Consider the following 57,671-nt stretch of genomic DNA (forward strand, 5'->3'; position numbering starts at 1 on the left):
CATCTGACCGCCGGTGCCCGCAAGGTCATCATCTCGGCCCCGGCCAAGGGCGCCGACGCCACCGTGGTCTACGGGGTCAACCACGACATCCTGCGCCAGTCGCACCAGATCATCTCCAACGCCTCGTGCACCACCAACTGCCTGGCGCCGGTGGCCCAGGTACTGCACCGCGAGCTGGGCATCGACAACGGCCTGATGACCACCATCCACGCCTACACCAACGACCAGAACCTCACCGACGTCTACCACAGCGACCCCTATCGCGCCCGTTCGGCCACCCAGAACATGATCCCGAGCAAGACCGGCGCTGCCGAAGCGGTGGGCCTGGTGCTGCCGGAGCTGGCTGGCAAGCTGACCGGCATGGCCGTGCGAGTACCGGTGATCAACGTGTCCCTGGTGGACCTGACGGTGACCCTCAAGCGCGACACCACCGCCGAAGAGGTCAATGCCTTGCTCAAGAGCGCCAGCCAGCACTCGACGATCCTCGGCTACAACACCCTGCCGCTGGTCTCCAGCGACTTCAACCACAATCCGCTGTCGTCGATCTTCGACGCCAACCACACCAAGGTCAGCGGTGGCCGGTTGCTCAAGGTGCTGGCCTGGTACGACAACGAGTGGGGTTTCTCCAACCGCATGCTGGATAACTGCCTGGCCCTGTGCAACGCGGAATAAAACGGATATTCGTCGATGATCGGTATCAGTTTCACCCACAAGACCATGGCCGCGCGCAAGCGCATCGCCCTGGTCGCCCATGACCACTGCAAGGCGTTCCTGCTGGAGTGGGCCGGGCGGCAAAAGGCGCGCCTGGCCGAGCACGAGCTGGTTGCCACCGGTACCACCGGCCTGTTGCTGAGCAAGCACCTGGGGCTGCCGGTGGAAAGCATGATCAGCGGCCCCCTGGGCGGCGATCAGCAACTGGGGGCGCAGATTGCCGAGCAACGGGTCGACCTGCTGGTGTTCTTCTGGGACCCCTTCGAACCCCAGCCCCATGATCCGGACATCAAGGCCCTGTTGCGGGTAGCGGCGGTATGGAACATTCCGGTGGCCTGCAACGAGTGCAGCGCCGACTACCTGCTCAGCAGCCCGCTGATGAACCAGGCCCATGAGCACCGGATTCCCGACTATCAGGCCTACCTGGCCGGCCGAGGATAATTCACGCAAGGCTTGACCATTGACGTAGATGACAATCATTATCATCTGCTGAAAAAATGGATCAGGCCTTGCTGTGAGTCAATCGCACTTCAACCACGTCTTCCTCACCCAACGCATTTCTCTGCTGCGAACGCTGGAGCGGATGGTCAACAACCACAGCACCGCCGAAGACCTGCTGCAGGAAACCTACCTGCGCGTGACCCGGGCCCTGAGCGAGCGGCCGATCACGCACCTTGAACCCTTTGTCTTCCAGACCGCGCGCAACCTCGCCCTGGATCACCTGCGGGCCCGGCGCATCCAGGGCCGCACCCTGCTCGAAGACGTACCGCCGGAGGTGGTGGAGAATGTCGCCGCGCCCGTCAGCAGTGCCGAAGACGCGGCCCACGCCGAGCAGATGCTGGAACGCCTGAACCTCAGCCTCGGCCAGCTCAGCCCGCGCCAGCAGCAGATCTTCATCCTCAGCCGCCTGCACGGCCACAGTTACCAGGAGATCGCCGACAAGCTCGGGGTTTCACTGAGCACGGTGCAAAAGGAATTGAAACTGATCATGGCCATCTGCATCGGCGTCGCCGAACGTCTCGACGGCCAGTGAGTCTCAACCGCTGAGCAGAATGACTGCGGCAGCCCCGAGCCTTTGTTAACCTTGGCCGGCTTTCGCTCTCTCTTGAAAAAACAGCCGCGCACAGACGCAGCCGAGGAACACCCGTGACGGATTTTCACAGCGCCGAGCCGCCCACCCCTGCCGGCCCGCACTCAAGCACCCTGGCCATGGATCAGGCACTGGATTGGCTGATCGAGCTGGAACATCCGAACGAGGAACAAGTGCGCCAATTTCATCAGTGGCTGGCGGCTTCACCGCTCAACACCCAGGCCTTCGAAAAGGCCCAGGCGATCTGGAATGGCCCGCAAGTGGCGCAATGCGCCCTGACCCTGGCAGCGCCACCGAAAGTCTCGCGCCTGGCGCGCCTGCGCCCCCACTGGAAACCCCTGGCCACCGCCGCGGTGCTGCTGCTCGGATTATTCAGCTTCAGCAACCTGCCGCTGCGCCTGCAGGCCGACCACCTGACCCAGGTCGGCGAGCGCCAGCGCCTGCAGCTCGAAGACGGTTCCAAGGTGCTGCTCAACACCAACTCGGCCTTTTCCAGCGACATCAACGATCACCAGCGCGTGGCCCGGCTGTACCAGGGCGAAGCCTTCTTCGAGATCCCCGGCAATCGCGGCCTGCCCCTGGAACTGGACGCCGGCCCGGTCAAGGCCAGCGTGCGCGACACCACCTTTGCCGTGCGCTACCTGGACGGCGTGGCCCAAGTCCAGGTGCAGCGCGGTGACATCGACCTGCGCGCCACCCACGCCGACCAGCGCCTGCGCCTGCGCGCCGGGGAAAGCGTGCGGGTCGGGCCCCAGGGCTTCGACCAGCCGGCCAGGCTCGACGCCGACAAAGAGCTGGCCTGGGTCCAGGGCCGCCTGGTGTTCGAGAACTGCCCCCTGAGCCAGGTCCTGGCCGAACTGCGGCGCTATTACCCGGGCTGGATCGTCAACAACAACGAACACCTGGCAAAGGTCGCGGTAACCGGCAACTACCGCCTGGATCAGCCTCTGGATGTGGTGCGTTCCCTGGCCCACATCACTTCGGCACGGCTTTCCGAGTTCCCGGCACTAGTGATTCTCAACTGAGAACAATTATTTTTACGCGATCTCTACGGGTCGTACGTCTCGTTATAGCCAATGCAACTGATTCGCATTTTGAATGTGTATCTGCACCTATAAAAGTTTCGTGCGACCCGGAGCGCTCTCGATGTCCCCTCGCCTCAACAGCCGATCCCCTGTTCCCTGTGCCCGCCTGCAAAACTGCACCCTGTCGCTGCTGACCGCAGCCATCCTGCTGGCCGGCGCCCACGCTGCCCCCGTGATGGCCGCCGATGCCCCGGCATCCTCCAGCCAGCGCATGGGCAACTACAACTTCGCTATCGCCCAGCAGCCGCTGGTATCGGCGCTCAACGCCTTTACTGCGGTCACCGGCTGGCAAGTGGGCCTGCCGGCGGAGCTGGGCAGCGGGGTGTCCTCCCCGGGCGTGCGCGGTTCGCTGCCACCGGAAAAGGCCCTGGATCGGCTGCTCAGCGGCACCAACCTGAGCTACCGCAAGCTGGGCAACAACAACATCGTTCTGGAAAAGCGCAGCGCAGCCAATGTGGTGAACCTGCAGCAGGTGACCATCAGCGCCACCCGTCAGGAGCAGGACATCAACTCGGTGCCCAGCACCGTGAGCGTGCACACCCGGGAAGAACTCGACCGCCAGAACGTCAACACGATCAAGGAACTGGTGCGTTATGAGCCTGGTGTTTCAGTCGGCGGTGCAGGCCAGCGTGCCGGTATCAGCGGCTACAACATCCGTGGTATCGACAGCGACCGGATCCTCACCCAGGTGGACGGCGTGGAAGTGCCGGATCACTTCTTCAGCGGCCCTTATGCCAAGACCAACCGGAACTACGTCGACCCGGAAATCGTCAAGCGCGTGGAAATCCTGCGTGGCCCGGCCTCGGTGCTCTACGGCAGCAGCGCCATCGGTGGCGCCGTCAGTTATTACACTCTGGACGCCGACGACATCATCAAGCCCGGCGAGGATTTTGGCGCGCGCCTGAAGACCGGCTACAGCTCGGCGGACGAAAGCTGGCTGAAATCCGGCACCTTCGCCGGGCGGGTCGGCGAATTCGACGGTTTGTTGCACCTGAGCCAGCGTGACGGCCACGAGACCGAGTCCTATGGCAGCAACAACGGCACCGGCCTGAACCGCACTGCCGCCAACCCGGAAGACGCCCGGACCACCAACGTACTGGCCAAGCTCGGCTGGAACTATGCGGACGACGCACGCCTGGGCCTGACCTACGAAAAGTACAAGGACGACCGCGACACCAATCAGAAAAGTGCGGTGGGCGGCCTGTTCCTCAATGGCGTTGGCCAGAACTGGTATCGCTCGCGCGTCGGCAACGACACCATCACCCGCGAACGCTTCGGCCTGGAAAACAGCTTTGCCCTGGAGTCGCCGATCGCCGACCAGATCAAGTGGAGCCTGAACTACCAGATCGCCAAGACCGACCAGACCACCTCCGAGCGCTACAACCCGGTGTCGATCTTCAGCCCGGTGGCGCGTGACGTGCAGCGTGAGCGGAAAACCCTGTACCAGGAAAAACAATGGGTGTTCGACGCTCAGCTGGACAAGGCCTTCGCCCTGGGTGAAACCGATCACCAGTTGACCTACGGCACCACTCTCAAGCAGCAGAAGGTCACGGGCTCGCGCTATGGTACCGCCAGTTGCCTGGCCGTCGGTGCCGGCTGTACCGCGATTGGCGCGCCGAGCCCTTCTGCCGGTGACAGCGTGAAGAAGTCCAGCGACTTCCCGGACCCGACCATCAACACCTACAGCCTGTTCGTCCAGGACCAGATCAGCTGGAACGCCTGGACCTTCACTCCGGGCCTGCGCTATGACTACACCCGGCTCAAGCCCAAGCTGACCCAGGAGTTTCTCAACGTTGCCAACTCAACGGGCGCCTTCCCGGTCAGCGACGATGAAAAGACCTGGCACCGCGTATCGCCCAAGTTCGGCCTGACCTACGCCTTTGACGAGCATTACACCGGTTACGGCCAATACTCCGAAGGCTTCCGTACCCCCTCGGCCAAGGCGCTCTACGGCCGCTTCGAAAACCTCGCGGGCGGCTATGTAGTGGAGCCCAACTCCAACCTCAAGCCGGAAACGAGCAAGAGCTACGAAACCGGCCTGCGTGGCAACTTCGACGCGGGCTCCTTCGACGTCTCGGTGTTCTACAACCAGTACCGCGACTTCATCAACGAAGACGCCATTACTGCCGGGGCACTGTTGTCGGTCATCCAGAGCAACAACATCAAGCACGCCACCATCAAGGGCGCGGAAGCCAAGGGCCGCCTCAACCTCGACGCCTTCGGTGCTCCACAAGGGCTGTACAGCATCGGCTCGGTGGCCTACGCATACGGTCGCAACAACGACAACGGCGAACCGATCAACAGCGTCAACCCGCTCAAAGGCGTGTTCGGCCTGGGCTATGACCAGGACAACTACGGCGCCCTGCTGAGCTGGACCCTGGTCAAGCGCAAGGACCGGGTCGACGACAGTACCTTCAAGGCTCCGGACGGGCGCGTTACCAGCAGCCAGTTCAAATCCCCGGGCTTCGGCATTCTCGACCTCAGCGGTTTCTACAAGGTCACCGATGACCTGACCGTGAACGCCGGCCTGTACAACCTGACCGACAAGAAATACTGGAACTGGGACGACGTGCGCGGCTACGACAGCGTCGGCGAAGCCGGCCAGACCGCACCCGCCAACCTCGACCGCCTGACCCAGCCCGGCCGCAACTTCTCGGTCAACCTGGTGTGGGATATCTGACGCCTGGACACCTCACTGCCCTTTTTCATCCAGGGCAGTGAGGATTTTTTACTGTATCGCGTCTTCTTGTTCGTCTAGTCACTAAGTGCCTCTCATTCTCAAGGACATCTGCATGACCTCCCAGGATTCCTCCCAGCGTCACCACCTGCGCTCCCAACGCCTGAACCAGATCACCCACGAGCCGCATTCCAAGCTCGACGCCCTGGTCAAGGCCCATGCGCCCTTCGAAACCCAAGGTGCATTCGCCCGTTTCGTGGTGGCCCAGTACCTGTTCCAGTCGGAACTGGTGGACCTGTACAACGATGCCGAACTGAACAAGATCGTCCCGGACCTGGCCGAGCGCTGCCGCGCCGAAGCTGCCAAGGCTGACCTAGCCGACCTGGAAACCGAGGTTCCTGCGCCAGTGGCCGGTGCCGTCAGCAACCCGAGCCAGGCCGAAGCCCTGGGCTGGATCTTCGTCTCCGAGGGCTCCAAGCTGGGTGCCGCGTTCCTGATCAAGCGTGCCGTGGGCCTGGGCCTGAGCGAAACCTTCGGTGCCCGTCACCTGGGCGAACCGGCCGGTGGCCGCGCCGAAGGCTGGAAAACCTTCACCCGCATCCTCGACGGCCTGGAGTTCACCGCCGAAGAAGAAGCCGCGGCGGAAAAAGGTGCCCTGGATGCCTTCAACCGCTTCACCGTGCTGCTGGAACAGGCTTACTCCGGCGCCGCACAACCGGCCTGACCCGCGTAGTTGCGGGCAGGTGGCGCGCCAAGGCGTGCCCCTGCCCGCAGCGGTATTTTGTCGGCCGGCGGCATTCCCGGATTGAGCCGTACGACGCGTTACCTCATCATCGAAACCATGACCCCCACTCGCCCCTCCTCGTCGAAGATTTCCCGCCTGCTGTTTGGCGCGCTGGCCTATGTCAGCCTGGCCATCGGCCTGATCGCCATCGTCGTACCCGGCCTGCCGACCACCGAGTTCATCCTGCTCGCTGCCTGGGCCGCCACCAAGAGCTCGCCACGGCTAAGCGCCTGGATGGAGAACCATCGCCTGTTCGGGCCTATCCTCTGCAACTGGCGCAACGGCCGCATCGTCAGCCGCAAGGCCAAGATCAGCGCCACGGTCAGCATGCTGCTGTGCGCCGGGCTGATGCTGACCCTGCTCAACCATCACTGGACGATGTATGCCGCCATTGCCGGCATGACCCTGGGCAACCTGTGGATCTGGTCACGCCCCGAAGCCCTGCCGCAGGCCTCCTGACCTGCGCCCGCTGGCAGCTATGCCCTTGCCCCTGAGGCCATATATGTCAAGGACATGACCGTTCGTCGGCAGCCCCTCACGCAAAGGCCGCCCGAGCCGATGTTCCGGGCATAGCGCTGAATGGACTTGGCGACCGGAGTCATCCGATTCCGTGCTTTCCATCCGTCCTTTCGCGAGATCGCCCCCATGTTCGACTCTCTCTCCATTCGCCTGAAAATAGTGCTGTTGTCCGGACTGTGCCTGTTGGGCGTAGTGGCGCTGATCGTCGGCATGAACCTGTACCAGAGCCAGCAGAACAACCAACTGGTCAACACCTCCAGCACGCGGATGCTCACCGCCGGGGTCGAAGAGTTGCTGCAGGCAAAGGCCGCCGACCAGGCAGTACGGGTGCAGAAGACTTTCGGTGAAAGCAACCTGGTGATCACCGCCCTGGCGGACCAGGTACGCGACCTGCGTGACATGGCGAGCAAGCGCGGCCTGGAAGCTGCGGCACTGCGCGAAGAGCTCAACCACAGCCTGAAGACCGCCTTCGAGCGCAATCCCAAAGTGCTCGGCATCTGGCTGGCCTACGAACCCAACGCCCTGGATGGCAAGGACAGCGAATTTCTCAATGACGCAGCCCGTGCTTCCAACGAACGCGGGCGCTTCGCCACCTACTGGAGCCGATCCGGGGGCCAGCAGTTGAACACCGTGATGGTGGAAGACGACCTGACCAAGACCACCCTCAACCTCAGCGGCACCCCCTATAACGTCTGGTACACCTGCCCCCGCGACAGCCGCCGTACCTGCCTGCTGGACCCCTACGCCGACACCATCGGCGAGGACAAGAAACAGGTGCTGATGACCACCATCTCCCAGCCCTTGCTGGTGGACGGCAAGGTCATCGGGGTGATTGGCGTCGACATCGCCCTGGACTCCCTGCAGGCCGCGGCCGGCGAATCCCAGCGCTTTCTGTTCAACGGTGCCGGGCACATGATGATCGTCGCCGGCAGCGGCTTGCTGGCGGCCGTGGGCGCCGATGCCAGCCAGGTCGGCAAGAACATCAACGAAACCCTCGGCGCCCAGGGCAAGGATATCCTCGCGCTGCTCGCCGGCAACCAGAACAAGGTCCTGCAACAGGGTGAACTGATCCGCGCGGTCTACCCCTTCAGCCCGATTGCCGATGCCAAGCCCTGGGGCGTCACCATCGATCTGCCGCAACAAGTGCTGCTGGCAGACTCGGTAAAACTGCAAGGCCTGCTGGATGAGGCCCAGACCAGCGGTACGGTGAAAACCGTACTGGTGGCCGTCGGCGCCGGCCTGCTGGGCCTGCTGCTGATCTGGCTCAGCGCCTCGGGCGTGACCCGCCCGATCAACAGCGTGGCGCAGATGCTCAAGGCCATCGCCAGCGGCGACGGCGACCTGACCCAGCGCCTGGACTACAGCAAGAAAGACGAACTCGGCGAACTGGTGGGCTGGTTCAACCGCTTCCTCGACAAGCTGCAACCGACCATCGCCCAGATCAAGCAGAGCATCACCGAAGCCCGGGGCACCGCCGACCAGTCTTCGGAGATCGCCCGCCAGACCAGTGAAGGCATGCAAGTGCAGTTCCGCGAAATCGATCAAGTGGCCACCGCCTCCAACGAAATGAGCGCCACTGCCCACGATGTTGCCAACAGTGCCTCCAATGCCGCCCAGGCCGCCCGTGGCGCAGACCAGTCGGCCAAGGAAGGCATGACCATCATCGAGCGCAGCACCCGGGACATCAGCCTGCTGGCCGACGAGGTGAGCAAGGCGGTGGGGGAAGTCGAAGCCCTGGCGGTGAGCAGCGAACAGATAGGGTCGGTGCTGGAAGTGATCCGCAGTATTGCCGAGCAGACCAACCTGCTGGCCCTCAACGCCGCCATCGAAGCGGCTCGCGCCGGGGAAAGCGGCCGCGGTTTCGCCGTGGTGGCCGATGAAGTGCGCAACCTGGCCAAGCGCACCCAGGACTCGGTGGAGGAAATCCGCGTGGTGATCGAACGCATCCAGAGCGGCACCCGGGATGTGGTGACCACCATGCACGCCAGCCAGAGCCAGGCGCAGAACAATGCCGGGCAGATCCAGCAGGCAGTCCAGGCCCTGGGCAAGATCAGCGACGCGGTCACCGTGATCAGCGACATGAACCTGCAGATCGCCAGCGCTGCCGAGCAGCAGAGCGCGGTGGCCGAAGAGGTCAACCGCAACGTCTCGGCGATTCGCACCGTGACCGAAACCCTCACCGAACAGGCCAGTGAGTCGGCCCAGGTCAGCAGCCAGCTCAATGCCCTGGCCACCCAGCAAATGAAACTCATGGATCAGTTCCGCGTGTAAGCGCTGCTCCGGCGCCAGCCGCGGCCGATGACCAGGGGTGATCGACAGCCGCGGCAGTTTCAGGGTGCAATGCCCTCCTCTGATCCGCGGAGTGGGCCATGACCGAGTTACTCGCATCCATCCAGGCCGCGCTGGGCCTGGCGTCATCAAGCATCCGGCAAACAGGCCTGGGCGCCCTGCCCTCGGCCTTCGCCGTGACCGACCTGGCCAGCGCCAGCATTGCCGCTGCCGGGCAGGCAGTCGCTGAACTCCTGTACAGCCAGACCGGACGCCTGCCAGAGGTCAGCGTCGACCGGCGCCTGGCCTCGTTCTGGTTCGCCAGCTCGATCCGCCCGCAGGGCTGGAGCCTGCCATCACCCTGGGACCCGATTGCCGGCGACTACGCCAGCCGCGACGGCTGGATTCGCCTGCACACCAACGCACCTCAGCACCGTGCCGCCGCCGAACGGGTGCTGGGAGCGGTGACCGAACGCTCGGCCATGGCCGCCCAGGTGGCCACCTGGAACGCCCTGGAACTGGAGCAGGCGATAGTCGACCAGGGCGGTTGTGCCGCGCAGATGCGCAGCTGGGCGCAGTGGCAGGCCCACCCCCAGGGCCGGGCGGTAAACAGCGAACCCCTGGTGCACTGGCTGCCCCAGGCCGATCAGCGGCACAGGGCCTGGAGCGGTCGCGTCGACCGGCCCCTGGCCGGGCTCAAGGTACTGGACCTGACCCGGGTCCTGGCGGGCCCGGTGGCCAGCCGCCTGCTGGCGGGGCTCGGGGCCGAGGTGTTGCGCATCGATCCGCCACACTGGAACGAGCCGGCCCTGGAGCCGGAGGTGACCCTGGGCAAACGCTGCGCGCGCCTCGATCTGCACGACCTTGAGCAGCGTGCCCTGTTCGAAGGCCTGCTGGCGCAGGCCGACCTGCTTCTGCATGGCTACCGCGCCGATGCCCTGGAACACCTGGGTTATGACGCCCAGGCACGCCAGAAAATCGCTCCGGGGCTGATCGAAGTCAGCCTCAATGCCTACGGCTGGAGCGACCCCTGGCGCAACCGCCGGGGCTTCGACAGCCTGGTGCAGATGAGCTGCGGCATCGCCGAAGCCGGCATGGCCTGGAAAGCCGCGGACAGGCCTGTACCACTGCCGGTCCAGGCCCTGGATCACGCCACCGGTTACCTGATGGCAGCCAGCGCCCTGCGGGCACTGACCCGGTCCCTGAGCGGCGAGCAGGGCGCATCGGCGCGCCTGTCCCTGGCCCGTACCGCCCAGTTGCTGGTTGATCATTCCCCGTCAGCAACCGCCGAAATTCCACTGCGCGCCGAAGACCACGAGGATCAGGGGCTGGTGCTGGAACAGACCCCTTGGGGGCCGGCGCGGCGCCTGCGGGTGCCGTTGCACATCAATGGAACGCCGGTGCAGTGGAGTTGCCCGGCCACCGCCCTGGGCGCCCATCGCCCCAGATGGTGGTGAAGGCCTTGGCTGGCAGTTGATCCCGTAGGAACCGGCAGACCGTTTCAGCCCATGGCCGCCCACAAATGCTGCGCCGCATAACCGCGCCACGGCCGCCAGGCCTCGGCCCGGGCCAGCAGTTGGCGGGCATTGGGCCGCAGCCCCTGCAGACGTGCCACAGCGTTGAACAGGCCTACGTCCGCCGCCGGAAAGGCATCGCTCTCGCGCAACTGGCGCAGGGCGATGTATTGCGCGGTCCAATCGCCGATTCCCGGCAATTGCAACAGGCGCTCCACCCCCTGTTGCAGGCTGGCCCTGGGTTCGAACAGGAGTGGATCGTCGAGCAAGGCCTGGGCCACGGCAGACAGCGTGCGTGCCCGGCTGCGGGGCATTCCCAGGTCGGCTAGGTTGGCAGTGGACACCACCTGGGGAATGGGAAACAGGTGGGTCAAACCGGGCCACTGCGGGTCGGGACTGGCCAGCAACCGGCCATGCACCGCCACCAGCTTGCCCGCCAGGCGGATCGCGCCCTGCACGGTGATCTGCTGGCCCAGCACGGCGCGAATGGCCAGCTCGAAATCGTCCCAGGCCCCGGGTACTCGCAGGCCCGGGCGTGCCGCCAGCAACGGTGCGAGCAGCGGATCACGGGCCAGATGGCGGTTGATCAGGGGCAGGTCCGCGTCCAGATCGAATTGCCGGCGCAAGCGCGCCAGCACCTGGGGCAGCAGGGCCTGCTCGGCCCCCTGCAACTGCACCTGCAAATGGCCTGCAGGCCCCGGGCAGACACTCAAGGTGCCTTGCCCGCCCGCCAGCGCGAAGGTACGGGCATAAGTATCGCCCCGCACCACCTCCAGGCCTTCGATGGCGCGGGCCCTGAGAAAGCCCAGCATCGCCGGCCAGTCGTAGGCGCCCTGGTAGGGCAGGTGATGAATCACAGCGCCAGCAGACCGCTGTACAAGCCATAGGCCGCCAATGAGGCGCCGATGACCACAGCCGCGAAGATCAGTTTTTCCAGCGGGGTGAACAACGGCTCGCCCTGCTCATGCTTGGCCTTGGCGAACAGGATCACCCCCGGCGCATACAACAAGGCCGACAGCAGCAGGTACTTCAAGCCGCCGGCGTAAAGCAGCCAGATGGCGTAGCTCAGGGCCACGGTGGCGATGAACAGGTCCTTCTTGCGTTCCCGGGAGGCCTGCTCGTAGGTTTCCCCGCGACCGCTGAGCAGCACCGCATAGGCCGCCGACCACAGGTAGGGCACCAGGATCATCGACGACGCCAGGTAGATCAGGCTGGTGTAGGTGCCGGCGGAGAACAGGGTGATCAGCAGAAAGATCTGGATCATCACGTTGGTCAGCCACAAGGCATTGACCGGCACATGGTTGGCGTTTTCCTTCTTCAGGAAAGCCGGCATGGTCCGGTCCCGGGCGGTGGCGTAGAGGATCTCGGCGCACAGCAAGGCCCAGGACAGCAAGGCCCCCAGCAGGGAAACCGCCAGGCCGATGCTGATCAGCAAGGCGCCCCAGGGGCCGACGATATGCTCCAGCACTGCCGCCAGGGAAGGGTTCTGCAATTGCGCCAGCTCCGGCTGGCTCATGATCCCCAACGACAGCACGTTGACCAGTACCAGCAGCGCCAGCACCCCGAGAAAACCGATCACCGTGGCCCGCCCGACATCGGCGCGCTTCTGCGCCCGGGCCGAATACACGCTGGCGCCCTCGATACCGATGAACACGAACACCGTCACCAGCATCATGTTGCGCACCTGGTCCATCACCCCGCCGAAGTTCGGGTTGCTGCGGCCCCAGATATCCCGGGTGAAGATATCCGCCTTGAATGCCACGGCAGCGATGACGATGAACATCACCAGCGGCACGATCTTCGCCACCGTGGTCAGCTGGTTGATGAACGCCGCCTCCTTGATCCCCCGCAACACCAGGAAATGCACGGCCCACAGCAGGACCGAGGCACAGCCGATGGCCACCGGGGTATTGCCCTGGCCGAACACCGGAAAGAAATAGCCCAGGGTGCTGAACAGCAGGACGAAGTAGCCGACGTTGCCCAGCCAGGCACTGATCCAGTAACCCCAGGCCGATGAAAAGCCCATGTAGTCGCCGAACCCGGCCTTGGCATAGGCGTAGACCCCGGAATCGAGCTCCGGCTTGCGGTTGGCCAGGGTCTGGAAGACGAAGGCCAGGGTCAGCATCCCCACCGCGGTGATGGCCCAGCCGATCAGCACCGCTCCGGCATCGGCCCGGGCCGCCATATTCTGCGGCAGCGAGAAGATCCCGCCGCCAATCATGGAACCCACCACCAGGGCGATCAATGCACCGAGTTGCAGCTTCTGCGCCGGTTGTGACATCCCTACCTCTGCTTCAGTGAGTCGATCTGGCGATTAAAGCTACACGCTATTAAATAACTTCTACAAATTTGCGTCTAACAGTAACAGTCAATTATTTATCCTTTAAGCAACGGGCGTCTGTACACCCCGTAGAAGGCCCTGAATAAGCGACTGTTTTGTTATGTATATGCACTAAGTGCCATCACTACCAAGTGATTAATCAATGCCGCTGAAAGATTTGCACATTCCCCAAAAGGGTCTAGTTTCAAACGTCGTCGGCAATGAGAACCGCTACTGATAAGGAGATCGAAACCTGTCTGGAATGGCCCTCTCCGGGCAGCATTCTACCCCCCGCAACAAATCTTAAGTCATTCATTCACAACGGAATGCAGTAATGAACTGATCTGAGTCAGCTGTTCGGATTGCAAGCAGATTTACTCTGACGTCTCTCTTCTCCTGCATTGGAGTCATGCAATGTCTGAATCCCCCGGTAAACTAAGACTGGGCGCCTTAGTCGCCCTGGTAGTGGGTTCCATGATTGGCGGCGGGATCTTCTCCTTACCGCAAAACATGGCCGCCAGCGCCGATGTTGGTGCTGTTCTTATTGGTTGGGCAATTACCGCTGTCGGCATGTTGACCCTGGCCTTCGTCTTCCAAACTCTAGCCAATCGCAAACCTGATCTGGATGGCGGCGTCTACGCCTACGCCAAGGCCGGGTTCGGTGACTACATGGGCTTTTCATCGGCCTGGGGTTACTGGATCAGCGCCTGGCTGGGCAACGTCGGCTACTTCGTCCTGCTGTTCAGCACCCTGGGCTATTTCTTCCCGATCTTCGGCGAGGGCAACACCCCCGCGGCCGTGATCGGCGCCTCTGTTTTGCTCTGGGCCGTGCACTTCCTGGTGCTGCGCGGCATCAAGGAAGCGGCCTTCATCAACCTGGTGACCACGGTTGCCAAGGTGGTGCCGCTGCTGCTGTTCGTGCTGATCGCCCTGTTCGCCTTCAAGCTGGATATCTTCACCGCCGACATCTGGGGCGTGAAGAATCCGGACCTGGGCAGCGTGATGAACCAGGTGCGCAACATGATGCTGGTCACCGTGTGGGTGTTCATCGGCATCGAGGGCGCGAGCATCTTCTCGTCCCGGGCGGAGAAACGCTCGGATGTGGGCAAGGCCACCGTCATCGGCTTCATCACCGTGCTGCTGTTCCTGGTGCTGGTGAACGTGCTGTCCCTGGGGATCATGACCCAGCCGGAACTGGCCAAGCTGCAGAACCCGTCCATGGCGGCAGTGCTGGAGCATGTGGTGGGCCACTGGGGCGCGGTACTGATCAGCGTCGGCCTGATCATCTCGCTGCTGGGGGCGCTGCTGTCCTGGGTGCTGCTGTGCGCGGAAATCATGTTCGCCGCCGCCAAGGACCACACCATGCCGGAGTTCCTGCGCCGCGAGAACGCCAACCACGTACCGGCCAACGCCCTGTGGCTGACCAATGCCATGGTGCAGATCTTCCTGGTCATCACCCTGTTCTCGGCCAGCACCTACCTGTCGCTGATCTACCTCGCCACCTCGATGATCCTGGTGCCCTACCTGTGGTCGGCGGCCTACGCAGTACTGCTGGCGGTGCGCGGCGAAAGCTATGAACAGGCCCTGGCCGAACGCAAGAAGGACCTGATCATCGGCAGCATCGCCCTGCTCTACGCGATCTGGCTGCTGTATGCCGGCGGGGTCAAGTACCTGCTGCTCTCGGCCCTGCTCTACGCCCCCGGCGTGGTGCTGTTCGCCAAGGCCAAGATGGAACTGCACAAACCGATTTTCACCAACGTCGAGAAGCTGATTTTTGCCGCAGTGGTCATAGGCGCCCTGGTGGCGGCCTACGGACTCTACGACGGCTTCCTGACCCTATAGCTCTAGCAACACCCCCGATTGTTTTGTCTCTGGAGGATCACAGTAATGACCACGGAAAAAGTTAAGTACGGCGTACATTCCGAAGCCGGCAAACTGCGCAAAGTCATGGTTTGTTCCCCAGGCCTGGCCCATCAGCGGCTGACCCCGAACAACTGCGATGAACTGCTGTTCGATGATGTGCTGTGGGTGGCCCAGGCCAAACGCGACCACTTCGACTTCGTCACCAAGATGCGTGAGCGGGATATCGATGTGCTGGAAATGCACAACCTGCTGACCGACATTGTCGCCATGCCCGAAGCCCTGGACTGGATTCTGGAGCGCAAGATCACCGCCAACCAGGTCGGCCTGGGCCTGGTCAATGAAGTCGGTTCGTGGCTGCGCAGCCTGGAGCCGCGCAAGGTCGCCGAGTACCTGATCGGCGGTGTATCGGCCGATGACCTGCCCACCAGCTTCGGTGGCAAGACCATCGAGATGTTCCGCGACTTCCTCGGCCACTCCAGCTTCATCCTGCCGCCGCTGCCCAACACCCAGTTCACCCGCGACACCACCTGCTGGATCTACGGCGGCGTGACCCTGAACCCGATGTACTGGCCGGCGCGACGTCAGGAAACCCTACTGACCACCGCCATCTACAAGTTCCACCCCGAGTTCACCAACGCCGACTTCCAGATCTGGTACGGCGATCCGGACCAGGAACACGGCAACGCCACCCTGGAAGGCGGCGACGTGATGCCGATCGGCAACGGCGTGGTCCTGATCGGCATGGGCGAGCGCTCCTCGCGTCAGGCCATCGGCCAACTGGCGCTGAACCTGTTCAAGCACAAGGCCGTGGAGCGCGTGATCGTCGCCGGCCTGCCGAAATCCCGCGCGGCGATGCACCTGGACACCGTGTTCAGCTTCTGCGACCGCGACCTGGTCACAGTCTTCCCGGAAGTGGTGAGCCAGATCGTCGCCTTCAGCCTGCGCCCTGACGAAAGCAAGCCCGGCGGCATCGATGTGCGTCGCGAAGAGACCAGCTTCCTCGACACCGTGGCCAAGGCCCTCAACCTCAAGGCCCTGCGCGTGGTGGAAACCGGTGGCAACGCCTTCGCCGCCGAGCGCGAGCAATGGGACGACGGCAACAACGTGGTGGCCGTGGAGCCCGGCGTGGTCATCGGCTACGACCGCAACACCTACACCAACACCCTGCTGCGCAAGGCCGGGGTCGAGGTCATCACCATCAGCGCCGGCGAACTGGGCCGGGGCCGTGGCGGCGGCCACTGCATGACCTGCCCGATCATCCGCGACCCCATCGACTACTAAGCGACCCTATCCGACATAGCAGCTTGCCGTTGCCCCTACAAAGGGCCTCGGCAAGTGGACGACCGAAATCAAAGGAGATCCATCATGGCTTTCAACATCCACAACCGTAACCTGCTGAGCCTGGAACACCACACCCCACGTGAGCTGCGCTACCTGCTGGACCTGTCCCGCGACCTCAAGCGCGCCAAGTACACCGGCACCGAGCAGCAGCACCTCAAGGGCAACAACATCGCCCTGATCTTCGAAAAGACCTCGACCCGTACCCGTTGCGCCTTCGAAGTGGCGGCCTATGACCAGGGCGCCAACGTCACCTACATCGACCCCAACTCCTCGCAGATCGGCCACAAGGAAAGCATGAAGGACACCGCCCGAGTGCTGGGGCGCATGTACGACGCCATCGAGTACCGCGGCTTCAAGCAGGAAATCGTCGAAGAACTGGCGAAATTCGCCGGGGTTCCGGTGTTCAACGGCCTGACCGATGAATACCACCCGACCCAGATGATCGCCGACGTGCTGACCATGCGTGAGCACGCCGACAAGCCGATCCACGAGATCAGCTACGCCTACCTGGGCGATGCGCGCAACAACATGGGCAACTCGCTGCTGCTGGTGGGCGCCAAGCTCGGCATGGACGTGCGCATCTGCGCGCCCAAGGCCCTGTGGCCCCATGACGACCTGGTGCAGCGCTGCAAGCAATACGCAGAGGAAAGCGGTGCCCGCATCACCCTCACCGAGGATCCGAAAGCCGCGGTCAAGGGCGTGGACTTCATTCACACCGACGTCTGGGTCTCCATGGGCGAACCGGTGGAAGCCTGGGCCGAGCGTATCGAGCAACTGCTGCCCTACCAGGTCAACGCCCAGTTGATGAAAGCCACCGGCAACCCACGGACCAAGTTCATGCACTGCCTGCCGGCTTTCCACAACAGCGATACCAAGGTCGGCAAGCAGATCGCCGAGCAGTATCCGCACCTGGCCAACGGCATTGAAGTGACCGACGACGTGTTCGAGTCGCCCGCCTGCATCGCCTTCGAGCAAGCGGAAAACCGCATGCACACCATCAAGGCGATCCTGGTTTCGACCCTGGCCGACCTGTAATCCCCCTCCAGCACCGGGGCCGCCCAGGCGGCGCCGGCACCGGACTCTAGAAGGACTGCATTATGCGTATCGTCGTTGCACTGGGCGGTAACGCCCTGCTCCGCCGTGGTGAACCCATGACCGCGGACAACCAACGCGCCAACATCCGCATCGCCACCGAACAGATCGCCAAGATCCACCCCGGCAACCAACTGGTGATTGCCCACGGCAATGGCCCGCAGGTCGGCCTGCTGTCGTTGCAAGCGGCGGCCTATACCCAGGTTTCGCCCTACCCGCTGGACGTGCTAGGCGCCGAGACCGAAGGCATGATCGGCTACATCATCGAACAGGAACTGGGCAACCTGCTGGACTTCGAGGTGCCGTTCGCCACCTTGCTGACCCAGGTGGAAGTGGACGCCAAGGACCCGGCATTCAAGAACCCGACCAAGCCCATCGGCCCGGTCTACAGCAAGGAAGAAGCCGAGAAGCTGGCCAAGGAAAAAGGCTGGGCCATCGCCCCGGATGGCGACAAGTACCGCCGGGTAGTGGCCAGCCCGAAACCCAAGCGCATCTTCGAGATCCGTCCGATCAAGTGGCTGCTGGAAAAAAGCAGCATCGTGATCTGCGCCGGCGGTGGCGGCATCCCCACCATGTACGGCGAGGATGGCAAGCTCAAGGGCATCGAGGCCGTGATCGACAAGGACCTGTGCTCGGCGCTGCTGGCCGAGCAACTGGAAGCCGACCTGCTGGTGATCGCCACCGACGTCAACGCGGCGTTCATCGACTTCGGCAAACCGACCCAGAAGGCCATCGGCCAGGCCCACCCGGACGAAATCGAGAAGCTGGGCTTTGCCGCCGGCTCCATGGGGCCGAAGGTCCTGGCCGCCTGCGAATTTGCCCGGCACACTGGCAAAACCGCAGTGATCGGTTCACTCTCGGACATCGAAGCGATCGTCCAGGGCAAGGCCGGCACCCGCATCAGCACCGCGCAACCTGGCATCAGTTACCTGTAAGACGCTTGCAGTGAAAACTCGGGGCAGGCCCGGCGCCTGCCCTCATTTCAAAGCCCTGGAGGAGAGAAGCCTATGGCCATGTTTGAGCCCGGTCACCTGCATATCGAGCGCCATGCGCTGAACAAGGACGACTTCAGCTACAACCTGTGCATTGACTACGAAGTGGCCCACGACCCCAAGGAGGGCAAGGGCATGCTGTTCACCCTGCACGGCACCATCGAAGACAAGTCCCTGAAGGAGCAGTTTTTCCTGGCCAAGGACCTGGCTTTCGACTTCGCCCGCCACGCCACCCGCCTCGCCCAGCAGCACGGCCTGCCCAAGAGCGCCAGCATTGCCTCGATGCACAAGTACTACGACGAAATGTTCGAGGACGTACGCAAGCAACTGGACGTCAAGCCCGGCGACCCGGTGAAACCCGAGCACCTTGCATAACCCCCGATCCCCTGCTGGGGCCGACGTGCCGGCGAACTGACCACGGCCCTGCATCGCTGCCCGGCCCGCCTTCGCCGGCTAGCCGGCTCTTGCGGCATGCGTGACGATTTCGACTAAGCCCCTGCCCCAAGGCATACTGGCCACCCTCCGCTTTGCAGAACCGTCAGTCACCCCATGCGTATCCACGTCAGCTTCATCGACCGCGTCGGCATCACCCAGGAAGTCCTGGCCCTGTTGGGCGGGCGCAACCTCAACCTGGATGCGGTGGAAATGGTGCCGCCCAACGTCTATATCGATGCCCCGACCTTGAGCCCCCAGGTGCTGGAAGAACTGCGCGATGCGCTGTTCAACGTACGTGGCGTGCAGGCGGTGACGGTGGTGGACATCCTTCCCGGGCAACGCCGGCACCTGCAACTGGACGCCCTGCTGGCGGCCATGACCGATCCGGTGCTGGCCCTGGACAGTGCCGGCAAAGTGCTGCTGGCCAACCCGGCGCTGATCGCCCTGTATGGTCGCGAACCGGCCGGGGAAAGCGTCGCCGAGCTGTTTGCCGACCCCGCACTGCTGGAGGCCCTGCTGGAAAACGGCTTTCGCCTGCCGCTGCGGGAAATCACCGTCAATGGCCAGACCCTGCTGCTGGACGCCACTCCCATTACCGACGCCGGTGCCCTGCTGACCCTGTACCCGCCCAACCGCATCGGTGAACGGCTCTCGGCCCTGCATCACGACCACGCCGAAGGCTTCGATGCCCTGCTCGGCGAATCACCGGCGATCCGCACCCTCAAGGCCCGGGCGCAGCGGGTTGCAGCGCTGGACGCACCACTATTGATCCAGGGTGAAACCGGCACCGGCAAGGAACTGGTGGCCCGTGCCTGCCACGCCATCAGCGCCCGCCACGGCGCGCCGTTCCTGGCCCTGAACTGCGCGGCACTGCCGGAAAACCTGGCCGAGAGCGAACTGTTCGGCTATGCCCCCGGCGCCTTTACCGGCGCCCAGCGCGGCGGCAAGCCGGGGCTGATGGAGTTGGCCAACCAGGGCACGGTGTTCCTCGATGAAATCGGCGAGATGTCGCCCTACCTGCAGGCCAAGCTCCTGCGCTTTCTCAATGACGGCAGCTTTCGCCGGGTCGGTGGCGATCGCGAGATCAAGGTCAACGTGCGCATCCTCAGCGCCACCCATCGTGACCTGGAAAAAATGGTCAACGAAGGCACCTTCCGCGAAGACCTGTTCTATCGCCTCAACGTGCTGAACGTGGAAGTGCCACCGCTGCGCGAACGCGGCCAGGACATCCTGCTGCTGGCCCGCTACTTCATGCAGCAGGCCTGCGCGCAGATCCAGCGGCCGGTGTGCCGGCTGACACCGGGGACCTACCCGGCGCTGCTGGGCAACCGCTGGCCGGGCAACGTGCGGCAATTGCAGAACGTGATCTTCCGTGCGGCGGCGATCTGCGAGAGCAACCTGGTGGACATCGGTGACCTGGACATTGCCGGCACCTCGGTAGCCCGCCAGAACGATGCCGAAGTGGCCAGCCTGGAACAGGCCGTGGAAGCCTTCGAGAAGGAGCTGCTGGAAAACCTCTACGTCAGTTACCCCTCGACCCGGCAACTGGCCAACCGCTTGCAGACCTCCCATACCGCGATTGCCCACCGCCTGCGCAAATACGGCATTCCCAGCAAGGCCTGAGCTTGCGCCTGCCGCTCTGAAAGCGACCTCCATCTGTACTGAAAGCGCTACAGTGGAACGATTTCGCTACAAAGCCTTGCAATCGCAGCCGTGCAAGGCTTTGATCCTCAAAGCCTTTTTTCCGCACCCCGTGCTGTAGCGTTTTCGCTACGGCCGTGAAATTCCATTCTCTACAAAAAACACTCAACCCCTTGATTTACAACGGCCAAATAAATATTGGCCGTGTTCTTGCTATGGACATTGCCATTCGGCTCGGCGCTGTCCGAGCATTCAATCGCGTCCACCAGACGAGTCTGGCCCCTGAGGAGTTTCCATGAGCGAGTTGCGTTTTACTGAAGATCACGAATGGCTGCGTACCGAAGCGGATGGCACTGTCACCGTCGGCATTACGGCTTTCGCCCAGAACGCCCTGGGTGATGTGGTGTTTGTGCAACTGCCGGAGCTGCAGGGCTACGACAAGGGCGCCGAAGCCGCCACCGTGGAATCGGTGAAAGCCGCCAGCGGCGTGTACATGCCCCTGGACGGTGAAGTGGTCGCCACCAACCCGGCCCTGGAAGACAGCCCGGAACTGGTCAACGAAGACCCGCTGGGCGAAGGCTGGTTCTTCCGCTTCATCCCTGCCGATGCCGCTGCCGTTGGCCAATTGCTGGACCAGGACGCCTACGACCGCCTGATCAAAGCCAGCGCCGAAGCCTGAGGAGCCGCCATGACCGTCAACCTGAGCACCGCCAACGAATTCATCGCGCGCCACATCGGCCCGCGCCAGGGCGATGAGCAAGCCATGCTCAATAGCCTCGGCTTCGACTCCCTGGAAGCCCTGAGCGCCAGCGTGATTCCCGAGAGCATCAAGGGCACCAGCGTGCTGGAGCTGGGCCAGGGCCTGAGCGAAGCCCAGGCCCTGGCCTCGATCAAGGCCATCGCCGCCAGGAACCAGCTGTTCAAGACCTATATCGGCCAGGGCTACTACAACTGCCATACGCCGTCGCCGATTCTGCGCAACCTCCTGGAAAACCCCGCCTGGTACACCGCCTACACCCCGTACCAGCCGGAAATCTCCCAGGGTCGCCTGGAAGCCCTGCTGAATTTCCAGACCCTGATCAGCGACCTGAGCGGCCTGCCGATCGCCAACGCCTCGCTGCTGGACGAAGGCACCGCCGCCGCCGAAGCCATGACCTTCTGCAAGCGCCTGAGCAAGAACAAGGGCAGCCACGCCTTCTTCGCCTCGCAGCATTGCCACCCACAGACCCTCGATGTGCTGCGCACCCGTGCCGAGCCCCTGGGGATCAACGTGGTGGTGGGCGATGAGCGCAAGCTGACCGACGTCAGCCCGTTCTTCGGCGCCCTGCTGCAATACCCGGCAAGCAACGGTGACCTGTTCGACTACCGCGAGCTGACCGAGCGTTTCCACGCTGCCAACGCCCTGGTGGCCGTGGCCGCCGACCTGCTGGCCCTGACCCTGCTGACCCCGCCCGGGGAATTCGGCGCCGACGTAGCCATCGGCAGTGCCCAGCGCTTCGGTGTGCCCCTGGGCTTTGGTGGCCCGCATGCGGCCTACTTCGCCACCCGCGATGCCTTCAAGCGCGACATGCCCGGCCGCCTGGTGGGCGTCTCGGTGGACCGTTTCGGCAAGCCGGCCCTGCGCCTGGCCATGCAGACCCGCGAGCAGCATATCCGCCGCGAGAAGGCCACCAGCAACATCTGCACCGCCCAGGTCCTGTTGGCCAACATCGCCAGCATGTATGCCGTGTACCACGGTCCCAAGGGCCTGACCCAGATCGCCCAGCGCATCCACCAGCTGACCGCGATCCTGGCCAAGGGCCTGGTCCAGCTGGGCTTGACCGTGGAGCAGGAAAGCTTCTTCGACACCCTGAGCCTGCGCACTGGTGCCGACACCGCCGCGCTGCACGACAAGGCACGCGCCCAGGGCATCAACCTGCGGGTGATAGACGCCGAGCGCCTGGGCCTGTCCCTGGATGAAACCACCACTCAAGCCGACGTTGAAACCCTGTGGAGCCTGCTGGCCGACGGCAAGCCCGCGCCGGACTTCGCGGCACTCGCGGCGGCGGTCACCAGCGCCATCCCCGCTGCCCTGGCACGCCAGTCGGCGATCCTCAGCCACCCGGTATTCAACCGCTATCACTCGGAAACCGAGCTGATGCGCTACCTGCGCAAGCTGGCGGACAAGGACCTGGCCCTGGATCGCACCATGATCCCGCTGGGCTCCTGCACCATGAAGCTCAACGCCGCCAGCGAGATGATCCCCATCACCTGGGCCGAGTTCGGCGCACTGCACCCCTTCGCTCCCGCCGAGCAAAGCGCCGGCTACCAGCAACTGACCACCGAACTTGAAGCCATGCTGTGCGCTGCCACCGGCTACGACGCGGTGTCGCTGCAGCCCAACGCCGGCTCCCAGGGCGAATACGCCGGCCTGCTGGCCATTCGTGCCTATCACCAGAGCCGTGGCGACGAGCGCCGCGATATCTGCCTGATTCCCTCCTCGGCCCACGGCACCAACCCGGCCACTGCCAACATGGCCGGCATGCGCGTGGTAGTCACCGCCTGCGACGCCCGCGGCAACGTCGACATCGAGGACCTGCGGGCCAAGGCCATCGAGCACCGCGAGCACCTCGCCGCGCTGATGATCACCTACCCGTCGACCCACGGCGTGTTCGAAGAAGGCATCCGCGAAATCTGCGGCATCATTCACGACAACGGCGGCCAGGTGTACATCGACGGCGCCAACATGAACGCCATGGTCGGCCTCTGCGCGCCGGGCAAGTTCGGTGGCGACGTGTCGCACCTGAACCTGCACAAGACCTTCTGCATTCCCCACGGCGGTGGCGGCCCGGGCGTCGGCCCGATCGGCGTCAAGTCGCACCTGGCACCCTTCCTGCCCGGCCATGCCGCGCTGGAAAACAAGAAAGGCGCGGTCTGTGCCGCTCCGTTCGGCAGCGCCAGCATCCTGCCGATCACCTGGATGTATATCAGCATGATGGGCGGCGCCGGCCTCAAGCGCGCCTCGCAGTTGGCGATCCTCAATGCCAACTACATCTCGCGCCGCCTGGAAGAGCACTACCCGGTGCTCTACACCGGTAGCAACGGCCTGGTGGCCCACGAATGCATCCTCGACCTGCGTCCTTTGAAAGACAGCAGCGGCATCAGCGTGGACGACGTGGCCAAGCGCCTGATCGATTTTGGCTTCCACGCGCCGACCATGTCCTTCCCGGTGGCCGGCACCCTGATGATCGAGCCCACCGAAAGCGAATCCAAGGAAGAACTGGACCGCTTCTGCGACGCCATGATCCGCATCCGCGAAGAAATCCGCGCAGTGGAAAACGGCGCCCTGGACAAGGACGACAACCCGCTGAAGAACGCTCCGCACACCGCGGCCGAACTGGTGGGCGAGTGGTCCCATCCATACAGCCGTGAACAGGCGGTGTACCCCGTGGCATCCCTGGTGGAAGGCAAGTACTGGCCGCCGGTTGGCCGGGTCGACAACGTGTTCGGCGACCGCAATCTGGTGTGCGCCTGCCCTTCGATCGAGAGCTACCAGGACGCGTAAGCCGTCCATCACTGGAGAGCCGTGCCCCTGCAGATACCGCGTATACCTGTAGGAGCCGGCTCGCCGGCGATGAGCGAGCCCCATCAATCGGGTCGAACAGCGCGCCTGGATCGCGGGCAAGCCCGCGCCTACAAGTGCCTGCGTGCCGAGCATCACAATAAGAAACCGGAGAACCAACATGTCCCTGAGCGTGTTCGACCTGTTCAAGATTGGCATCGGCCCCTCCAGCTCCCACACCGTCGGCCCGATGCGCGCCGCCGCGCGCTTTGTCGAAGGCCTGCGCCGTGAAGACCTGCTGAAGGCCACCACCTGCGTCAAGGTCGAGCTGTACGGCTCGCTGGGCGCTACCGGTAAAGGCCACGGCAGCGACAAGGCGGTGCTGCTGGGCCTGGAAGGCGAGCACCCGGACACCGTGAATACCGAAAACATCGCCGCGCGCCTGCAGGAAATACGCAGCAGCGCGCGCCTCAACCTGCTCGGCGAACACAGCATTGCGTTCAACGAGAAAGAACACCTGGCCATGATCCGCAAGCCCCTGGCCTATCACCCCAATGGCATGATCTTTCGTGCCTTCGACAGCGCCGGTTTGCAGATCCGCAGCCGCGAGTACTACTCCGTTGGCGGTGGTTTCGTCGTGGATGAAGATGCCGCCGGAGCCGATCGCATCGTTGAAGACACCACCCGCCTGACCTTCCCTTTCCGCAATGCCAAGGAACTGCTGCAACATTGCGCTACCTATGGCCTGTCCATCAGCCAGGTGATGCTGACCAATGAAAGTGCCTGGCGCCCGGAAGCTGAAACCCGCGCCGGCCTGCTGAAGATCTGGCAGGTGATGCAGGACTGCGTGGATGCCGGCTGCCGCAACGAAGGCATCCTGCCCGGCGGGCTCAAGGTCAAGCGCCGTGCCGCGGCCCTGCACCGCCAGTTGTGCAAGCACCCGGAAGCGGCGCTGCGCGATGCCTTGTCGGTGCTGGACTGGGTCAACCTCTATGCCCTGGCGGTGAATGAAGAAAACGCCAACGGCGGACGGGTGGTCACAGCCCCCACCAATGGCGCGGCCGGAATCATTCCGGCGGTGCTGCACTACTACATGCGCTTCATTCCCGGGGCCAACGAAGACGGGGTGGTGCGTTTTCTCCTCACCGCCGCAGCCATCGGCATCCTCTACAAGGAAAACGCCTCGATCTCCGGCGCCGAAGTCGGCTGCCAGGGTGAAGTGGGCGTGGCCTGCTCGATGGCGGCCGGGGCCTTGTGCGAGGTCCTCGGCGGCAGCGTGCAGCAAGTGGAGAACGCCGCGGAAATCGGCATGGAACACAACCTCGGGCTGACCTGTGACCCCATTGGCGGGTTGGTGCAGGTGCCCTGCATCGAGCGCAACGCCATGGGCTCGGTCAAGGCCATCAATGCGGTGCGCATGGCCCTGCGCGGCGACGGGCAGCACTTCGTCTCCCTCGACAAGGTCATCCGCACCATGCGCCAGACCGGAGCCGACATGAAAAGCAAATACAAGGAAACCGCCCGTGGCGGTCTGGCCGTGAACATTATCGAGTGCTGATACGCAGCCTGTATCCGCACGTTTTTTTCAGGAGTTGCCCATGTCCACCGAAACACTGTTGAAAACCCCGCTGCACAGCCTGCACCTGGAACTCGGCGCCCGCATGGTGCCGTTCGCCGGCTACGACATGCCGGTGCAGTACCCGCTGGGAGTGATGAAGGAGCACCAGCACACCCGTGAACAGGCCGGGCTGTTCGATGTGTCCCACATGGGGCAGATCCTGCTGCGCGGCGCCAATGCCGCCCAGGCCCTGGAGACCCTGGTGCCAGTGGATATCATCGACTTGCCGGTGGGCATGCAGCGCTACGCCATGTTCACCAACGAACAGGGCGGCATCCTCGATGACCTGATGGTGGCCAACCTGGGGGACGAACAGCTGTTCCTGGTGGTCAACGCCGCCTGCAAGGACCAGGACCTGGCCCACCTGCGCCGCCACCTGGGCGAGCAATGCGACATTCAACCGCTGTTCGAGGAACGGGCCCTGCTGGCCCTGCAAGGCCCGGCTGCGGTCACGGTGCTGGCGCGCCTGGCGCCGGAGGTGGCGCAGATGACCTTCATGCAGTTCAAGCCGGTGACCCTGCTGGGCGTGGACTGCTTTGTCAGCCGTTCGGGCTACACCGGCGAAGACGGTTTCGAAATCTCGGTGCCGGCGGCCCAGGCGGAAAAACTCGCCCGTGCCCTGCTGGCCGAGCCGGAAGTAGCGGCCATCGGCCTTGGCGCCCGCGACTCCCTGCGCCTGGAAGCCGGCCTGTGCCTCTATGGCCATGACATGAACAGCGACACCACGCCGATCCAGGCCAGCCTGCTGTGGGCCATCTCCAAGGCACGTCGTGCCGATGGCGCCCGCGCCGGCGGCTTCCCCGGTGCCGAGGTGATCTTTGCCCAACAGCAAGGCGGTGTCAGCCGCAAACGCGTCGGCCTGCTGCCCCAGGAACGCACACCGGTACGTGAAGGTGCAGAGATCGTCGACGCCGAAGGCAAGGTTATCGGCAGCGTGTGCAGCGGCGGTTTTGGCCCGACCCTGGGCGGCCCCTTGGCCATGGGCTACCTCGACATAGAGCACTGCGCACTCGATACGCCAGTTGCAGCAATAGTTCGTGGGAAAAAGGTGCCAATGCTTGTAAGCAAAATGCCATTCGTGCCACAACGCTACTACCGCGGCTGAGGGACTGTTTCTATAAGTAACGCGGTTGCGTTAAAAGTGCACTAATCTGTAACGCAACCGCCATAAAACAGTGCATATTTTCGATACTGAACTTCACTTATAACGCCCGAAAACAATTGAACAACTCTATCGAATAAGCCCCGTACGCTAGTTCCGCCAAACCTCGGCAAGCTGAGTAAAACCGGGGCTTCGCGGGGCTTGTTTTTTCTCCCATAGTTGGCGTAGAGTTTCCCCACTGTGTTTGCATGGGTCGCTTGGAATCGTGACCTGGGCAGTAGCTAACAAGTTTGCTACAACCCGTTCGACGTCTCTTACTTTCCTGCAACCCAGCCCAGTACTCTTTCATGAGAAAGAGACTGTCATTAATTTTTTAGCGTCAAAGGAAATAAGAAATGTCCCAACGTCAGAGCGGTACCGTCAAGTGGTTTAACGACGAGAAAGGTTTTGGTTTTATCACTCCAGAAAGCGGTCCGGATCTGTTCGTACACTTCCGCGCCATTCAGGGCAACGGCTTCAAGAGCCTGAAAGAAGGCCAAAAAGTGACCTTCATCGCTGTGCAAGGCCAGAAAGGCATGCAGGCTGACGAAGTACAAGCAGAAGCTTAATCATCTGTAACGAAAAAGCCCCTGATGCTGACATCAGGGGCTTTTTTGTGCGCGCAATTCCGTAAAATGGCTTCTTTTTTCAGTCGAGAGCCTGTCATGTCGAAACATCTGCTAAGCCCCCAAGGCGAGTTCCCCGCCGCCGGCCTGGGTCGTCGCCTGGCAGCGATGTTCTATGATTTCCTGCTGTGCGTTGCCCTGCTGATTGTCACGGGCGGCGTCTACAAGCTGATCCAGATGCAGATCATCGGCGAGGCGCGGATGCGTACCCTGACCGAATCCGGCGCCCTGGACGGTGACCCGTTGTACTCCACGGTGCTGCTGTTCGTACTGTTCGGTTTCTTCGCCAAGTTCTGGACCCACTCCGGCCAGACCCTGGGCATGCAGGTCTGGGGTATCCGGGTGCAGAACGCCGACGGCAGCCGTATCAGCCTGTGGCAGGCGCTGTTGCGCTTCATGGTGTCGATCGCGTCCTGGCTGTGTGCCGGCCTGGGCTTCTTCTGGGTGCTGGTGGACAAGCAGAAACGCAGTTGGCACGACATCTACTCCAACAGCCAGCTGGTGCGCATTCCCAAGCAGAAGAAGTAAGCCCGCCGCCTACAAAAACGCCCCGACAGATCGGGGCGTTTTTTTTAAGCGGGCAGAAGAACCGATCAGGCGTTGCCCGCCAGTTTCATCCGCGCGGCCTGGGTGAAATCCAGCATGCGCTTCAGAGGGCGGAGCGCATTGGGGATCAGCGCCGGGTCGACGCTGATCTCGTTGCTGCCATCCTTCAGGCACTGCAGGGTACGCTCCAGGGTATTCATGGCCATCCACGGGCAATGGGCACAACTGCGGCACGCCGCACCATTGCCGGCCGTCGGCGCCTCGATGAACACCTTGTCCGGGCACAGCTGCTGCATCTTGTAGAAGATGCCGCGGTCGGTGGCGACGATGAAGGTCTTGTTCGGCAGGCGCTGCGCGGCAGCAATCAGCTGACTGGTGGAGCCCACCGCATCGGCCAGTTCGATCACCGAGCTGGGGGACTCCGGGTGCACCAGAATGGCCGCATCCGGATACAGCGCCTTCATGTCTTCCAGCTGCTTGGACTTGAACTCCTCGTGAACGATGCAGGCACCGTCCCAGAGCAGCATGTCGGCACCGGTCTGGCGCTGGATGTAGGTGCCCAGGTGCTTGTCGGGGCCCCAGATGATCTTCTCGCCGTTATCCATCAGGCTTTCGACGATTTCCAGGGCGCAACTGGACGTCACCACCCAGTCGGCACGGGCTTTGACCGCCGCCGACGTGTTGGCATAAACCACCACGGTGCGCTCGGGATGCTGGTCGCAGAAGGCCGAGAACTCCTCCACCGGGCAGCCAAGGTCAAGGGAGCAGGTGGCTTCCAGGGTCGGCATCAACACCCGTTTTTCAGGGTTGAGAATCTTCGCCGTCTCACCCATGAAGCGGACCCCGGCAACCAGCACGGTCTTGGCCGGATGGGCATTGCCGAAGCGGGCCATTTCCAGGGAGTCGGACACGCAGCCACCGGTTTCTTCGGCCAGGGCCTGAATCACCGGATCACAGTAGAAGTGTGCAACCAGCACCGCATCCTGAGCCTTGAGCTCGGCAGCGATGGCGGCACGCAGATGGGCCTCTTGCGCAGCGCTCAAGGGTTTGGGCTGCTTGGCGTCGAGGTGGGCTTGAACCAGAAGGCGTTCAGAAATTTGCGTCATGTTCGCAAGACCTGCAGGCGCTTGAGGCGCGAAAGTCGAGTATACCACCGGCTCCGGACCGCTTAAGGCCCCGCCGGGAGAGTGAGTTCATCAGGTACGGACAACATTGGAGCCGCGCAAGGCTACAGAATATCCAGGGTATTCAAAAGCCTATTCTGCCCAACAGCCGCGCCCTACCCTGCCGGCGGCGCCTACACCCGGGCGAAAGCCACCGTCACACACAACCCGCGTTTGGTCCGTTGGTCGGAGTAATCCAGCCAGACCCGGCCGGCATGCCGATCGGCAATGGCCTTGACGATGGCGAGCCCCAACCCGGAGCCCACTTCATCGCTGCCCAGCCCGCGATGGAAAGGGTCGAACACGCGCTCGCGCTCAGCCACGGCAATACCCGGCCCCGAGTCGCTGACCTGCAGCAGGATCTCGTCCTGCACCTGGGCCACTAACAGGTCTACCCGCCCACCTTGCGGGGTATAGCGGATGGCGTTGTCCACCAGGTTCTTCACCAGGGTCAGCAGGTCCTCCTGGCTGATCAGCACCTGCCTGTCCGGCCCACCTTCCAGGCCGATGTCGATCGCCTTGTCCTCCGCCAGGGGCAGCAGGTCCTCCAGCACCCGGCGGTACACCCCGTGCACCGAGACCGGCTCAACCCGGCCATTGATGGCCGATTGTGCAGACGCCAGCCCGAGCAATTGATCGATCAGCTTCCTGCCGCGCTCGATCCCCCGGCGCAACAGTTGCAGGCGCTCCCGAGCCAGGCTGGGCATCTCCACCGATGCCAGGCGCTCGGCCTGCAGGGACAAGGCCGTCAGCGGCGAGCGCAATTCATGGGCGGCATCCGCCACGAAACGCCGCTGCGTCGTCATGGATTGAGTCACCCGCAGCAACAGGCGATTGATGGCCCGCACGAAAGGCCGCACCTCGGTCGGCAGATGGCGCTCGTCGATCGGGTGCAATTCCTGCTCGTCACGCAGATCGATCTCGGCCGCCAACTGCTCGATGGGACGAAACAGTTTGCGCACCAGATCGGCAATCACCAGCAACAGCACGGGAAACAGGATCAGGAAGGGCAACAGTCCACGCCAGGCGCTTTCCCGCGCATCCCTGTCACGAGCGCCGGTTTCCTGGGCCACGGCAATCCGCAGGCCAGCGCTGGTGGTCTTGACCAGCACCCGAAACGGCTCGCCGCCCACCGTCAGGGTCGACAGACCGTCCACCAGGGTGGTGGGCAGCGGCAGGGGGATTTCGGCATCACTGTCCGCCGCCGCCCTGGCGCCATCGGCCAGGTATTGAACGACCACCCTGGATTCCTCGTTATCGTCGGCGACGACCTGCCCCGGCGGCGGGTAGGCCAGGGTCATGTGCTGGCGCTCGAACAGCGCGGCCACCTGGCGCAGGGTGTTGTCCTGCATCTCCAGGGCCTCGTCGAAGGCCGAGACATAAGCAAAGACTCCGGCCAGCAGCGCAACGATCAGTACCGCCACTGACAGGGCAATGGACAGCCTGAGCTGGACCGACTCGCTCAGACGTCTTTTGAAACCATCCATCCCATCCCCCTGACGTTCTTGATCACCTGGCTTCCCAACTTGCGGCGCAAGGCATGGATCAGGAACTCCACCGCATTGCTTTCCACCTCCTCGCCCCAGCCGTAGATGCGGTCTTCCAGCTCGCTACGGGAAAGAATCGCCCCCGGGCGGATCAACAGCGCCTGCAACAGGGCGAATTCGCGGTTCGACAGCTGCACCGCAGGCTGCTCGAACGAGCTTGCCTGTTTCGATACCGGGTCCAGCGAAACCACACCATTGCCCAGCAGCGGTGCCGCGCTACCGCCTTTGCGACGCATGACCGCACGCATTCGCGCCAGCAGCTCGGCCATGGCGAAGGGCTTGAGCAGGTAGTCGTCCGCGCCGCCGTCCAGGCCTCGCAGCCGGTCATCGAGGCTGTCACGAGCGGTAATGATCAACAGCGGCACCGGGTTGTTACGGCGGCGAATACTGTCGAGCACCTGCAAGCCGTCCTTGCCGGGCAGGCCGAGGTCGAGCAGCACCTGGTCGTAATGCTGGCTGTCCAGGGCAGCCAGGGCGGTCACCCCATCGCTGACCCAGTCGGCGGCGTAGCCTGCATCCTTGAGGGCGCCCTGTATCGCCTCGGCGATCATCCCGTCGTCCTCCACCAGCAAGATCCGCATAGTGCCTCCGTAGTGAAACAGGCCCGGCCTGCGCTTGAGCAAGGCCGGGCCCGGGTCGAGTCCCCCCAAGGGTAATCACTCGCCTGCCGGTCTGCTGGAAAAGATGAGGGTCAGGCCTTGCCTTGCAAGCGACTGAACGTTGCCAGCAGATCGTCCATCGCCGACTTGCACTCGGCCTGTTGCGGGGTGCCGGCGCGCAGGGCGTCAAGTGCGCGGTCGATGCCCTTGTCCAATACATGCCAGTCACCGGCGGCACGGGGCTTCAAGCCGGCTTCGGCGGAGTCCCAGGCAACTTCCAGATCCTTGATCCGGCGCTTCGCCCCCGCCAGGTCCTGCTTGTCCACCAAGCCGGCCACATCACGGGCAATGGCCTGGAACTCGGCCAGGTCGCCCAGCCTGGAGGCCGTGGCCGCGGTAGCCTGGGCTGAAGCGGCAGTGCCGGGCTTGGGCGCATCGGCAGGCTTGGAACACCCCGCGGCCAGCCCCAGCAGGGCAATCATGGAAAGGGTCGTGGTGTAGCGAATGGCAGAGCGGATAAAGGCCATGATGAGTCCTTGAGTGAGGGTCGGATAATCAGTGGGAAAGGCGCTGACGGTTGGTGACGTTGAGCTGCGCGACGGTCACCAGCAAAAGAATCACGCAGAGGAAGATCGCGCTGGTCCAGGTGGCGCCCAGGCCCAGGCCACCGTAGGTCTTGGCTTGTGTCAGCAGGTCGCCGAGGGCGGCGCCAAACGGTCGGGTGAGGATGTAGGCGATCCAGAAGGTCAGCACCGCATTGCCCCCCAGGCGCCAGGCCACCAGGGTCACGGTAATCAGTGCGGCAAAGATCAGCGCTCCCAGGGTAAAGCCGAGCCCCAGCGCCTCGGTGGCCAGGTCCCCGGCGGCGGTTCCCAGGGCGAAGGTGCAGAGCACGGTGGCCCAGTAGAACAGCTCGCGTCGCGGGGTAACGATCTGGCGGATCGACAGATTGCGCTCAACGGCGTACCAGACAGCGAAATTGACCGCCAGCAAACCTGCAAACACTGCGGTGCTGAGGTACAGGCTGATGCCCAGCTGATCGGTGAGCACATCGGTGATCTGGGTCCCGACGATGCTCACCAGGACCACGCTCAGCCAATAGATCCATGGCGTGTAGGCCCGGCTGCGGAACTGCGCGAACAGCGCCAGCCCCAGCAACAGGGCCATGCCGATGCTGGTCACGCCCTGCCCCAGGCCGGCGTCGACGGCCAGGTAGTCGGCGCAGGTTTCGCCCACGGTGGTGGACATGATCTTGATGATCCAGAAGGACAGCGTCACCTCCGGAACCTTGTTCAGCCAATCGGTCTTGCTCAGCGGCTTCATCGGGTGCCTCTCCATAACGGCGCGTGTATTGGCGCGAGGCAGAGGCTACGAGGGAAAACTTAGCTGGAACTGAGGGCACCCCGAACGGGCCGGCTTCGATCACCAAGCAATGCGCTGCAAGGCCCCAGGGTCCAGCAGCCAGGTGAGCACATCGGGGCTATTGATCACCGAGCCATGGTGGTGCTGCTCGTCCCGCCAGTAGCGATTGTCCTGGGCCGGATCGAGCCCCAGGCCCGGGGCCAGCCCCTCGGCACTGCGCCCGGCGGACAACAGCACATCCACCGCGCGCCCCTTCAGCGGCACCGCCTGCCATTGGGACAGCAGCAGGATATTGCCGTGCACGCACTCGCGATTGACCAACTGCGCGTCCACCAGGTCATCGACGTAGGCGTACTGCGGATCGGCCGCCAAACGCCGGGCAATGGCATCCGGGGCCAACCCTCGAAGCTCGGCCAGCAGCGGCGGGTCCACCAACAGCAGCGGCCTGGCGGGCGCCGTGCTGCGGGCCACGCAACAGGCCGCCACATAAGCGCCGAAGGAGTAACCGAGCACCGCGTCCAGGGTCGTCAGCTCATGCTCTTGGGCAATCTGCCGGGCCAGGTCTTCGACACTGGAATAGGGCCAGTAGTCGCTGTAGTTGACCTGCACCAGCGACACCCGCCCCTTGAGTGCCCGGCCCAGGGCGGAAAAACAGATCGGATGGCCGACGAAGTCGGGAAAGCAGATCAGTTTCATTGACGTTGCCCCGCCGCGACAAAGGATTCGAGAAATGCCCTGGCCTGCGGCTCGGGCAGATAGCTGTTGAGCAGCACTTCGCAGCCCAGCGCCGACTTGACCACCGTCAGGTCGAGCAGGGTCTTGGGCCACTCGCTAACCGGGTTGGCAATCCGCGTTTGCAACCACCGGGCGTCACTGGCCGGCAGCTCGACGAAATTGCACAGGAACGCCGGAGCAAAGCCGTACAGGCCCAGGGCCGCGAGTATTTCCTCGTAACCCAAGGCCGCCCGGGCCAGCTTGGCATTCAGGTAATCCATGCAGGCCTGTGGCTCGCAGCCTTCGGCGAAGCGCCCGGGAGCCAGGGGCACGGGCACCGTGTAACTGGAGAATCCGCTGATCACCGAACGCTCAGCCCAGGCGAACAATAGATTGACGATCGGCGCCTCTATCCCCAAGCCCTCGGCGCAGCCCTGGCGAAACGCCTGCAACAAGTGAAACAGACGCTGCGGCGAGGTCAGCTTCATCGGGTCCATGGCCAGTGCCGCCCGCAACTGCAGCGCCTGGGCAGTGGCCGCCGGCGCCGGGACATCGGCCAGCGGCGCGTACTCCTCGGCCTCTTGCTCCCAGGCCTCGGTGCCGGCATCTGCCAGACGCTCATATTCCTCGGCCTGCATCAGGTTATTGCCGACAAAGGAAAAATCCGCCACCGGCGGCGACTGCACGCCCAGCGCCAACTGTTCCACGCTGCGCAGCAGGCTCAACTGGCCGACATGGTTGCCAAGGATGTGGTGCAACCACAGCCCCAGGTGCAAGGTGCCGTCGATGCGCACCTTGAACAGGCTGCACAGGTCCTGCTCGAACAGTGACAGCGGCCGCTCAAGGAAATGCTCCACGCAGGCCTGCTGGCTGGGAAACTCCGCCACAGGCTCCAGCCACAGGCGCGCCGGCGGCTCGGGGGCCAGATCAAGACAGTACTCGCCCTCGACCCGCGCCACCCGACAGCCCGCCAGTGGATAGCGCTGCTTCAAGCCCTGGGCCAACGCCTGCAGGTCCAGCCCGACGGCCGGCAACTGCTCGGGCCGGAACAGGTAGAGCACGTTGTTGGCCCGTAGATCCTTGTTGAACAGTTCGGCATACACCATCGACAACTGGCTCTTGTTCAAGCCGATCCAGCGGCTGTCGCCGGCAACCGGCAACCGCGCGGAACCGCTGTGCAGCGCCTCCCGGGCGTGGCTGGCCGAGGTGGCGCGGACCACGGCAAAACGCCCCAGGTGAGTATTGATCGAAAACCCTGCATGGGCGGCGGGCAAGGACTCCTGCTCCGACTCGATCACGTAGTACTCCTGCGCACCGTTTTCCAGCAGGGACGCCAGGCCGGGTTGGGCCTGTAGCCAGTCCAGCAACTGGCCCAGGGTGGCCATGCGGTAGAACTGCTCCAGGCCCAGGCCTTCCCAGCCCAGGTGACGGTTCACCGTGCCCACCAGCTTGATCGCCGCCAGCGAGTTGCCGCCGCTGTCGAAGAAGCTGCGCTGCAGGTCATGAGCCGACACGCCGAAACGCGCGAGAAAACGCCCTGCCGGCGAGTCGTCCGTTTCAGTGGCCGGCTGCCCGAGACACAGGCGCTGCTTGAGCTCGGCAATATCCAGCTTGCCTGAAGAGCGCAGGGCAAAGCGCTCAATCTCGACAAATCGCGACGGCACCATGAACGGCGGCAGGCTTTGCCGGCCATATTCGGCCAGCACCCGGGGCTCGACCCCAGGCGCCTTGAGGTACACCAGCAGCAACTGCGCTTCGGTTCCCTGGTCATCCAGCAACACCACACAATCGAGCATTCCCGGGTAACGCTTGAAGGCGGCGGCGACCTCGGTCAGCGACAGGCGCTGGCCACGCAGCTTGATCTGGTCATCGCTGCGGCCATGGAAGTGATAGAGCCCCTGGCCATCCCGGGAAACCAGGTCGCCACTGCGGTAGCAACGCAGCGTCCGGCCCTGCCATGGCAGGTCGATGAAGCGCTCCCGGGTCAGCCCGGCATCCCCCAGATACCCCGGGGACAAGCCGCCCCCGGCGATCAGCAGCTCACCGGGTTCATCCTCCTCGCACGGCTGCCCGTCAGGGCGCAGCAGCAACAGGGTGGCGTCGTCCACGGCCTGGCCGATGGGAATGTCCCGGGTGCTGTCGAAGCTGCGGGGAATGGCATAGACACAGGTACCCATGGTGTTTTCCGTGGGGCCATAACCGTTGTAGAGAACCAGACCATCGGCGGCAGCATAGGCCTGGCGGACATGCCCTGCGGACAGGACCTCGCCGCCGACCATCAGCCGCTTGATACCCCGCAGCCAGCCGCGGTCGATATCGACGAAGGTGTTGAACAGGGTCGAGGTCAGCCACAGGCTGTCGACCCCGGCCTCGTGGATATAACGATGCAGGTGTTCCAGGGTCAGGGCGCCGGGAACATGGATATGCAATTCGCCGCCATTGAGCAGCGCGGTCCATATCTCGAACTGCGAGGCGTCGAAGGTCAGGTTCGAGGCGTACAGCATGCGAAAGCCCGGCTGCAGCGGAAAATGTCGCGGCCGGTCGCAGAACCCCAACACCCCGCGATGGGTACAGGGAATGATCTTCGGCGCGCCGGTGGTACCGCTGGAAAAGTTCACGTACACCGGCTCGGCGCCGCATAGCGGCGGCCAGCACGCAGCCTCGTCCGTGGGCGCGAGCAATTCATCCAGCGCCAGATACCCCGGGCCACCGGCAACCTCCGGCGTGACCCGCCAGCGCACACCACTGCGTTCACACACCGACTGGTTCCACTGGGGCGGGTTGTTGCGGTCCAGATAGCAGTACGACAGGCCGGCCCGCACCATGCCCACCAGCAGCACCAGTTGTTCAATCGAGCGCTCCACCTCCAGGCCCAGGGTGCTGCCAGGCGTCAGGCCCAAGCCCAGCAAGCGGGCCGCCACCTGTGCCGAACGCTGTTCCAGCTCCCGGTAGCTGAGCCGTGCGCCGTTACAACTCAGCGCGGTATCCGTGGCATGCCGGGCGAAGACGTCGTCCAGGCACGAAGCAATAGATAGATGAGCCATGCCGTCACACTTCCCTGTGCTTGATCAGGTTGATTCCAGGGGCGAAGAACGCCGCGCCGTTGTAGTGCGCCAACGCCTGCCCCAGGTCCATCTCGACCCGCTGCAGGTGCTCCAGCCAATCCCTGCCGGCCACCAGGTAGTCGAGGCAACGAGCGATGTTGCGCTCCACCGTGGCTTCCCCTGCCGGGCACTGCACGCTCTTGCGCCCGTGATGGTAGGCATCGTCGCGGTAACCGTTACCGCAGCGGGACACGTTGATGATGTCGATGTTGCCCATTTGCGGCGAGAGCTCCAGGGTCAGGCTGACCCGCCCGACATTCACCAGCCGCGAGCGGCCAGCCCCGTTGCCCTGCGGATTGAGCAGGGCCAGCAACCGCGGGAACAAGGCGCTGATATCAGCATCGATGCACAGGAAAATCCGGGTGAACTGCCCGGCCATCGCCCCCGGCTCGGCCAGCAGGTCGAGCACCTGCACCGGCAGGCCCGGGTCGATGGCGGCGGGGTTGAGGTCCGCGACCCAGATCCGCGCACCATGACAGGCCGCCACCAGGCTCAGCATCTTGCCCACCAGGCCCATGCCCACCACCAGGATCTGCTCCCCCGCCTGCAATTGCGCACGGTCCACCGCATGCACCGCAGTGGCACCCAGGGTGGCAAGAATCGCCTGGTCCTGGGTCAGTGGCGGCGGTACCTTGCACACCAGCCGCTGGGGCACCTGGATCCAGTTGGAATGGGTGGCAATCTTCCAGCCCATGGCCACCACCCGGTCCCCCGGCTGCACGCCTTCCACCTCGGGCCCTACGGCGCTAACCACCCCGGCCGCGCAATAGCCCAGCGGCAGTTGCTCGCCAGTCTCGCGTACCTGCTGCAGGTAATGACGCTCGGTGCCCGGGCTGACCATGGAGTAGTCCACCGCCACCTGCACTTCAGTGGCCGCCAGAGCGGCCAGAGGTTCATGCACGGCGATCACGCCGTCGGCGCCACAGGCGGTGAGTGTGTATCGGCTGCTGCTCATCAGGCCTCCCGTCCGGTCAGGCGATCCAGGCACTGGGCAAACCCTGGAAATGAAGTCTGGTAGCAATGCCCTTCGAGGATGGTGGCCTGCAGCCCGTGAGCCAGCAGCAGGACGTGGGCGGTCATCGACAGGCGATGGTCACCGAAAGTCGGGATCGCTCCCTGCACACTGGGCACCTGCCCGCCTTCCACCCGCACGTCGTAGCCGTCGACCTGGTAGTCCAGGCCCAGGGCATTGAGCATGCTGCGGGTGGCGGCGATCCGGTCCGATTCCTTGAAGGTCAGCTCGTAGAGGTCACTGAAGGTCGCGCTGCCGGGCAGCACGCAGCTGATGGCCAGGGCCAGCGGCACTTCGTCGATCATTGCGTGGAACTGGTGCTTGTCGCGCAAGTCGTGAGCCCTGGGTTGGCCACCCCCGCGCAGCAGCAGGCGGCCCACCGGCTCGCCATGACGAATGCTGTCCACCTCCAGGGTCAGGTTGAAACCACAGGCCAGCAGCCAGTTGAAAAAGCCCAGGCGCGTAGGGTTCAGGCACACATTGTCGAAGCTCAGGCGCTGCTGCTCCTGGTGGCGGTTGCACAGCAGGAACAACGCCGCCGGATAGGCAATGGCCGAGGGGTCGCGAGGGATGCTGATCTCCTCGGGAATCGCGCAGTCCCGTGGCTGGTAGTGGATCTGCAACTGCTCGTCCTGCAGCCGGTCGCCAAAACTGTTGATGATGCGCTGGGTGTGATCCCGGGCCACCACCGGGTACCGGATCGACATCGGCTTGCGTGCCGCCACCCCGGCAAACAGCAAGGTGCTGATGGCCTGGGCGCTGCCGATGTGGATCTGCGCCGCGCCGCCGCGGAATGCAGCCTGGTGGATACGGATCGGCAGCGCGCCCGGACGCCCCAGGTACTCCAGGTGGGCGCCCATCTGGTTCAGGGGCTCGACGATCCAGTCGAAGGGGCGGTTGCGCAGGGTTTCGTCGCCATCGACGATGCACGGCACATTGAGCCCCACCAGCATCCCGATCAGTAACCGCGCGGCCGCGCTGGAGGGCCCCAGGTCGACCCGCCGCTCGTGGGTCGCCTGGGCGAACTCACCGCTGATCTCCAGGGTCTGGGGCGTCTGCCCTGGCGTCACCTCAAGGCCCAGTTGCTGCAGGGCATCGAGCAACAGGGTCACCGCCTTGCCGCGGTTCAGGTCCCGCAGGCGCACCGGATGCCGGGCCAGGGCGGCAAACAGGATCATCCGATGGCTGATGGACTTGTCCGATGGCAGGTAGCCGTCGATGTTGGCCCAGACTTGCTGTTGGCGGCCGAGGGTGAAATCGATGGGCCGGTCCGGGTAATCGATCATGGGCTACTCCTGTATTTGGCGGGGTTGATCAGTTCGGCGTCGTCCACCAGCGCTTCGTCCTCGAAGTGGTCGCCCACCCCGGGGCCGGCGGGCAACACCAGCGGCTGGGTTTCATAGAAGCGCCGACGGTTCTTCTTGCGTTCAAGGCCGAGGTTGAAGCCCCCAAGGTCGACTCCCCAGCTTTCCAGCCGGCCATGGGTGATGGCGCTGTCCACCAGGGCCTGGCCCATCTCGGTGCGGATCAGCGCGCGGCCGTGTTTCTGTTCTTCGGAACCGTTGAGGCTGGCTTCGAAAATGTTGGGGTCGCCGTCACACACGCTGACGTCGGCCAGCCCGCTCATCCAGTCACCGCAACTGAGGCAGCGAAAGGTCTTGTTGTCCTTGAGCTTGCCGAGGATCTCCCAGAAATCGATGCCAAAGGTCTGGCTGTCCAGCAAGGTGACTTGCAGCCGGCCGGGGTAATCGCCTTCGCGGTACTTGATATCGCGCACCTGCTGCGGGTCTTGCCCCAGCACGTCGCTGATGATGCTGTGGGTGCCGGCCGGCAGGGTGTTGGAGGAGCAGGCGGTCTCGATCACGCAGATGATCCGGCTGCGGGCCCAGTGGCCGATGGCGGTGTCCCGGCGCTGCAGCTTGCGGATCGCCTGGACGTGGCAGGCCAGCCCCACCACGGCAATGCGCGCGTCCGGCTGCTGTTCGTAGCATTCGCGCAGGGCATTGAGGTAAGGCGCCAGCTGGTAGGTGGACTGGGCATTGTTGATGATCGCCTGTGTGGCGCTGCCCAGTTGCGGCGCGCTGCGCCAACCCTGCCCCGGATGACGGCCCATGGTCAGGGTCAGGTCCACGTCAAAGTGCTCCCGGGCGGTCAGCAGCAAGGTGGTGGCGGTGCCGCCACTGGCCGAGCGCCGGACTATCTGCGGGTCGGTGGAACGCGCACCGATGGCCTGGCGGCTGATCCCCAGCCAGCGCTCTTCGGCGCGGCGGGTACGGCCGAACAGTTCCAGTTCGGAGCGATCGGTATCCGGCTGCAGCCCCGGGCACACCGCCAGGCACTCGGTGCAGCTTTCACAACTGTCGCCGATGCCCTCCAGCAGCGGCACCACCCGGTCCGGGTCGAAAACGATTACCTGCTGTGGGCACACCAGGGCGCAGGCGCCGCACCCGGCGCACAGATTCTGATCGAGCACCGTCAATTTCAATAACATCCCTGTCATCTTGGATAAGCCTCGTGTGCCGTTTTCCGGGTGCAGCCGGCCGCGCCCCCGCGAACCGGGGACGGGCAAGACCTGCTGTGCTGAAGTGGCCGCCGACGGTCAGCTCAAAGCGGGCGTTCCATCTTGATGATCTCGATGGACACCGGGCTGTTGCCGCGGCTGAAGGTGCCCTCGCCGATCTTCTGGAAGCCGTGGTAGGCATAGAAGCCTTCGGCCGTCAGGGTCGCCTCCAGGTAGGCCGAGCTGGCACCGCTGGCCCGCAGCCGAGCCAGCGCCACCTCCAGCAGACGGCTGCCCAGGCCACGCCTGGCCACATCGCCACGGATGAACAGCTTGCTGACCTCATTGCCGTCGAGTTCGACGAACCCTTCGATCTGCTCGCCCTCGGCCAGCCACAGCGATCCCTTTTCCACGGCTTCGCGGTAGGTTTCCGGGGAGCGCCCATCGAGCCACATGCGGATCTGCTGATCGCTGTATTCAGAGGTGCACAGGCGCTCTACCGAGTTGCGGTGGGCCTCGAAAATACCGATCAGATCGTCCGTGGTGGCCTGGCGTATCCGTACATTGCTCATTCAGCTGAACTCCACTTTCTTGGGGGCGGGGTGGTAGCGAAACTTGAAATTGATCAGGCTGCCCAGCATCACCAGGGCACTGCCGAGCATCAGGTGCAGGCTCAGGGGCGTTTCCCCCAGCCACACCGACAGGTAGCTGGCGCCGATGGGGTACAGCACGCCGACATAGCCGGCGTTCTCGGCGCCCATGCGCTTGATCAGGTCGATGAACAGCACGAACACCAGCGCCGAGCACACCACCCCCAGGTACAGCAGGATGCCGAGATCGGCCAGGGTGCCCGGCAGTTGCAAGCCATGGCCGCCCAACAACAGGCTGACGGCGTATAGAGCGCAGGCCCAGCCGGCCGCCACCTTGTTGATGTGCAAGGTGCCGAGCTGGCAGGTCTTCTGGATGTGCTCCGAAAGCACCGATCCGATGGCCACCGCCAGGAAGGAAGTCAGCCCCAGGGCCACCCCCGCCAGCGACAGCGGCCGCCCCGGATCGCCAAGCATGAACAGCCCCAGCCCGGCGATGCTCACCAGTGCGCCGAGCAGGTTGTGCAGGGCGACCGGCACATGCAGGAACAGGCGCTTGATGCCGATGATGTAGAAAATCACAAAGGCGCTGAGGCAGGCCATCTGCGCACTGCCCAGGTAAGCGGTGGCCAGGTAGGCCAGGCCGATGCCGGCATAGAAGTACACCGCCCCCACCCCGGCCATCAGCAAGTAGGCCTTGCGGGTTACCGGCTGCTGCGGGCCGGCGAACAGCCGTTGCCACAGCCACAGCACCCCGTAGGCAATGAGGAAGCGCAGCATCAGCGAAGAGCCGACGTCGCTGTGTTCCACCTGCAGCGAAATGGCGATCCAGTTGGTGGACCAGATCAGCAGGCAGCCGAGGAAAATCAGCACGGCGACCAGTGAACGGGGTTTCTTGTTGTTATCGGGTAAGGCGTTCATGGAGGTTTCTCTAGCTCAAGGCAGCGGTGATCCCGGTCAGCAGCGACTCCAGGCGTTCTTCGCCGAAGACCTGCGGGTCATAGTCGATTTTCAGCAGCAATTCGCCCGCGGCCAGGTAGCCGGTGAACTCCAGGTGATGGCTGGGGCTGCCCTGCATCAGTTGCAGGCTCAAGGGATGCACGCCGACCCGGGCCCCGGGCGGGTTCTCCACGGCGCCCAGGAAGTTGTAGCTGTAGCCGCAATCGAACAGGCCCTTGAGGCGCTCGGCCTCGGGCGTGGCGAAATAACGGTTGCCGAAGCTGTGGGCAATGCCCTGGCTGGCTTGCTGGCCGGCCTTGATTTCCCTGGCGATCTGCTCCAGGTCCAGGCTGGCAACCTGCAGCACCAGCGGGTAGATCACCGTCAGCCAGCCGAACACGCTGTTGAGCTCGGCGCCGCTCTTGTCCAGGGCCCGCCCATGGTCGAGCAAATGGACTTTCTGGAACGGGTTGTCATCGCTCTGGCTCATGGCGCGCAGGATGGCCGCCAGCAGCAACTGGCTGGTCTCGGCCACACCCCGGGCCCACTGCGGCAGGTCGCGGACCGGCCCCAGGCACAGCTCGGCTCGCCGAAAGGCCTCGCGCCGGGGAAACTCGGGGCGCTGCCCGGTCAACTGCGCGCAGCGGCCCCAGGGCAGTGCTTCCCAGAACGCTTCATGGGTCGCCGCGGCATGCTCGCGCTGGTAGCTCTGCTGCCACTCCTCGAAGGCCGTCGGCCGCGGCCAGCCTTGCATGCACTCCAGGCCCTGCCCCAGGCATTCGTCCAGCTCGGAAACCAGCAGCATCCAGGAGTAGCGATCGACCTGGAACTGGTGCCCGGCAATGATCAGGTGATGGCCAGCGGCGTCCTGTTGCTGGCTGAAGCAGAAGAGTTGCCCCTGGCTCAGGGAGATGGCTGCGCAGGTCCGCTGCACCGCTTGCTGCAGATCCGTTCCGGCAGGCTGCAGCCCCTGATCCTGAACGCCCGCCTCGATAAAGTGATGGCGGAAAATTGCCCGCAGCGCCTGGCTGACTCGCTGTGGCTCCTGGCCGGCGGCTATGTCCAGCACCAGGGCCTGGTTCCAGTGATCCAGGTCGCTGATGCCGCGGCTCAGCAGGAAGCGGCGATTGGGCAGGCCCTCGACCTGCGGCCGGGAAACCCCGGGCCGGGCCTTGGCCGCCGCCGCATGCACCGGCAATTGCCCAAGGGCCTGATCCGACAGCAACTCTTCCAGGTCCAGCACCAGGCCCTTTCTCTTCAGCGTGGCAACCACCTGCAAGGCCCGCAGCGAATCGCCGCCATTGTCGATAAAGCTCTTGGCCCGGTCCGGGCTCTGCCCGCCAAGTACCTGGCCGATGGCTTGCCAGAAAGGCTCCGGTGCGGCCTGTGCCGGCTCCGGCGCCGCCATGGCGCGGGCAGCCAGTTGCGCCAACGCCTGCCGGTCGATCTTGTTGTTGCGGTTCAAGGCAAAACGCTCCACCAGCAGGAAGCGCGCCGGCACCCGGTGCGCCGGCAGTGCGGCCCTGGCGGCCTGACGCAGGAGGTCTTCGCCAAGGCTGGCGTCACGGGCAATGACAAAGGCCACCAGGGCCAGGTTGTCCCCGGCCTGATGGGCGATCACACAGGCTTCCCGTACCTGGGCCAGAGCCTTGAGCTCCGATTCCACTTGGACCAGGCTGACCTTCTGCCCGTTGATCTTGACGATGGAATCCTTGCGCCCCAGCAGGCGTATGGCGCCATCGGGCTGGTGGCACGCCAGATCACCGGTGGCGTAGCACTGGCGCTGCGAGTCCAGGGGGCTGGGCTGGGTCAGCTCGACGATCAGCCCGCTGGCCGGGTCCAGGCGCCGGGCCACCAGGGAAGAATAGAGCAGCAGTTCACCCACCCCTTCGCCGTAGGGCTGCCCCGGTTCCTTGGCAATGTCCAGGGTGACGCCGTCCACCGGCTGGTCCAGGGCCCAGGTCGGGTCCTGCAGCGTCTGCCCCTGGTCGATGCGGGCGTAGAGCGCGGTGGTGCATTCGGTCGGCCCGTAGGCGTTGAACAGCTGCGAGCCTGGGGCAAAGGCGTGGTTGAAGCGCTGGATATCCGAGGGGTGGATGATCTCGCCGCCGATCACCAGTTGCTTGGGCCGGGCATAGATGCCGCTCGCATCGGTGTAGAAGGCACGCAGATAGGGCACCGTCATATGCAACACATCGATGTCATGTTCGACGATCAGCGCCTCGACTGCGGCGAAGTCATGCTCCCGGGGGTTGAGGCTGCACAGGGTGGCGCCAGTCTTCAGGCTGGCGAAGATGTCCATCAGGCCGGCGTCCCACCCCGCGGAAGCCAGTTGCAGCACACGCTGCCCGGGGCCGATTCCAACATAGCCGATGTAGTTGTCGATGTGCCGGCCCAGGGCCTCGATGCGCTGCACTATGGCCTTGGGCTCGCCAGTGGAGCCGCTGGTGAAGATCACGTAGTCCTGGCAACGCAACGGGTATTCCCGGCCAGGGGGCACGGGCCGGGGTTGCAGGTGCTGCAGGTCGAGCACCGGCAAGGAACGGGTCAGTTGTGAACCAGGCCGTGTCGTGCCATTGAGGACCAGGTTCACGCCCAGGTGCTGGAGCACCGGCATCAACTCGTCGAGGTTGCTCGCCGGGTCGATGAACACCACTCGCCGGGCGGCGGACAAGGCCGCGATCAACGCCGCATACATGGCCCGGCCATGGCTGGCATACAGCGCCAGCACCGGCTCCGGCAGCCCTTGCAGCTCGGCGCTGACCCCCTCGCGCAACTGGTCGAGCGCGGCAAAGCCAAGGCTGCCCTGGACATCGATGACACCCGCAACATCGGTACCCGCCATGCGGGTAAAAGCCTGCAACATGATATCCCTGCCTTGTTGTTATTAGAGGGAGCGACAAACGCCCTGCAGTGTCTGCATGAATGCCTGGATTTCCTGCTGGGAGATGCTCAGTGGCGGGGTCAGCTTGACCGTCGCCGGATTGCGCCCGCCGGTGCGCACGATCACCCCGTGCTCCAGCAGCCGGTTGCGCAGCGCCAGTACATCAGCGCCCTGGCCCTCGAAATCGAAGGCGAGCATCATGCCGCGGCCGCGCACATTGACCACTCGCGCGTCCTGGGCCCCCAGGCCTTCCAGGGCCTGGCGCAGGTACGCGCCGTTGCTCGCCGCCCACTGCCAGGGCTGTTCCTGGTGGTAGATATCCAGCACCTTGGAAGCCACGGCACAGGCCAGCGGCATCAGGGTGAAGGTGGAGGAATGCTCGGCATAGCCCAGGCAGTCCACCAGTTCCGGGCGGCCTACCACCGCGGAAATCGGCAAGCCATTGCCCAGGGCCTTGCCCAGCACCAACAGGTCCGGCAGCAGTTGCGGGTTGCTGAAAAACGGCGTCCCGGTGCGGCCAAAACCGGTGTAGATCTCATCGAAGATGGTGATCACGCCGAAGGTCCTGCCCAGTTCGACAATCGCTTCGAGCAGCTCCAGGGGCACCGGATACATGCCCTCCGCTGCCTGGATCGGCTCGATGATCAGCGCCGCGGGCAAGCAATTGGCCTGCTGCGCCTGGCGCAGATCCTCGGCCAGTTGCTCGCGCCACAAGGCGGCCAGGGCCGGGTCCTGGTCGGCGGCGTAATCCAGGGCCAGGGCGGTCAGTTGCAGGCTGTCGCCACCGGCCAGGTGCTTGCGAAAACCGCGGTTGGAGGTCACCGACAGGGCGCCCTGGGTCTTGCCATGGAAGGAATTGTGGAAATACACCACGCCCTGGCGTCCGGTAGCCGCGCGGGCGATTTTCAGCGCCACCTCGATCGCCTCGGCACCGGTGACCGCGCCAAACACCGAAGCCTGCGCATAGGGCACCAGCCCCTCCAGCTTGGCGACCACTTCATGGCGCTGCGGGTTGTCGATGTTCCAACCGGTATGGATCAGCAGTTCGGATTGACGCTTGAGGACTTCGACCAGGTCATCGCGCTGATAACCCAGGTTAGCGGCACCGCTGCCACCGGACATGTCGAGGAAGGATTTGCCCTGCTCATCGTAGAGAAAGCACCCCTTGCCACGAATGACGGAAGGGCTGGAGGGGGCACTGCGCCTAACGGATATTGCAACTGCTTCTGTGAACATCCTGTCACCTTGAGTAAGCCGGGCTTGTGACTCACGCACAGACTCAGGGACAGATTCGTACAGGCAGGGCAAAGCCCTGCTGACTGCGAAGTTACCGACCCTGGTATGTGTTCTCCTTGCCAGGGACGCAACCCCTGTCGGCAATGGCGGCAAGATTTACGCGGGAGGCATTTGTGCTGTCAACGAGCCCCGCACTTATTCTGAATTTAAAGCGATAACCCCTGAAAAAAAGGGGGAATTCAGATAAAGCCCCTGAATTTATCAAGGTTTTTAGAGATGAGTCCGGCTACCGGCAAAAGGCCAGCCTCTGCAGAAGAGTTGATATTCAAGCAGTGAGAAGAAGACAAGCTGAGCAGCTGAGTGGCGGGATCACGGTTTTTTGCAAGGCAAAAAAAAACCCGGAAATCCTCACTTTCGTGGGCCTTCCGGATTTTCTAAACCGCCAAATATGGTGGGTCGTGTGGGATTCGAACCTACGACCAATTGGTTAAAAGCCAACTGCTCTACCAACTGAGCTAACGACCCGCTGTGTGGTGGCGCGTATAATACTGATTTCTAACGGGAATTCAACACCCTATATGAAAAAAATCAAAAATAAGGTGTTGGATCACTGATTCCGGCCGCCTTGAAGCCTTCAGCACGCAAACGGCAGCTGTCACATTTGCCGCACGCGTGGCCGCTATCGTCTGCCTGATAGCAGGAAACCGTCAGCCCGTAATCAACCCCCAGGCGCACCCCGGCCTGGATGATCTCGGCCTTGCTGAGGTTCTGCAGCGGCGCCTGGATACGAAAGCCCTGCCCTTCGACACCGGCCTTGGTCGCCAGGTTGGCCATGCGCTCGAAGGCTTCGACGAACTCGGGACGGCAATCCGGATAACCGGAATAATCCACCGCATTGACACCGATGAAGATATCCCGCGCGTGCAGGACTTCCGCCCAGCCCAGGGCCAGGGACAGGAAGACGGTGTTGCGTGCCGGCACGTAGGTGACAGGAATGCCCTCCCCCGGCGCCTCTGGCACCTCGATGGTGCTATCAGTCAGTGCTGAGCCGCCAATACCGTTGAGGTTCAGGCCGATCACCTTGTGCTCCACCACACCGAGGTCCCGGGCCACGCGCTCGGCGGCGTGCAACTCGGCCCGATGGCGCTGGCCGTAATCGAAGCTCATGGTGTAGCAGCGGTAGCCCTCGGCGCGAGCCATGGCCACCACGGTGGCAGAGTCCAGGCCACCGGACAGCAGGATCACGGCACGCTTTTCACTCGATGCTTGTTCAGTCATGTCAGCGCCCCGGCTCGTCATTCCACAGGTATTTATGCAACTGCAGTTGCAGACGTACTGGCAGGTTGTCGGCGACGATCCAGTCCGCCAGGTCTCGTGCATTCAAGTCATGGTGGCTGGGCGAAAACAGCACTTCGCCGGCGCGTCGCTCAAGACCGTACTGGATCAGCTTGGACACCGCCCAGTCATAGTCCTCGCGGGAGCAGATGACAAACTTGACCTGGTCGTTGGCAGTCAGCAGCTCGATATTCTCGTAGCGGTTGCGGTGCGCTTCCTTGGAGCCGGGAGTCTTGAGATCAAGGATCCGGCTGACGCGCGGGTCCACCGCAGAGATATCCAGGGCACCGCTGGTTTCCAGCGAGACCTCGTAGCCGGCATCGCACAAGTGCTGGAGCAAGGGAATGGCATTGGGCTGGGCCAGAGGCTCGCCACCAGTGACGCAGACGTAGCGAGGGCGGAAACCGGCAACCTGCTCCAGCAGGCTATCGAGGGTTCGCTGGCTACCCCCGCTGAACGCGTAGGCACTGTCGCAGTATTGGCAACGCAACGGGCAACCGGTCAGGCGCACAAAAACCGTGGGCAGCCCGGCAGTCCGAGTTTCCCCCTGCAACGAGTAGAAAACTTCGGTGATTCTCAATGTGTCTTGCATAGTCGCCACGGGCGTAACAGCTAAACAGGCTGTCCGCCTCCGTCAGGCACTTCAAGGAACCCCGCCATCGCGCAGATCCCAGGAAGCGTGTTTCAGAAAAAGGGCATGGATTCTAACGAAAAAACCCGCGACAAGCGCGGGTTTCTTGTAACGGAGGCCAACGCACTTACATGCGCTGCAGGTCCCGTTGGGCCAACTGAGCGGCGGAAGTGCCCGGATACTGGGCCACCACCTGCTGCAGGATGCCCTTGACCCGGTCGGTGTGACCGAGACGACGCTCTACGTCAGCCAGCTTGTACAGCGAATCCGGCACCTTGGCGTGCTTGGGATACAGCTGGGAAACCTTGGCAAATGCCTGGCCCGCGCCTTGCAGGTCGCCTTTGGCCAGGTTCACTTCACCCAACCAGTACTGGGCATTGCCGGCGTACTGGCTGTTGGGGTACTTGCGCAGGAATGCCGAGAAGGCCTGGCTGGCCTTGTCGAAATCCTTGGCCTTGATCAGGTCGAAGGCAGCATCGTAGTAGAGCTTTTCCTTGGCCGGATCACCGGGTTCGCTACTGGCGGCTGGCGCCTGAGCAGCGGCACCGGCAGCGCTGTTATCGCCACCGGCAGAAGAATTCTCAGGAGTTGCGGCAGGTGCGACACCGCTTCCTATGCGTCGATCAAGATCCTGGTAACGCTCCAGGCTTTCTTGCTTCATCCGCGCTACATCATTTTGCAGAACTTCGATCACACCCTGTTGGCGTGCAATCTGTTCCTGCATTTGCTGCAGTTGCTGGAACAGCTCGCCCTGTGCCGAGACAGGGGTCGAAACCCCTCCCCCGGCATAGGCGCCGTTCGTGCCATAACCCGCTGGCGGATAACTGCTCCCGCTATTGTTATAGCCGGAGTTGTTATCGACCACAGGAACCGCAGACCACGCCGCGAGCGGCGTGAGACTGAGAGCCAAAATAGTTACAGCACGACGGCACGTTCGCATGACGAATTACTTACGCAGTTCGACGCGACGGTTTTGAGCCCAGGACTGCTCGTCGTGGCCAGTAGCAACTGGACGCTCTTTACCGTAGGAAACCAGCTCCAGCTGTGCAGGGGAAACGCCCTGCAGAACCAGGTAGCGCTGAACGGCTTTAGCACGACGCTCGCCCAGAGCCATGTTGTACTCACGAGTACCACGTTCGTCGGTGTTGCCTTCCAGAACAACGCGAGCGCCGTTTGCTTTCAGGTCTTTGGCGTGAACGTCCAGAGCGCGCATGGCTTCTGGCTTCAGGTCCGAGCTGTCGTATTCGAAGTAGAAGGTGGTGATTGCGCGCAGAGCAGCTTCTTCGCTCAGGGAGCCATCAACAGCACCGGTGTTAGCGCCGTAACCAGCGTTTGGATCAACAGCGCCTTCACCGGCATTGTCGCCGCCTTTGGAGGAGCAACCTACAGCCACAGCCATGGCCAGAGCCAGCGCAGCAAACTTACCAAACTTCAACATTTCCATCGTGAAACTCCTAATGAACCCCAGTGTGTTAAGTGAAACATTGTAGCGCCGCGTCAGTTCAGGTAAGGGGACCAGGACGGTTCTCTGACTTCGCCTTGAGCGGTAGGAAGCGGGAGCCTCACACGTCCATTAATGGACACGAGCATCAAGACTCCCCGGCCCTGCTGGCGGGTGGCGTAGATTACCATGGTGCCGTTGGGCGCAACAGTAGCTGACTCATCAAGGTTAGTGTCTGTAAGGATTTTTACGCTACCGCGCTGCAAATCCTGAGCCGCTACCCGGAAGTTGGTGAAACCATCCTGGCGGTGAATCATTACCAGGGTCTTTTCGTCAGCAGAAAGTTTCGGGTTGGCGTTGTAGTTACCAATAAAGGTCACACGCTCGGCGCCACCGCCATTGATATTGCTTTTATAGACTTGCGGCTTGCCGCCACGGTCGGAGGTGAAATAGATGGTGGAACCATCCTTGCCCCAGAACGGTTCGGTGTTGATGCCCGGGCCACTGGTGACGCGGCTGATCTGCCGGGACGCCATGTTCATCACATAGATATCCGGGTTGCCGTCCTTGGACAGCACGAACGCCAGGCGGGTGCCATCTGGCGACCAGGCTGGAGCGCCGTTCAGGCCTTCGAAATTGGTGATCTGCTCACGACGCCCGGTATCGATGTGCTGGACGAAGATGCGCGGGCGCTTCTGCTCGAACGACACGTACGCAATGCGCTTGCCATCCGGAGCAAAGCGCGGCGACAGGATCGGCTCGCGAGACTGCAACAGGGTTACCGCCCGAGCACCGTCGTAGTCCGAACGCTGCAGGGTGTAACGGGTGTTGTTCACCGAGAAACGCTCAGCCGTCACATACAGCAGGCGCGTAGAGAACGCCCCCTTGATGCCGGTGAGTTTTTCAAAGGACTGGTCGGAAATGTAGTGCGACATGTCCCGCAACTGATCAACGCTACCCGACACGCTGCCGGTCAGCACTTGCTGCTCGGTCGCGACGTTGAACAGCGCGTACTGCACCTGCAGGCGACCGCCGGCTGGAACAATGCTGCCGACCATCACGTACTGGGCGCCCAGGGCTTTCCAGTCGCGGAAAATGACTTCGCTGGCCTGGGTCGGCAAGCTGATCATGTTCTGCTTTGGAATCGGTGCGTAGTAACCCGAGTTGCGCAGGTCATCACCGATGATCTGTGCCATGTCGTCCGGCAGCACGCTGCCGCCCTGCCAGCCAAACGGCACTACCGCAATCGGTGTCGCCCGATCACTGCCACTGGTGACCAGAATGTTTTTTTCATCCGCTGCCGCTATCCCTGCCATACAGCAAATAACGACAAGCATTCCTCGAAGAAGGTTTCTCACAAGGCTAGATCCTCAGGTGTGAATGTCATCTTGAATGAACGATAGGGTGCGAAATCCTTCGGACTCAAACCCTGCATTTCTGTCAAACGCCCAATGTTCTTGACTGCCGCCACCGCCGAAGCGTCGAACGGACCATCACCACTGGACTTGATCACGCTGACCGTGGTCACCGTGCCATCAGGCAACATGCCGATCCGCAGTTCCACCGTCATGCCCTTGCGCGCCGAAGGAGGACGAGCCCAGCCTTCCGCCGCACGAATGCGAATCAGGTCATCGAAACTGCCTGCGACACTGTCACCCACCTCATCCGACTTGGTGGCTTCACGCTCCGGCTTATCGGACAGCAAGTCCGCCAGGGCCTGGGCCTTTTTCTCTTCGGCAGATTTGCGCGCTGCTTCCTGGGCCTTCTTCTTCGCAGCGTCGGCCGCAGCTTTCTTCTTGGCATCCTCGGCGATCTTTTTCTTCGCCTCGTCTGCTTCAGCTTTTTTCTTCGCGTCTTCCGCGGCTTTCTTCTTCGCGTCTTCGACGATTTTCTTCTTCGCTTCTTCAGCGGCCTTTTTCTTGGCCTCTTCTTCAGCAGCTTTCTTGGCTTCTTCTTCGGATTTCTTCTTGGCTATATCAGCCAATTGTTTCTCTTCAGCCTTTTTCGCTTCTGCGGCTTTCTTGGCGTCATCCGCCTTCTTCGCCTCATCGGCTTTCTTGGCCTCATCGGCCTTTTTCGCTTCCTCGGCTTTTTGAGCAGCCTCTTCTTTCTTTTGTTCCGCGGCCTTGATCTCTTCCTGCTCGACCTTCTTCTGCTCCAACTGTTCGGCTTCGGTCTGGCGCGCGGCGGATTTCTTCGCCTCACCCGCAATCTTGTGATTGGTCTGGGTGGTTGCCGGACTCTTGGATTTGAGCTGGTACAGGGTCGCTTGAACGATCGGCTTGGCCGGGGGCAGTTCCGGGGTCATGGCAAAGCTGACGAACAGCATGCCAAACACCAGCACGTGCAGGGCAATTGCCCAGACACTAGGCCAGAAGTAGCTTTCCGAGGCGGACGGCTCTCGCTGTTGGTGCATCAGGGCGCCTCGGTAATCAGGCCAACGTTACCGACTCCGGCTTTCTGCAGGCCGCCCATGGCACCCATCACGGCGCCGTAGTCGACGGATTTATCACCGCGAATGAACACCTGGGTGTGCTTGCCGCCTTCATTGCCGGCACGGATGATCTTGGTCACCGCGTCGGTCATCTGCGGCAAGGTCATCGCCTTGTCCTGTTGCTTTTCAGTGTCGACTTCGCTGCCAAGGTTCCAGTAGTAGGTCTTGTCAGCCTTGATCGAGATGGTCAGCACCTGGGTGTTGTTGTCCTGGGGCAAGGCTTCGCTGGAAACCTTGGGCAGGTCAACTTTCACGCCCTGGTTGAGCATCGGCGCGGTCACCATGAAGATAACCAGCAGTACCAACATCACGTCGATGTAAGGCACCACGTTCATCTCGGCAACCGGCTTGCGTTTGTGGCGAACTCGGGCCATGGGTTTTACCTGCTCACTCTTCGCTGGTGTGCACTTTACGGTGCAGGATCGCCTGGAACTCGTCGGCGAAGGTGTAGTAACGGCTGATCAGCGTCTCGCCACGAGCGGCGAAGCGGTTGTAGGCGATCACCGCCGGGATGGCCGCGAACAGGCCGATGGCCGTGGCGATCAGTGCTTCGGCGATACCCGGGGCTACGGTAGCCAGGGTCGCTTGCTGGGCCTGAGCCAGGCCGCGGAAGGAGTTCATGATCCCCCAGACGGTACCGAACAGGCCGATGTACGGGCTGACGGAACCGACAGTGGCGAGGAACGGCAGGCTCTGCTCGAGCTTTTCTTCTTCGCGGGAAATCGCTACGCGCATGGCACGGGCCACGCCTTCCATGACCGCTTCAGGATCGACACCCGGTTGCTGGCGCAGGCGGGAGAACTCTTTGAAACCGGCACGGAAGATCTGCTCCACGCCGGAATCCGGATCAGGGTTGCTGCCCGCCTGACGGTACAGCTTGGACAGGTCGATACCGGACCAGAAGCGCTCTTCGAAGCTCTCCAGGGCACGTCGACCGGCACGCAGCAGGTTGCTGCGCTGAAAGATCATGATCCATGAAGTCACCGATGCGGCAACCAGGGTCAGCATTACCAACTGCACTACAACGCTGGCATTGCTGACCAGGCTCCACATGGAGGAATGGTCGACGACGTTAGCTTCCACGCTTTATCTCCTGCTCTGAGTGTGTACCCGCGCTGCTCTCGTCGGCAAAGGCCGTACGCAGAGCGTCTGGAATGGCGCGGGGTTTGAAATTGTCGGCGCGCACACAGGCCACCAGGAACTGCCCTTCACAGAGCAGCGCATTGTCTTTGGCTCGCCTGACCTGCTGAGTGAAGCGCAGGCTGACCCGGTTCAATTCGGTAACTTGGGCACTGACCAGAAGTTCGTCGTCCAGTCGCGCCGGCGCGTGATAACGCGCTTCGCTGGAGTGCACGACAAATAACAGGTTCTCCCCCACCAGCTGCGACTGGGCAAAGCCCAGGTGTCGTAGCCGCTCGGTTCGAGCCCGCTCCATAAACTTAAGGTAATTAACGTAATACACGATGCCGCCGGCATCGGTGTCCTCGTAATAAACGCGACAACGATGTGCGAACGGCTCAAGCCCGTTTTGCGCGCGCATACTCTAGTGCTTACTCCTCAGGTTGCCAATCCGGCCAGGCAACTGTTTTTTCATTCTTGTACGACTTTTCGTGATGTTTTAACCATGCCAGTCCCTAGGACAGCACAAACCCCGAATAAATCGACAAAGAGCGGGTTATTAATCGTCCACGGCATCGAGGAATTCGTCTACCACGGGCATGTCCCCCATTCGTGACGGAATGTTAAGACCGAAGTGCAGGTAGGCATGCCGGGTCACCACACGACCACGGGGAGTGCGCATGATATAGCCCTGCTGGATCAGGTACGGCTCCAGCACATCCTCGATGGTATGGCGCTCTTCACTGATGGCCGCGGCCAGGCTGTCGACCCCCACCGGTCCGCCGTCGAACTTCTCGATCATGGTCAGCAATAGACGTCGGTCCTGGTGGTCGAAGCCACGCTCATCGACGTCCAGCAGGTTCAACGCCAGGTCGGCGATCGGTTTGGTGATATGCCCCTTGGCCCGCACCTCGGCGAAATCCCGCACCCGACGCAGCAGACGGTTGGCGATCCGCGGAGTGCCCCGGGCACGGCGCGCGACCTCGAAGGCGCCTTCCGGATCCAGGGGCAAACCAAGAATGCCCGCGGAACGGCTGACAATGGTTGCCAGGTCCGCAGTGCTGTAGAACTCCAGGCGCTGGACGATGCCGAAGCGGTCCCGCAGCGGGTTGGTCAGCATCCCCGCACGCGTGGTTGCCCCCACCAGGGTGAACGGCGGCAGATCGAGCTTGATCGAGCGCGCCGCAGGGCCTTCGCCGATCATGATGTCGAGCTGGAAATCTTCCATGGCCGGGTACAGCACTTCTTCGACAATCGGCGAAAGCCGGTGAATCTCGTCGATGAACAGTACGTCGTGAGGCTCAAGATTGGTCAGCAAGGCCGCCAGATCGCCTGGGCGCTCCAGCACCGGGCCGGACGTACTCTTGATCGACACCCCCATTTCCTCGGCGATGATGTTGGCCAGGGTGGTCTTGCCCAGGCCCGGGGGACCGAAGATCAGGGTGTGGTCCAGGGATTCGTTGCGCCCACGGGCGGCCTGGATGAACAGTTCCATCTGCTCGCGCACGCTAGGCTGGCCGATGTAGTCGGCCAGGCTGACCGGACGAATCGCCCGGTCCTGGATTTCCTCGCGCTCACGGGGGCCCGTGGCGGCGATCAGACGGTCGGCTTCAATCACTTAAATCATTCCCTTCAGGGCTCGGCGGATCATGTCTTCACTGCTCAAGCCTTTGTCTTTGATCGCGGATACGGCCTTGCTGGCTTCCTGCGGCTTATAGCCCAGGGAGATCAGCGCGCTGACCGCGTCCGACTCGGCGCTGGCCACTGGCGCCGGCGCATCCGGCTGGTTCGGCACCAGGGCGAACATGCTCGGCACGGCTTCCCAGGCCTTGAAACGGTCCTTGAGTTCTACCAGCAGGCGCTCGGCGGTCTTCTTGCCGACTCCGGGCACCTTGGTCAGGGCCGAGGTGTCCTGGGCCTGCACGCAACGCACCAGCTCATCCACCTCAAGGCTGGACATCAACGCCAGGGCCAGTTTCGGGCCCACACCATTGAGACGGATCAACTCGCGGAAAAAGTCTCGCTCGCGCTTGCTGGCAAAACCGTAGAGTAACTGCGCATCCTCGCGGACGACCAAATGGGTGTGCAGGGTCAGGGGCTCGCCGACCGACGGCAGGCGATACAGGGTGGTCATCGGCACTTCGACTTCATATCCCAGCCCGTTTACATCAAGAATCAGGTGCGGCGGCTGTTTCTCAGCCAGGGTGCCGCGCAAGCGTCCAATCACGTTTCAGATCCTTAGGCGATGGCCAGCCCGCAGCTGGCGACTCGTTGGGCGAGCGTCTGCGCCGGCTACCCAGGCGCAAAACGCTCAATCCCTAAAATGACTGCGCTGATGCTATCAGAGACGCAGGCGGCCGCCACGACTGCGTGCTGTCCCCAGACCATGGGGCAGCAGGCTGGAACGGGTATGAGCGTGACAGATGGCAATGGCCAGGGCATCCGAGGCATCGATCTGCGGCTTGGTGGTCAGCTTGAGCAGGTGCATGACCATCATCTGCACCTGTTCCTTGTTGGCCCCGCCAGTGCCGGCCACGGCCTGCTTGACCTGGGTGGCGGTGTACTCGGCAATCTCCAGCCCCTCTTCGGCACCGGCAACGATCGCTGCCCCCCGCGCCTGGCCGAGCTTGAGCGCCGAGTCGGCGTTGCGCGCCATGAACACCTTCTCGATCCCCATGGTCACCGGACCGTAGGTCTGGATCACTTCACGCACCCCGCGATAGACGATCTGCAGCCGGTCGGGCAGCTCGCCAGCCCCGGTACGGATACAGCCAGAGGCCACGTACACACAGCCGCGCCCCGTGTCTCGAACCACGCCATAACCGGTAATGCGCGAACCGGGGTCGATGCCAAGAATAAGAGTCATAACGCCTGCTGCTTGAATAAAGAGGCTTGCCGGCCAGGACCGGAACAGCGAAAAGGCAGAAGCCGGAAGCGCCCTGCCGCGCAATGATCACGGCTTCGCACCTCCGGCCTCAAGGTTAGTGCAGTTGAATCAGCCGAGTTGCTCGGCGACCGACTCGGGAATATCCGCGTTGGAATAGACGTTCTGCACATCATCCAGGTCTTCCAGCATGTCGATCAGCTTGAGGACCTTCTCGGCGCCTTCCAGGTCCAGTTCGGCACTGGTGGTCGGCAGCATGACGATTTCCGCGTCCGCAGCAGTAAAACCCGCCGCTTCCAAGGCATTGCGCACGCCATAGAAACCGGCGAACGAGGTGAACACGTCGATCGAACCGTCTTCGTTGCTGACCACATCGTCGGCATCGGCTTCCATCGCCGCTTCCATCAAGGCGTCTTCATCGACACCGTCGGCGAAGGTGATCTGCCCCTTGCGCTCGAACAGGTAGGCCACCGAACCGTCGGTACCCAGGTTGCCGCCACACTTGCTGAAGGCATGACGAACAGCTGCCGCGGTGCGGTTGCGGTTGTCGGTCATGCACTCGACCATCACCGCCACGCCGTTGGGGCCGTAGCCTTCATAGGTCAGCTCGACCACATCGTCGCTGCCGGCAGCGCCGGTGCCACGGGCGATGGCCCGGTCGATGATGTCGCGGCTCATGTTGGCACCCAGGGCCTTGTCCAGGGCCAGGCGCAGGCGTGGGTTGGAGTTGGGATCGCCGCCGCCCTGACGGGCCGCGACGGTCAGCTCACGAATCCACTTGGTGAAAATCTTGCCTCTCTTGGCATCCTGACGCTCTTTGCGGTGCTTGATGTTCGCCCACTTGGAATGACCTGCCATAACTTGCTCCAAATTCTCTTTGAAACATTGCCCACGCCGCCTGGCGGGTGCGGGCAACAAAACTCGACCCATAGAAAAAGCGCACCCGAAGGTGCGCCTTATCGGGCCGGCTTATTCAGCCTTGGGCTGTTCGCGCAGGCGGATGTGCAGCTCGCGCAGAGCCTTGGCATCCACCAGACCCGGTGCCTGAGTCATGACGCAGGCCGCGCTCTGGGTTTTCGGGAACGCGATCACTTCGCGGATCGACTGGGCGCCGGTCATCAGCATCACCAGGCGGTCCAGGCCGAAGGCCAGGCCACCGTGCGGCGGCGCGCCGTACTTGAGGGCGTCCAGCAGGAAGCCGAACTTCTCTTCCTGTTCCGCTTCGCTGATGCCCAACAGGCGGAATACCGCTTGCTGCATTTCCTTGCGGTGGATACGGATCGAACCGCCACCCAATTCGGTGCCGTTCAAAACCATGTCGTAGGCGCGCGACAGAGCGGTAGCCGGGTTGGCTTCCAGTTCTTCCGGCGAGCACTTCGGCGCGGTGAACGGGTGATGCAGGGCGGTGAAGCTGCCGTCGTCGTTCTCTTCGAACATCGGGAAGTCGACAACCCACATCGGCGCCCATTCGCACGTCAGCAGGTTCAGGTCGTGACCGAGCTTGATACGCAGCGCGCCCAGGGCTTCGCTGACGATCTTGGCCTTGTCGGCCCCGAAGAACACGATGTCGCCGTCGACCGCGCCCACGCGATCGAGGATCACGTTCAGGTTGGCTTCCGGGATGTTCTTGACGATCGGCGATTGCAGGCCTTCAACGCCTTTGGCGCGCTCGTTGACCTTGATGTAGGCCAGGCCCTTGGCGCCGTAGATGCCGACAAACTTGGTGTAGTCGTCGATCTGCTTGCGCGGCATGCTCGCCCCGCCTGGAACGCGCAAGGCGGCGATGCGGCATTTCGGATCGTTGGCCGGGCCGCTGAACACCTTGAACTCCACTTCCTTGAGCTGGTCGGCAACGTCCACCAGTTCCAGCGGGTTGCGCAGGTCCGGCTTGTCGGAACCGTAGCGACGCATGGCTTCTTCAAAGGTCATGTGCGGGAATTCGCCGAATTCCAGACCCAGCACTTCCTTGAACAGGTTGCGGATCATGCCTTCGGTCAGGCCCATGATGTCTTTTTCGTCGAGGAAGCTGGTCTCGATGTCGATCTGAGTGAACTCAGGCTGACGGTCGGCACGCAGGTCTTCGTCGCGGAAGCACTTGGCGATCTGGTAGTAGCGGTCGAAGCCGGCCACCATCAGCAGTTGCTTGAACAGCTGTGGCGATTGCGGCAGGGCGAAGAAGCTGCCGGCGTGGGTGCGGCTCGGCACCAGGTAGTCGCGGGCGCCCTCTGGGGTGGCGCGGGTCAGGATCGGGGTTTCCACGTCGAGGAAACCGTTCTCGTCCAGGTAGCGACGGATGCTGGTGGTCATGCGCGAACG

The 57,671-nt window shown here is 63.2% G+C and carries 51 protein-coding genes and 1 tRNA gene (2 of these 52 cut by a window edge); 21 read left to right on the forward strand and 31 right to left on the reverse strand.

Annotation, left to right across the window (positions count from 1 at the left end):
- The 9 genes from gap to AC1RCO_RS17920 all read left to right on the forward strand — a co-directional run.
- On the forward strand, nt 1–672 hold the 3' portion of the coding sequence (gene gap / locus AC1RCO_RS17880; RefSeq protein ID WP_011062877.1) for a type I glyceraldehyde-3-phosphate dehydrogenase. 333 nt of this gene lie to the left of the window's left edge; the window shows 672 of its 1,005 coding nt (coding positions 334–1,005); its start codon lies beyond the left edge, outside the window; the stop codon is at nt 670–672.
- Between the two features lie 15 nt (nt 673–687).
- Nucleotides 688–1,152, forward strand: a complete 465-nt coding sequence (locus tag AC1RCO_RS17885) for a methylglyoxal synthase (RefSeq protein ID WP_011062878.1) — start codon at nt 688–690, stop codon at nt 1,150–1,152.
- 73 nt (nt 1,153–1,225) lie between these two features.
- On the forward strand, nt 1,226–1,744 hold the full coding sequence (locus tag AC1RCO_RS17890; protein ID WP_072442708.1) for an RNA polymerase sigma factor: 519 nt from the start codon (nt 1,226–1,228) through the stop codon (nt 1,742–1,744).
- Between the two features lie 113 nt (nt 1,745–1,857).
- Nucleotides 1,858–2,826 carry a FecR family protein gene (locus tag AC1RCO_RS17895; protein WP_492617908.1) on the forward strand — a complete coding sequence of 323 codons (969 nt, stop codon included), beginning with the start codon at nt 1,858–1,860 and terminating at the stop codon, nt 2,824–2,826.
- 121 nt (nt 2,827–2,947) lie between these two features.
- Nucleotides 2,948–5,566 (forward strand): TonB-dependent receptor, encoded by a 2,619-nt coding sequence (locus tag AC1RCO_RS17900; RefSeq protein ID WP_019094562.1) that lies wholly within the window; start codon nt 2,948–2,950, stop codon nt 5,564–5,566.
- A 112-nt stretch (nt 5,567–5,678) separates the two neighbouring features.
- Entirely contained in the window at nt 5,679–6,287 is a 609-nt protein-coding gene (locus AC1RCO_RS17905) for a biliverdin-producing heme oxygenase (RefSeq protein ID WP_011062882.1), read from the forward strand.
- Nucleotides 6,288–6,404: 117 nt separating this feature from the next.
- Nucleotides 6,405–6,806 carry a YbaN family protein gene (locus AC1RCO_RS17910; protein ID WP_053153419.1) on the forward strand — a complete coding sequence of 134 codons (402 nt, stop codon included), beginning with the start codon at nt 6,405–6,407 and terminating at the stop codon, nt 6,804–6,806.
- A gap of 186 nt (nt 6,807–6,992) precedes the next feature.
- Nucleotides 6,993–9,137, forward strand: a complete 2,145-nt coding sequence (locus tag AC1RCO_RS17915) for a methyl-accepting chemotaxis protein (RefSeq protein WP_011062884.1) — start codon at nt 6,993–6,995, stop codon at nt 9,135–9,137.
- Between the two features lie 98 nt (nt 9,138–9,235).
- Complete coding sequence (locus AC1RCO_RS17920; RefSeq protein WP_492617909.1) at nt 9,236–10,591, forward strand: CoA transferase; 1,356 nt, start codon at nt 9,236–9,238, stop codon at nt 10,589–10,591.
- A 44-nt stretch (nt 10,592–10,635) separates the two neighbouring features.
- On the opposite strand, the gene AC1RCO_RS17925 is transcribed toward AC1RCO_RS17920, so the two are convergent.
- On the reverse strand, nt 10,636–11,505 hold the full coding sequence (locus tag AC1RCO_RS17925; protein ID WP_492617910.1) for a DNA-3-methyladenine glycosylase family protein: 870 nt from the start codon (nt 11,503–11,505) through the stop codon (nt 10,636–10,638).
- Nucleotides 11,502–12,929 (reverse strand): arginine-ornithine antiporter, encoded by a 1,428-nt coding sequence (gene arcD / locus AC1RCO_RS17930; protein WP_011062887.1) that lies wholly within the window; start codon nt 12,927–12,929, stop codon nt 11,502–11,504. Before arcD (AC1RCO_RS17930) ends, AC1RCO_RS17925 begins: the two co-directional genes overlap by 4 nt.
- 453 nt (nt 12,930–13,382) lie before the next feature.
- Here arcD (AC1RCO_RS17930) and arcD (AC1RCO_RS17935) point away from each other — a divergent pair, with 453 nt between their 5' ends.
- From arcD (AC1RCO_RS17935) to AC1RCO_RS17990, 12 genes are all read left to right on the forward strand, one after another.
- On the forward strand, nt 13,383–14,810 hold the full coding sequence (arcD, locus tag AC1RCO_RS17935; protein ID WP_011062888.1) for an arginine-ornithine antiporter: 1,428 nt from the start codon (nt 13,383–13,385) through the stop codon (nt 14,808–14,810).
- Between the two features lie 45 nt (nt 14,811–14,855).
- Nucleotides 14,856–16,112: an arginine deiminase gene (arcA, locus tag AC1RCO_RS17940; protein ID WP_011062889.1), complete on the forward strand. Its 1,257-nt coding sequence runs from the start codon at nt 14,856–14,858 to the stop codon at nt 16,110–16,112.
- A gap of 84 nt (nt 16,113–16,196) precedes the next feature.
- On the forward strand, nt 16,197–17,207 hold the full coding sequence (locus tag AC1RCO_RS17945; protein ID WP_015636749.1) for an ornithine carbamoyltransferase: 1,011 nt from the start codon (nt 16,197–16,199) through the stop codon (nt 17,205–17,207).
- Between the two features lie 62 nt (nt 17,208–17,269).
- Nucleotides 17,270–18,199: a carbamate kinase gene (gene arcC, locus AC1RCO_RS17950; RefSeq protein WP_492617911.1), complete on the forward strand. Its 930-nt coding sequence runs from the start codon at nt 17,270–17,272 to the stop codon at nt 18,197–18,199.
- Nucleotides 18,200–18,271: 72 nt separating this feature from the next.
- Nucleotides 18,272–18,631, forward strand: a complete 360-nt coding sequence (locus AC1RCO_RS17955; RefSeq protein ID WP_011062892.1) for a DUF5064 family protein — start codon at nt 18,272–18,274, stop codon at nt 18,629–18,631.
- Nucleotides 18,632–18,805: 174 nt separating this feature from the next.
- The gene (gene gcsR, locus AC1RCO_RS17960) at nt 18,806–20,314 is read left to right on the forward strand and encodes a transcriptional regulator GcsR (RefSeq protein ID WP_011062893.1); all 1,509 of its coding nucleotides are present in this window, start codon (nt 18,806–18,808) and stop codon (nt 20,312–20,314) included.
- 313 nt (nt 20,315–20,627) lie between these two features.
- Complete coding sequence (gcvH, locus tag AC1RCO_RS17965; RefSeq protein ID WP_492617912.1) at nt 20,628–21,011, forward strand: glycine cleavage system protein GcvH; 384 nt, start codon at nt 20,628–20,630, stop codon at nt 21,009–21,011.
- Between the two features lie 9 nt (nt 21,012–21,020).
- Nucleotides 21,021–23,876 (forward strand): aminomethyl-transferring glycine dehydrogenase, encoded by a 2,856-nt coding sequence (gene gcvP / locus AC1RCO_RS17970; protein ID WP_492617913.1) that lies wholly within the window; start codon nt 21,021–21,023, stop codon nt 23,874–23,876.
- Nucleotides 23,877–24,054: 178 nt separating this feature from the next.
- On the forward strand, nt 24,055–25,431 hold the full coding sequence (locus AC1RCO_RS17975; RefSeq protein WP_065365373.1) for an L-serine ammonia-lyase: 1,377 nt from the start codon (nt 24,055–24,057) through the stop codon (nt 25,429–25,431).
- A 40-nt stretch (nt 25,432–25,471) separates the two neighbouring features.
- The gene (gcvT, locus tag AC1RCO_RS17980) at nt 25,472–26,596 is read left to right on the forward strand and encodes a glycine cleavage system aminomethyltransferase GcvT (protein ID WP_019094558.1); all 1,125 of its coding nucleotides are present in this window, start codon (nt 25,472–25,474) and stop codon (nt 26,594–26,596) included.
- Between the two features lie 392 nt (nt 26,597–26,988).
- Nucleotides 26,989–27,201 (forward strand): cold-shock protein, encoded by a 213-nt coding sequence (locus tag AC1RCO_RS17985; protein WP_007977299.1) that lies wholly within the window; start codon nt 26,989–26,991, stop codon nt 27,199–27,201.
- A 96-nt stretch (nt 27,202–27,297) separates the two neighbouring features.
- Nucleotides 27,298–27,786 carry an RDD family protein gene (locus tag AC1RCO_RS17990; protein ID WP_011062898.1) on the forward strand — a complete coding sequence of 163 codons (489 nt, stop codon included), beginning with the start codon at nt 27,298–27,300 and terminating at the stop codon, nt 27,784–27,786.
- A gap of 65 nt (nt 27,787–27,851) precedes the next feature.
- On the opposite strand, the gene nadA is transcribed toward AC1RCO_RS17990, so the two are convergent.
- From nadA to aspS, 29 genes are all read right to left on the reverse strand, one after another.
- On the reverse strand, nt 27,852–28,910 hold the full coding sequence (gene nadA / locus AC1RCO_RS17995; protein WP_015636755.1) for a quinolinate synthase NadA: 1,059 nt from the start codon (nt 28,908–28,910) through the stop codon (nt 27,852–27,854).
- Between the two features lie 191 nt (nt 28,911–29,101).
- Nucleotides 29,102–30,454 (reverse strand): ATP-binding protein, encoded by a 1,353-nt coding sequence (locus tag AC1RCO_RS18000; protein ID WP_492617914.1) that lies wholly within the window; start codon nt 30,452–30,454, stop codon nt 29,102–29,104.
- Nucleotides 30,430–31,095, reverse strand: a complete 666-nt coding sequence (locus AC1RCO_RS18005; protein ID WP_019094554.1) for a response regulator — start codon at nt 31,093–31,095, stop codon at nt 30,430–30,432. The genes AC1RCO_RS18000 and AC1RCO_RS18005 overlap by 25 nt, the downstream gene beginning before the upstream one ends.
- Before the next feature lie 110 nt (nt 31,096–31,205).
- Nucleotides 31,206–31,640: a hypothetical protein gene (locus AC1RCO_RS18010; protein WP_041119609.1), complete on the reverse strand. Its 435-nt coding sequence runs from the start codon at nt 31,638–31,640 to the stop codon at nt 31,206–31,208.
- A gap of 28 nt (nt 31,641–31,668) precedes the next feature.
- The gene (locus AC1RCO_RS18015; protein ID WP_401402289.1) at nt 31,669–32,436 is read right to left on the reverse strand and encodes a COG4705 family protein; all 768 of its coding nucleotides are present in this window, start codon (nt 32,434–32,436) and stop codon (nt 31,669–31,671) included.
- 99 nt (nt 32,437–32,535) lie between these two features.
- Nucleotides 32,536–33,171, reverse strand: a complete 636-nt coding sequence (locus AC1RCO_RS18020; protein ID WP_011062902.1) for a thioesterase domain-containing protein — start codon at nt 33,169–33,171, stop codon at nt 32,536–32,538.
- The gene (locus tag AC1RCO_RS18025) at nt 33,168–36,233 is read right to left on the reverse strand and encodes a non-ribosomal peptide synthetase (RefSeq protein ID WP_492617915.1); all 3,066 of its coding nucleotides are present in this window, start codon (nt 36,231–36,233) and stop codon (nt 33,168–33,170) included. The genes AC1RCO_RS18020 and AC1RCO_RS18025 overlap by 4 nt, the downstream gene beginning before the upstream one ends.
- Before the next feature lie 4 nt (nt 36,234–36,237).
- Nucleotides 36,238–37,248, reverse strand: a complete 1,011-nt coding sequence (locus AC1RCO_RS18030; RefSeq protein WP_492617916.1) for a zinc-dependent alcohol dehydrogenase — start codon at nt 37,246–37,248, stop codon at nt 36,238–36,240.
- Nucleotides 37,248–38,591 carry a 3-phosphoshikimate 1-carboxyvinyltransferase gene (locus tag AC1RCO_RS18035; RefSeq protein WP_015636761.1) on the reverse strand — a complete coding sequence of 448 codons (1,344 nt, stop codon included), beginning with the start codon at nt 38,589–38,591 and terminating at the stop codon, nt 37,248–37,250. The genes AC1RCO_RS18030 and AC1RCO_RS18035 overlap by 1 nt, the downstream gene beginning before the upstream one ends.
- Nucleotides 38,588–39,796, reverse strand: a complete 1,209-nt coding sequence (locus AC1RCO_RS18040) for a Coenzyme F420 hydrogenase/dehydrogenase, beta subunit C-terminal domain (protein WP_255313442.1) — start codon at nt 39,794–39,796, stop codon at nt 38,588–38,590. Before AC1RCO_RS18040 ends, AC1RCO_RS18035 begins: the two co-directional genes overlap by 4 nt.
- Nucleotides 39,797–39,909: 113 nt before the next feature.
- Nucleotides 39,910–40,377 carry a GNAT family N-acetyltransferase gene (locus AC1RCO_RS18045; protein ID WP_019094547.1) on the reverse strand — a complete coding sequence of 156 codons (468 nt, stop codon included), beginning with the start codon at nt 40,375–40,377 and terminating at the stop codon, nt 39,910–39,912.
- Entirely contained in the window at nt 40,378–41,313 is a 936-nt protein-coding gene (locus AC1RCO_RS18050; protein WP_125062103.1) for a DMT family transporter, read from the reverse strand.
- Between the two features lie 10 nt (nt 41,314–41,323).
- Nucleotides 41,324–44,197 (reverse strand): AMP-binding protein, encoded by a 2,874-nt coding sequence (locus AC1RCO_RS18055; protein WP_492617917.1) that lies wholly within the window; start codon nt 44,195–44,197, stop codon nt 41,324–41,326.
- 21 nt (nt 44,198–44,218) lie between these two features.
- The gene (locus tag AC1RCO_RS18060; protein ID WP_492617918.1) at nt 44,219–45,451 is read right to left on the reverse strand and encodes an aspartate aminotransferase family protein; all 1,233 of its coding nucleotides are present in this window, start codon (nt 45,449–45,451) and stop codon (nt 44,219–44,221) included.
- Nucleotides 45,452–45,900: 449 nt separating this feature from the next.
- A tRNA-Lys gene (locus AC1RCO_RS18065) sits at nt 45,901–45,976 on the reverse strand.
- Between the two features lie 63 nt (nt 45,977–46,039).
- Nucleotides 46,040–46,729 (reverse strand): 7-cyano-7-deazaguanine synthase QueC, encoded by a 690-nt coding sequence (gene queC, locus AC1RCO_RS18070; RefSeq protein WP_210693736.1) that lies wholly within the window; start codon nt 46,727–46,729, stop codon nt 46,040–46,042.
- Nucleotide 46,730: 1 nt separating this feature from the next.
- Complete coding sequence (gene queE, locus AC1RCO_RS18075) at nt 46,731–47,378, reverse strand: 7-carboxy-7-deazaguanine synthase QueE (protein WP_011063011.1); 648 nt, start codon at nt 47,376–47,378, stop codon at nt 46,731–46,733.
- Between the two features lie 166 nt (nt 47,379–47,544).
- The gene (gene ybgF, locus AC1RCO_RS18080; protein WP_011063012.1) at nt 47,545–48,357 is read right to left on the reverse strand and encodes a tol-pal system protein YbgF; all 813 of its coding nucleotides are present in this window, start codon (nt 48,355–48,357) and stop codon (nt 47,545–47,547) included.
- A gap of 6 nt (nt 48,358–48,363) precedes the next feature.
- The gene (gene pal, locus AC1RCO_RS18085; protein WP_003227510.1) at nt 48,364–48,861 is read right to left on the reverse strand and encodes a peptidoglycan-associated lipoprotein Pal; all 498 of its coding nucleotides are present in this window, start codon (nt 48,859–48,861) and stop codon (nt 48,364–48,366) included.
- A gap of 53 nt (nt 48,862–48,914) precedes the next feature.
- Nucleotides 48,915–50,195 carry a Tol-Pal system beta propeller repeat protein TolB gene (gene tolB, locus AC1RCO_RS18090; protein ID WP_015636767.1) on the reverse strand — a complete coding sequence of 427 codons (1,281 nt, stop codon included), beginning with the start codon at nt 50,193–50,195 and terminating at the stop codon, nt 48,915–48,917.
- Between the two features lie 17 nt (nt 50,196–50,212).
- A complete protein-coding gene (gene tolA, locus AC1RCO_RS18095) occupies nt 50,213–51,274 on the reverse strand; it encodes a cell envelope integrity protein TolA (RefSeq protein WP_011063014.1) in 1,062 nt (353 codons plus the stop codon).
- Complete coding sequence (gene tolR, locus AC1RCO_RS18100; protein ID WP_011063015.1) at nt 51,274–51,726, reverse strand: protein TolR; 453 nt, start codon at nt 51,724–51,726, stop codon at nt 51,274–51,276. The genes tolA and tolR overlap by 1 nt, the downstream gene beginning before the upstream one ends.
- Nucleotides 51,727–51,739: 13 nt before the next feature.
- Complete coding sequence (gene tolQ / locus AC1RCO_RS18105) at nt 51,740–52,435, reverse strand: protein TolQ (protein ID WP_011063016.1); 696 nt, start codon at nt 52,433–52,435, stop codon at nt 51,740–51,742.
- Nucleotides 52,425–52,892, reverse strand: a complete 468-nt coding sequence (gene ybgC, locus AC1RCO_RS18110; protein WP_011063017.1) for a tol-pal system-associated acyl-CoA thioesterase — start codon at nt 52,890–52,892, stop codon at nt 52,425–52,427. Before ybgC ends, tolQ begins: the two co-directional genes overlap by 11 nt.
- 138 nt (nt 52,893–53,030) lie before the next feature.
- Nucleotides 53,031–54,089: a Holliday junction branch migration DNA helicase RuvB gene (gene ruvB, locus AC1RCO_RS18115; RefSeq protein ID WP_011063018.1), complete on the reverse strand. Its 1,059-nt coding sequence runs from the start codon at nt 54,087–54,089 to the stop codon at nt 53,031–53,033.
- Nucleotides 54,090–54,698: a Holliday junction branch migration protein RuvA gene (ruvA, locus tag AC1RCO_RS18120; protein ID WP_011063019.1), complete on the reverse strand. Its 609-nt coding sequence runs from the start codon at nt 54,696–54,698 to the stop codon at nt 54,090–54,092.
- Between the two features lie 114 nt (nt 54,699–54,812).
- Nucleotides 54,813–55,337, reverse strand: a complete 525-nt coding sequence (gene ruvC, locus AC1RCO_RS18125) for a crossover junction endodeoxyribonuclease RuvC (protein WP_011063020.1) — start codon at nt 55,335–55,337, stop codon at nt 54,813–54,815.
- 129 nt (nt 55,338–55,466) lie between these two features.
- Nucleotides 55,467–56,213, reverse strand: a complete 747-nt coding sequence (locus AC1RCO_RS18130; protein ID WP_236184120.1) for a YebC/PmpR family DNA-binding transcriptional regulator — start codon at nt 56,211–56,213, stop codon at nt 55,467–55,469.
- A 111-nt stretch (nt 56,214–56,324) separates the two neighbouring features.
- Nucleotides 56,325–57,671: the 3' portion of an aspartate--tRNA ligase gene (gene aspS / locus AC1RCO_RS18135; RefSeq protein ID WP_011063022.1), read on the reverse strand. It continues 429 nt past the right edge of the window; 1,347 of the gene's 1,776 nt are visible here — the last part of the coding sequence; its start codon lies beyond the right edge, outside the window; its stop codon occupies nt 56,325–56,327.

The sequence above is a fragment of the Pseudomonas sp. GW823-FHT03E05 genome (assembly GCF_058796855.1).

What these genes read in the sequence shown, in the direction of transcription:
- AC1RCO_RS17885 (WP_011062878.1), top strand. Translation starts at nt 688, where the DNA reads ATGATCGGTATCAGTTTCACCCACAAGACCATGGCCGCGCGCAAGCGC.
- AC1RCO_RS17900 (WP_019094562.1), top strand. Translation starts at nt 2,948, where the DNA reads ATGTCCCCTCGCCTCAACAGCCGATCCCCTGTTCCCTGTGCCCGCCTG.
- AC1RCO_RS17905 (WP_011062882.1), top strand. Translation starts at nt 5,679, where the DNA reads ATGACCTCCCAGGATTCCTCCCAGCGTCACCACCTGCGCTCCCAACGC.
- AC1RCO_RS17910 (WP_053153419.1), top strand. Translation starts at nt 6,405, where the DNA reads ATGACCCCCACTCGCCCCTCCTCGTCGAAGATTTCCCGCCTGCTGTTT.
- AC1RCO_RS17915 (WP_011062884.1), top strand. Translation starts at nt 6,993, where the DNA reads ATGTTCGACTCTCTCTCCATTCGCCTGAAAATAGTGCTGTTGTCCGGA.
- AC1RCO_RS17920 (WP_492617909.1), top strand. Translation starts at nt 9,236, where the DNA reads ATGACCGAGTTACTCGCATCCATCCAGGCCGCGCTGGGCCTGGCGTCA.
- arcD (WP_011062887.1), bottom strand. Translation starts at nt 12,929, where the DNA reads ATGTCACAACCGGCGCAGAAGCTGCAACTCGGTGCATTGATCGCCCTG.
- arcD (WP_011062888.1), top strand. Translation starts at nt 13,383, where the DNA reads ATGTCTGAATCCCCCGGTAAACTAAGACTGGGCGCCTTAGTCGCCCTG.
- arcA (WP_011062889.1), top strand. Translation starts at nt 14,856, where the DNA reads ATGACCACGGAAAAAGTTAAGTACGGCGTACATTCCGAAGCCGGCAAA.
- AC1RCO_RS17945 (WP_015636749.1), top strand. Translation starts at nt 16,197, where the DNA reads ATGGCTTTCAACATCCACAACCGTAACCTGCTGAGCCTGGAACACCAC.
- arcC (WP_492617911.1), top strand. Translation starts at nt 17,270, where the DNA reads ATGCGTATCGTCGTTGCACTGGGCGGTAACGCCCTGCTCCGCCGTGGT.
- AC1RCO_RS17955 (WP_011062892.1), top strand. Translation starts at nt 18,272, where the DNA reads ATGGCCATGTTTGAGCCCGGTCACCTGCATATCGAGCGCCATGCGCTG.
- gcsR (WP_011062893.1), top strand. Translation starts at nt 18,806, where the DNA reads ATGCGTATCCACGTCAGCTTCATCGACCGCGTCGGCATCACCCAGGAA.
- gcvH (WP_492617912.1), top strand. Translation starts at nt 20,628, where the DNA reads ATGAGCGAGTTGCGTTTTACTGAAGATCACGAATGGCTGCGTACCGAA.
- gcvP (WP_492617913.1), top strand. Translation starts at nt 21,021, where the DNA reads ATGACCGTCAACCTGAGCACCGCCAACGAATTCATCGCGCGCCACATC.
- AC1RCO_RS17975 (WP_065365373.1), top strand. Translation starts at nt 24,055, where the DNA reads ATGTCCCTGAGCGTGTTCGACCTGTTCAAGATTGGCATCGGCCCCTCC.
- gcvT (WP_019094558.1), top strand. Translation starts at nt 25,472, where the DNA reads ATGTCCACCGAAACACTGTTGAAAACCCCGCTGCACAGCCTGCACCTG.
- AC1RCO_RS17985 (WP_007977299.1), top strand. Translation starts at nt 26,989, where the DNA reads ATGTCCCAACGTCAGAGCGGTACCGTCAAGTGGTTTAACGACGAGAAA.
- AC1RCO_RS17990 (WP_011062898.1), top strand. Translation starts at nt 27,298, where the DNA reads ATGTCGAAACATCTGCTAAGCCCCCAAGGCGAGTTCCCCGCCGCCGGC.
- nadA (WP_015636755.1), bottom strand. Translation starts at nt 28,910, where the DNA reads ATGACGCAAATTTCTGAACGCCTTCTGGTTCAAGCCCACCTCGACGCC.
- AC1RCO_RS18000 (WP_492617914.1), bottom strand. Translation starts at nt 30,454, where the DNA reads ATGGATGGTTTCAAAAGACGTCTGAGCGAGTCGGTCCAGCTCAGGCTG.
- AC1RCO_RS18005 (WP_019094554.1), bottom strand. Translation starts at nt 31,095, where the DNA reads ATGCGGATCTTGCTGGTGGAGGACGACGGGATGATCGCCGAGGCGATA.
- AC1RCO_RS18010 (WP_041119609.1), bottom strand. Translation starts at nt 31,640, where the DNA reads ATGGCCTTTATCCGCTCTGCCATTCGCTACACCACGACCCTTTCCATG.
- AC1RCO_RS18015 (WP_401402289.1), bottom strand. Translation starts at nt 32,436, where the DNA reads ATGAAGCCGCTGAGCAAGACCGATTGGCTGAACAAGGTTCCGGAGGTG.
- AC1RCO_RS18020 (WP_011062902.1), bottom strand. Translation starts at nt 33,171, where the DNA reads ATGAAACTGATCTGCTTTCCCGACTTCGTCGGCCATCCGATCTGTTTT.
- AC1RCO_RS18025 (WP_492617915.1), bottom strand. Translation starts at nt 36,233, where the DNA reads ATGGCTCATCTATCTATTGCTTCGTGCCTGGACGACGTCTTCGCCCGG.
- AC1RCO_RS18030 (WP_492617916.1), bottom strand. Translation starts at nt 37,248, where the DNA reads ATGAGCAGCAGCCGATACACACTCACCGCCTGTGGCGCCGACGGCGTG.
- AC1RCO_RS18035 (WP_015636761.1), bottom strand. Translation starts at nt 38,591, where the DNA reads ATGATCGATTACCCGGACCGGCCCATCGATTTCACCCTCGGCCGCCAA.
- AC1RCO_RS18040 (WP_255313442.1), bottom strand. Translation starts at nt 39,796, where the DNA reads ATGTTATTGAAATTGACGGTGCTCGATCAGAATCTGTGCGCCGGGTGC.
- AC1RCO_RS18045 (WP_019094547.1), bottom strand. Translation starts at nt 40,377, where the DNA reads ATGAGCAATGTACGGATACGCCAGGCCACCACGGACGATCTGATCGGT.
- AC1RCO_RS18050 (WP_125062103.1), bottom strand. Translation starts at nt 41,313, where the DNA reads ATGAACGCCTTACCCGATAACAACAAGAAACCCCGTTCACTGGTCGCC.
- AC1RCO_RS18055 (WP_492617917.1), bottom strand. Translation starts at nt 44,197, where the DNA reads ATGTTGCAGGCTTTTACCCGCATGGCGGGTACCGATGTTGCGGGTGTC.
- AC1RCO_RS18060 (WP_492617918.1), bottom strand. Translation starts at nt 45,451, where the DNA reads ATGTTCACAGAAGCAGTTGCAATATCCGTTAGGCGCAGTGCCCCCTCC.
- queC (WP_210693736.1), bottom strand. Translation starts at nt 46,729, where the DNA reads ATGACTGAACAAGCATCGAGTGAAAAGCGTGCCGTGATCCTGCTGTCC.
- queE (WP_011063011.1), bottom strand. Translation starts at nt 47,378, where the DNA reads ATGCAAGACACATTGAGAATCACCGAAGTTTTCTACTCGTTGCAGGGG.
- ybgF (WP_011063012.1), bottom strand. Translation starts at nt 48,357, where the DNA reads ATGCGAACGTGCCGTCGTGCTGTAACTATTTTGGCTCTCAGTCTCACG.
- pal (WP_003227510.1), bottom strand. Translation starts at nt 48,861, where the DNA reads ATGGAAATGTTGAAGTTTGGTAAGTTTGCTGCGCTGGCTCTGGCCATG.
- tolB (WP_015636767.1), bottom strand. Translation starts at nt 50,195, where the DNA reads ATGCTTGTCGTTATTTGCTGTATGGCAGGGATAGCGGCAGCGGATGAA.
- tolA (WP_011063014.1), bottom strand. Translation starts at nt 51,274, where the DNA reads ATGCACCAACAGCGAGAGCCGTCCGCCTCGGAAAGCTACTTCTGGCCT.
- tolR (WP_011063015.1), bottom strand. Translation starts at nt 51,726, where the DNA reads ATGGCCCGAGTTCGCCACAAACGCAAGCCGGTTGCCGAGATGAACGTG.
- ybgC (WP_011063017.1), bottom strand. Translation starts at nt 52,892, where the DNA reads ATGCGCGCGCAAAACGGGCTTGAGCCGTTCGCACATCGTTGTCGCGTT.
- ruvC (WP_011063020.1), bottom strand. Translation starts at nt 55,337, where the DNA reads ATGACTCTTATTCTTGGCATCGACCCCGGTTCGCGCATTACCGGTTAT.
- AC1RCO_RS18130 (WP_236184120.1), bottom strand. Translation starts at nt 56,213, where the DNA reads ATGGCAGGTCATTCCAAGTGGGCGAACATCAAGCACCGCAAAGAGCGT.